The following is a 41,920-nucleotide window of genomic DNA, read 5'->3' as shown; positions in this document are numbered from 1 at the left end:
GATGAGTGGGCCAAAACGGCGATACGGTAAAAGCCCCACAAAGATGAGGGAGGCCAACGAGCCGAACAAGACCTGGTGCATCGACTACAAGGGTCAGTTCAAGATGCTCAACGGTCAGTGGTGCTACCCACTAACGGTTACAGACCATGCTTCGCGCCTCATCTTGGCCGCGCGCCCAGATCAGAATGGCCGTCACGAGCGGATGCATCGCAGCATGAAGCTTGAACTGCCTCTGGGGCACAATCTGATTGATCAGCAATTGCTGCTTGAGCACTTCCGACACGAGTTCAACTATGTCCGCCCCCATGAAGCGTTGGAGATGAAGCGTCCGTTCGAGCTATATGTGCCATCCAATCGGCCTTACCCAGGATGCCTGCCTATCGTGGAGTATCCCGCCGAAATGGCTGTCCGCAGTGTCAGGCAAAATGGCTCGATCAAGTGGAAAGGCAAGCTGCTTTTCATCAGCGAGGCCTTGTCGGGCGAGAGGATCGGCTTGAAAGAGGTGGAAGATGATGTTTGGGATGTGTTCCTGTGTAACCATCTCCTGGGAAGGCTTGGACGGGGTGAAAACCGCGTCCAAGCCTCAAATGTGTAAACCATGTCCCCGGTTTACGATGTAAAGGATGTCCCCGGTCGTACACCCGCGAAGAATCCAACACGGTGCATGGCACCGGCTCCGCCGGTGTTCGCGGGTAAACCCGCTCCCACAGGGATCGCGCTGGATTCTAGAAATTGAGCAAGCCAGTTGTTTACCCAGGTACTGCATCAGCCTCAAGCCTGCGGGGGTACCTGTGGGAGCGGGCTTGTCCCGCGAAGAATCCAACACGGTGCATGGCACCGGCTCCGCCGGTGTTCGCGGGCAAACCCGCTCCCACAGGGGGTCGCGCTAGCTTCTAGAAATTGAACAAGCCAGTTGTTCCCCCAGGTACTGCATCAGGGGGTACCTGTGGGAGCGGGCTTGCCCCGCGAAGAATCCAACACGGTGGATGGCACCGGCTCCGCCGGTTTTCGCGGCTAAAGCCGCTCCCACAGGGCGCCGACGCTGATTCAAACATAGCCCAAGAAAAAGCCCCGCCAGTTCGCACTGGCGGGGCTTTTTCATTCAGCCTTGGCTATCAACCGTGATGAGGCTTGTGCTCATCGGCGGCTTCCAGCGCTGGCTCCCCGGCGGCGGCGGCAGCTTCTTGCGCAGCTTTGGCGGCAGCCTCGGCCTCGCGCTTGCGGCGGCGCACTTCACGCGGGTCGTTCGGCGCGCGGCCGTTGGACAGCATGACAGTAGCAGGCGCTACCACGGCAGGGGCTTCTACGGGTGCAGGCTCGACGACGGCAGGTACAGGCTCGGCCACCACTTCTGGCTGGGCTTCGACAACCGGGACAGGCTGCTCGGCAACCGGCGCGACTTCGATCACGGCTGGGGCCTGTTCGATTTCACCAGCTTCTACAGCAGGGGCTTCCACTGGGGCTTCAACAGCCACGGTTTCGGCAACCACAGTCGGCTCGACAGCAGGTGCTTCGCCAAATGGCTGCGGAGCAACTTCGACCACTGGCTCGGCAGTTGCCTCGACCACGGCCACCGGCTCGCTGACCGGTTGCTCGACCACTGGGGCCACGGCGACTGCTTCCTCTGCCTTGGCTACAGCTTCGACCTGCTCGACCTTTTCAGCCTGCTCGGCCGGTTGGGCGACTTCGCTGTTGTCGGTTTCGGCAACGGCAACGGCAGCGACTTCAGCGGTGGCGCGCTCGGCCTGCTGGTTGGCCTGGGCCTCGGCATCGCTGCTGATGTTGCTGGTGGCCACGGCGGCAGTCACGGCCAAGCCGGCGGCCAGTTCGGCACCCAGCTCGCTGGCCTGGTGCTGTTGTGGCTGCTCTTCGCTGCCTTCTTCTTCGCCGTCGATCAGCTCGCCATTGGCGTTGCGCTGGCGCTCACGGCGGTTGCTGCGGCGACGCTGGCCACGCGAACGGCGGCGCGGGCGCTCGCCATCGGTGCCTTCCTGCTCGTCTTGCAGCAGCTCTTCGTTCGGCAGTTGCTCTTCGGCCAATTCGGCAGCCTGCTCGGCGGCTTCCTCGGCTGCACGTGGCTGACGCTCTTCACGTGCTGGGCGCGGGGCGCGTTCTTCGCGAGGTGCGCGTTCGTCACGCGGGGCACGTTCTTCACGAGGTGCGCGTTCTTCACGTGGGGTGCGTTCTTCGCGAGGTGCGCGTTCTTCACGTGGAGCACGTTCTTCGCGAGGTGCGCGTTCTTCACGTGGAGCACGTTCTTCACGCGGGGCACGCTCTTCGCGTGGAGCACGTTCTTCGCGGGCTACACGCTCTTCACGTGGCTGGCGCTCTTCGCGTTCGGCTGGCGGGGTGGCGTCCAGTGGTTCGCGCAGTTCGCGCACACGCTCTTCGCCACGGTTGCCGCGGCGGTCTTCGCGTGGCTGGCGCGGTGCACGCTCTTCACGCGGTGCACGCTCCTCGCGTGGGCTGCGTTCTTCGCGTGGAGCACGCTCTTCACGTGGCGCACGCTCCTCGCGTTGCTGGCGTTCTTCGCGTGGTGCCCGCTCGGCGCGTTCCTCGCGCGGCTTGCGCTCTTCGTCGCGGCGGCCGTTACGGTTGCGGCTCTGCTGGCGGCCGTTACGACGCTCTTCGTTGCGTGGGCTGCGCTCGGCGGCCGGTTTTTCGGCAGCGGTAACCACTGGCGCAGCAGCTGGCTCGTCCTTGCCGGCGAACAGGCTGACCAGCGACTTCACCAGGCCCTTGAACAGGCTTGGCTCAGGAGCGCTCGGGGCCGGGGCGACCGGAGCGGCAGGCTGCGCTTCATCAGCGGCGGCTGGGACCGGGGCATTGGCGCGGGCCGGGGCGGTTTTCACTGCGGCTTCCTGGCGAACCAGGGTGCGGGTAGCGGTCGGCTGCGGCGCTTCCTCTGCCTCGGTGGCGGCAATTTCGTAGCTGGACTGGTTGTTCAGCACTTCCGGGTTGTCGTCGCGCAGGCGCTGGACTTCGAAGTGCGGGGTTTCCAGGTGGTCGTTCGGCAGAATGATGATGCGCGCACGGGTGCGCAGCTCGATCTTGGTGATCGAATTGCGTTTCTCGTTGAGCAGGAATGCAGCCACCGGGATCGGGACCTGGGCACGTACTTCGGCGGTGCGGTCTTTCAGTGCTTCTTCTTCGATCAGGCGCAGGATGGCCAGCGACAGCGATTCGACGTCACGGATGATGCCGGTGCCGGAGCAGCGTGGGCAGACGATGCCGCTGCTTTCGCCCAGCGACGGGCGCAGGCGCTGACGGGACATTTCCAGCAGGCCGAAGCGCGAGATGCGGCCAACCTGCACGCGGGCGCGGTCGGCTTCCAGGCATTCACGCACACGTTCTTCAACGGCGCGTTGGTTTTTCGCCGGGGTCATGTCGATGAAGTCGATGACGATCAGGCCGCCGATGTCACGCAGGCGCAACTGGCGGGCGATTTCTTCGGCCGCTTCCAGGTTGGTCTGCAGGGCGGTTTCTTCGATGTCGCTGCCTTTGGTGGCGCGCGCCGAGTTGATGTCGATGGACACCAGGGCTTCGGTCGGGTCGATCACGATCGAACCGCCGGACGGCAGGTCGACCACGCGCTGGAAGGCGGTTTCGATCTGGCTTTCGATCTGGAAGCGGTTGAACAGCGGCACGCTGTCTTCGTACAGCTTGACCTTGCTGGCGTACTGCGGCATCACCTGGCGGATGAAGGTCAGGGCTTCTTCCTGGGCGTCGATGCTGTCGATCAGCACCTCGCCGATGTCCTGGCGCAGGTAGTCGCGGATGGCGCGGATGATGACGTTGCTTTCCTGGTAGATCAGGAATGGCGCGGCGCGGTCCAGGGACGCTTCCTTGATGGCGGTCCACAATTGCAGCAGATAGTCCAGGTCCCACTGCATTTCTTCGCTGCTGCGGCCAAGGCCGGCAGTGCGCACGATCAGGCCCATGTCGCCCGGTACGGTCAGGCCGTTCAGGGCTTCGCGCAGTTCGTTGCGCTCTTCGCCTTCGATGCGGCGCGAGATGCCGCCGGCACGCGGGTTGTTGGGCATCAGTACCAGGTAGCGACCGGCCAGGCTGATGAAGGTCGTGAGGGCGGCGCCTTTGTTGCCGCGCTCTTCCTTCTCGACCTGGACAATGACTTCCTGGCCTTCGCTGAGTACTTCCTTGATGTTGACCCGGCCTTCTGGGGCCTTCTTGAAGTATTCGCGGGAGATTTCCTTCAGCGGCAGGAAGCCGTGACGTTCGGAACCGAAGTCGACGAAGGCGGCTTCGAGGCTGGGTTCGATGCGGGTGATCTTGCCTTTGTAGATGTTGGCCTTTTTCTGCTCGCGCGCGCCAGACTCGATGTCCAGGTCGTACAGGCGTTGGCCGTCCACCAGGGCTACACGCAACTCTTCGGGTTGAGTTGCGTTAATCAGCATTCTTTTCATGTTGTACCGTCGGTTTCCGGGCTGCCGGAAACGGCGTTCGGCACACACGACGTCTCATGGTCGGTGCCAAGGTGCGCAAAGGGTGGGCGGGCCACCCCCGTGTCGAGCGACGTTCGGCACCAGCCGGTTGCCCAGCCTGCCGTTGTCGCGACGACGCGTCCTGTTTGCTGCGGTGCCAACAAGGCCCCGGTGGCTTCGAATGGGTATCCGAATCAACCAAGCGGGCCTTGTGCACTCAGTCAGGAGGAGGAATCAACCGTCAGCCGTGGACGCCCGGGGGCATCTGTTCAGGACCTTATCCGCTCGCCAGCCGTCAGTGGGCTGGTGGCCGGACGCGGTGCTACACGGTCCGAGGGCTGTGCATCTCCACCCTGCACGTATCCCTGATAATTCGGGTGCTGCCGCGCGCTGAATCCGCAACGGGTTGCATTTTTCGCCAGCTTCGAATGGGAAGCTGACGCCATTACATGTCCAAGGCAGGTATTTCCGAAGCATTCGCCGTGCGTTGCGTGGAAGCGACGGGGCGGGCAGAGGTACAACGAAAAGAATCGGGTAAGCAGGTGAAACACCGCACTTGTCGTTTTTTTCGGTCTTCTCTACACAGCGCTGGTGGCGATTCCAGGCAATTCGGTAAACTGGCGAAAACCCCGTAGGACGGCCTCGCGTCCTGCAGAATTGCGTAGGTCAGGAACCGGCCAAGGGCCTGGTTTCACTGGCCTGCCGCTTTTGGCGGCGTTCGCGACTATAGCAGCAATGATTAAGTGCTTCAATTCCATAAAAAATTGTTATCATTCCCGCCATGACGACCAATACCCCTCCGACTTCCGGCGTTCAGCTGATCGAAGTCGCGCCGGAGCTTGCCGGCCAACGCATCGACAATTTCCTTATCACGGCGCTCAAGGGCGTGCCCAAGACCCTGGTCTATCGCATCCTGCGCAAGGGTGAGGTAAGGGTCAACAAGGGCCGCGTGAAGCCGGAATACAAGATTCAGGCCGGTGACATCGTGCGGGTACCGCCCGTCCGCCTGCCCGAGCGTGACGAACCGGCGCCGGTGGCCCAGGGCTTGTTGCAGCGCCTGGAGGCCGCCATCGTCTACGAAGACAAGGCGCTGATCGTGATGAACAAGCCGGCCGGCATCGCCGTGCATGGCGGCAGCGGCCTGAGCTTTGGCGTGATCGAGGCGCTGCGCCAGCTGCGTCCGGATGCCAAGGAGCTGGAGCTGGTGCACCGCCTGGACCGCGACACCTCCGGGCTGCTGATGATCGCCAAGAAGCGCAGCATGCTGCGCCACCTGCATGCCGCCCTGCGCGGCGATGGGGTCGACAAGCGCTACATGGCGCTGGTGCGCGGCCACTGGCCGACCGCGAAAAAGCAAGTGAACGCGCCCCTGCTCAAGAGCAACCTGCGGTCGGGCGAGCGCATGGTCGAAGTGAACGACGAGGGCAAGGAGGCGCTGACCCTGTTCCGCGTGCTGCGCCGCTTCGGCGACTTCGCCACTATCGTCGAGGCGCGCCCGATAACTGGCCGTACCCACCAGATTCGCGTGCACACCTTGCATGCCGGGCACATGATTGCTGGTGACAGCAAGTATGGCGACGAAGACTTCAGTCGCGAAATCCGAGAGCTCGGAGGCAAGCGCCTGTTCCTGCATGCCTATGCGTTGACCGTGCCGCTGCCCGACGGCGGCGAGCTCAAGCTTGAAGCGCCTGTGGACGAGGTGTGGGCCAAGACTGTGGAGCGTTTGAGTGCGCCGTGACTATGAGTTGCTGATCTTCGACTGGGACGGCACGTTGGCCGATTCCATCGGGCGTATCGTCGAGGCCATGAACGCCGCTGCCGAACGTGCCGGGGAGGCACAAAGCAGCGAAGATGCGGTCAAGGGCATCATTGGCCTGGCCCTGGGCGAGGCGATCCACACCTTGTACCCGCACCTGGCGCCCGCGCAGGTCGATAGCTTCCGCCAGCACTACGCCGATATCTACATGGCGCTGGACCAGCAGCCCTCGCCGTTGTTCGAGGGTGTGACCGAATCGCTGGACGCCTTCCGTGCCGAGGGCTACCGCCTGGCGGTGGCCACCGGCAAGGCCCGTCGCGGGCTGGACCGGGTGCTGAAGGCCAACGGCTGGGAGCGGTTCTTCGACATCACCCGCGCCGCCGACGAAACGCGTGGCAAGCCGCACCCGCTGATGCTCGAGCAGATCCTTGATCATTGCGGCGTCGAACCGGGCCGCGCGCTGATGGTCGGTGATTCGGCATTCGACCTGCAAATGGCCAGCAATGCCGGCATGCATTCGGTGGCGGTGGGCTATGGTGCCATGTCGCTGCAGGCGCTGGCCGAGTTCGGGCCGCAGGTGTGCATCGATCATTTTTCCCAGTTGCGCGAGTGGCTGGGTGGTTCTGCAATTCCACTTCCAAGGTAGGTGAGCATGGCTGACGAATGGAAGGCCCCCGAGGCCGAGCCCGAGGAGCGCGAGGAGCGCAAGAGCTGGAAACTGCTGGAGAAAACCTTGCTGGCCAGCGTGCAGGAGCAGCGCCGATCCCGGCGTTGGGGCATCTTTTTCAAGCTGCTGACCTTCGTCTACCTGTTCGGCATCCTGGCCTTGTTCTCCCCGCTGATGGACATGGACAAGGCCGCATCGCGCAGTGCCAGCCATACCGCGCTGGTCGAGGTGCGCGGGGTGATTGCCGACCAAGAGGCAGCCAGTGCTGACAATATCGTCAAGAGCCTGCGCGAGGCGTTCAAGGACGGCAAGACCAAGGCTGTGGTGATGCGCATCAACAGCCCAGGCGGCAGTCCGGTGCAGGCGGGTTACGTGTATGACGAGATTCGCCGCCTGCGCGCCGAGTATCCGGCCATCAAGCTGTATGCAGTCATTGCTGATCTTGGTGCTTCCGGTGCCTATTACATTGCCAGTGCGGCGGACGAGATCTATGCCGACAAGGCCAGCCTGGTGGGCTCGATTGGTGTGACGGCGGCCGGTTACGGCTTTGTCGGCACCATGGAGAAGCTGGGCGTGGAGCGGCGTGCCTACACCTCGGGTGAGCACAAGGCCTTCCTTGATCCGTTCTCCCCTGAAAAGCCAGAAGAAACCCGGTTCTGGCAGGGGGTGCTGGACACCACGCACAACCAGTTCATCGCCATGGTCAAGCAAGGGCGCGGCGAGCGCCTGAAGGATAAGGACCACCCGGAGTTGTTCAGTGGCCTTATCTGGTCGGGCGAGCAGGCCAAGGCGCTGGGGCTGGTGGATGGGCTGGGCAGTGCCAGCTACGTGGCGCGTGAAATTGTAGGCGAGAAGGAGCTGGTGGACTTCACTGTGCAGGAGTCGCCGTTCGATCGCTTCTCCAAGCGCGTGGGGGCCAGCGTGGCTGAGCATCTGGCGATGTGGATGGGGTTCCAGGGGCCGCAGTTGCGTTGAGTTCGGCGTGCATTTTGCGGCGCCTTTGAGATCGAGCGCCGCCCGCGCGGCGCTTCGCGGGGCAAGCCCGCTCCCACATCTGTTTCAGGCCAATTTCTCCTGTCACCATTGGCGCGCGGACTGATCGGCCCAAAAGAAATGTGGGAGCGGGCTTGCCCCGCGAAGCGCCGCGCGGGCGGCGCTCGATCTCACAGGCGCAGAAATCTCAAGTCAGGCTCAAGGGACAACCACCCCCTCCCGAGTCAACATATCCACCAGTCGAATCAACGGCAGACCGATCAGGCTGGTCGAATCGCACCCATGGGTGCTCTGGAACAAACTCACCCCCAGACCCTCCGCCTTGAAGCTCCCTGCGCAATCCAGCGGTTGTTCCGCCGCCACATAGCGCTCCACCTGCTCGCGGCTCAGCTCGCGCATCGTCACGGTAAACGGCACGCAATCCACCTGGCATTGCCCGGTGGCGCTGTTCAGCAGTGCCAGCCCGGTCAGGAAGCTTACCTGTTGCCCGCTGCACTCCAGCAGCTGCTCACAGGCTCGCTCGAAGGTGTGCGGCTTGCCCAGCACCTGCTCGCCCAGCACCGCTACCTGGTCCGAACCGATGATCAGGTGCCCTGGATGGCTGCCTGCCAGGGCCTCGGCCTTTAGCCTGGCCAGTCGGCGCACCAGTTCTACGGCCGGCTCGTCATCCAGGCGCTGCTCGTCTATATCGGGGCTTGCCCACGTGTAGGGCAGGCGCAGGCGGGCGAGCAGTTCGCGGCGATAGGCAGAGCTGGAAGCCAGTAACAGAGGAAGCATGGTAGACTCCTGAATCAGTTGAATAAATTCTATCACGCACGATGCCGCCTAATTTCCTTTGACAGGGGCGGGGGGCATCCCTATTATGCTGCGCCTATGTTGAATGACCCGATTCCACCTCACGTTGACCCGCGCAAATTAGCCGATCGTGGCGTAACCCTTAACGGTTCGCTGCAACTCGCTGATTTGGAAAGACTCTGCGACCCGCTTTCCGACAATGTCGGTACGGTGCAGGCGAAGTTCGATTTTGAACGAGATGAACAGCACGTGGTGGTTATCCACAGCGAGCTGGACGTCGAGGTCAAGATGGTTTGCCAGCGTTGTCTTGAGCTGGTCACCCTGCCGATCCACAGCGAATGTACTTACGCCGTGGTGAAGGAGGGTGCGAATACCCAGTCGTTGCCGAAAGGCTATGACGTGCTGGAACTGGGCGAAGATCCTTTGGATCTGCAGGCATTGATCGAGGAGGAGCTTCTGCTCGCCTTGCCAATCGTGCCTGCTCATCATCCGGAAGAATGCCAGCAGCCGGCGGGCGCAGACGAGCCCGAATCGAGCAAGGACGAGGTATCGCGGTCCAACCCGTTCAGTGTTTTGGCGCAGTTAAAGCGTGACCCAAACGTTTAGGAGTTAATCAATTATGGCTGTTCAGCAGAACAAAAAATCCCGCTCTGCCCGTGACATGCGCCGTTCGCACGACGCCCTGTCGGAAAACGCGCTGTCGGTAGAGAAAACCACCGGTGAAGTTCACCTGCGCCACCACGTATCGCCAGAAGGCGTATACCGTGGTCGCAAAGTGGTCGACAAGGGCGCTGACGAGTAATCCTTGTCCGCTCAGATCATCGCGATCGACGCAATGGGCGGGGACTTCGGTCCCCGCAGCATTGTCCAGGCTAGCATTGCCTGCCTGTCTGCTACCCCCTCGCTGCACCTGACCCTCGTCGGTCAACCCTCCCTCCTGGAAGATCTTGTCAGCGGCCTTGCGGCTGCGGATCGCGCGCGCCTGCAGATTGTCGCCGCCAGTGAGGTGGTCGGTATGGACGAGCGGCCATCCCAGGCGTTGCGCGGCAAACCGGATTCGTCGATGCGCATCGCCCTTGAGTTGGTGCGAGACGGCAAGGCCCAGGCCTGCGTCAGTGCCGGCAACACCGGGGCGCTGATGGCGCTGTCGCGTTTCGTGCTCAAGACCCTGCCGGGCATTGACCGGCCAGCCATGGTGGCGGCCATTCCGACCCAGGCTGGTTATTGCCAGTTGCTCGACCTCGGGGCCAATGTCGACTGCAGTGCCGAAAATCTCTACCAGTTCGCTGTCATGGGCTCGGTGGCCGCCCAGGCGCTGGGTGTGCATCGACCACGCGTGGCGCTGTTGAATATCGGCACCGAGGACATCAAGGGTAACCAGCAGGTCAAGCTGGCTGCCACGCTGTTGCAGAACGCCCGCGGCCTTAACTACGTCGGTTTCGTCGAAGGGGACGGCCTGTACCGTGGAGAGGCGGACGTGGTGGTGTGTGACGGTTTTGTCGGCAATATCCTGCTCAAATCCAGCGAAGGCCTGGCGACGATGATCGGCGCGCGCATCGAGAAACTGTTCAAGGGCGGTGCCTTTGCCCGCGTCGCCGGGGCAATGGCCATGCCGCTGCTCAAGCGTCTGCAGGCCGATCTGGCGCCAGCACGGCATAATGGTGCGAGCTTCCTGGGGCTGCAGGGTATCGTCATCAAGAGCCATGGCTCGGCGGGCGTGCAGGGGTTTCAGAGTGCCATCCAGCGGGCGTTGATCGAGATCCAGGAAAACCTGCCGCAGCGGCTGCATGGCCGCCTCGAAGACCTGTTGCCTTAGGCTTTTCCCCGATGAAGTGCTTAAATGTGACCGCTTGGTCTGTGTTTCCATCCAAGTTTTCAGATTCCGCGTCTGGCTTCGCGCCTGGCGCACACTATCCGACGACAAGATCATAAGGGCTTGTTCAATGTCTGCATCCCTCGCATTTGTCTTTCCCGGTCAAGGCTCCCAGTCACTGGGCATGCTCGCCGAGCTCGGCGCCGAGAAGCCAGTGATCATCGAAACCTTCAAGGAAGCTTCCGAGGCACTCGGTTACGACCTGTGGAAGCTGATCCAGGAAGGCCCGGAAGAGCAACTCAACCAGACCGACAAGACCCAGCCGGCCATCCTCACCGCGTCCATCGCGCTGTGGCGCCTGTGGCTGGCGGAAGGCGGCGCTACGCCAGCCTTCGTTTCCGGTCATAGCCTGGGTGAATACAGTGCTTTGGTTGCCGCTGGCAGCATAAGCCTGAAAGACGCCGTTCGCCTGGTCGAGCGCCGTGGTCAGTTGATGCAGGAAGCCGTGCCGGCAGGCCACGGTGCCATGGCTGCAATCCTTGGCCTGGACGACGCCGTAGTCGTAGAAATCTGCGCCGAAGCGGCTGAAGACCAAGTGGTCAGCGCCGTCAACTTCAACTCGCCAGGCCAGGTGGTCATTGCCGGTAACAAGGCTGCGGTAGATCGCGCCATGGAGCTGTGCAAGGCCAAGGGTGCCAAGCGCGCCCTGCCGCTGGCGGTCAGCGTGCCGTCGCACTGCGCCCTGATGAAGCCGGCCGCCGAGCGCTTTGCCGAATCGGTCAACGCCATCGAATGGAAAGCGCCGCAAATTCCGGTAGTGCAAAACGTCACTGCCGCCGTTGCCGCCGACCTCGACGCCCTCAAGCATGACCTGCTGGCACAGCTGTACCAGCCGGTGCGCTGGGTGGAGTGCGTGCAGACCCTGGCTGCGAATGGCGCGGTCAACCTGGTCGAGTGCGGTCCGGGCAAGGTCCTGGCTGGCCTGAACAAGCGTTGCGCCGAAGGCGTGACCACCTACAACCTCAACACCCCTGACGCCGTTGCCGCCACCCGTGCGGCACTGGCCTGATTTGGAGAAGCTTGCATGAGCCTGCAAGGTAAAGTTGCACTGGTGACCGGCGCCAGCCGTGGCATTGGCCAGGCCATCGCCCTCGAGCTGGGCCGCCAAGGCGCCACCGTGATCGGCACAGCCACGTCGGCATCCGGCGCTGAGCGCATTGCTGCCACCCTGAAAGAGCACGGCATCACCGGCACCGGCATGGAACTGAACGTGACCAGCGCCGAATCCGTTGAAGCGGTACTGGCGGCCATTGCCGAGCAGTTCGGTGCGCCGGCCATCCTGGTCAACAACGCCGGCATCACCCGCGACAACCTCATGCTGCGCATGAAAGACGACGAGTGGTTCGACGTCATCGACACCAACCTGAACAGCCTCTACCGTCTGTCCAAGGGCGTGCTGCGTGGCATGACCAAGGCACGTTGGGGTCGTATCATCAGCATCGGCTCGGTCGTCGGCGCCATGGGTAACGCTGGCCAGGCCAACTACGCGGCCGCCAAGGCTGGCCTGGAAGGCTTCAGCCGCGCCCTGGCGCGTGAAGTGGGCTCGCGCGGCATCACCGTCAACTCGGTGACCCCGGGCTTTATCGACACCGACATGACGCGCGAACTGCCAGAGGCACAGCGCGAAGCCCTGCAGACCCAGATTCCGCTGGGCCGCCTGGGTCAGGCCGACGAAATCGCCAAGGTGGTTTCGTTCCTGGCGTCCGACGGCGCAGCCTACGTGACCGGCGCTACCGTGCCGGTCAACGGCGGGATGTACATGTAACACTGCAACTCAATGTGACGGGTTTCGTAAAAAAAGAGTCATACTGCGAGCCTAAAATCCGTTATAAAGCTGCAACCAGATTCCAGGCAGCGGGTGTGGTGACTAGCCTGAAGGTGCGTTTCGCTTGAAAAGCAAACGTCTTTCTATAAAATTAGCCACCGGCCAGCTGCCTGACATATATCCATTAGGAGTGAGAACTAGGTATGAGCACCATCGAAGAACGCGTCAAGAAAATCGTCGCCGAGCAACTGGGCGTCAAGGAAGAAGAAGTGACTAATGAGAAGTCCTTCGTTGATGACCTGGGTGCCGATTCGCTTGACACCGTTGAACTGGTGATGGCTCTGGAAGAGGAATTCGAGACCGAAATCCCTGACGAAGAAGCTGAGAAGATCACTACCGTTCAAGCTGCTATCGACTACGTCAAAAACCACCAGGCTTAAGACGTTGTAGTCGACGCTTCTTGTCGAGAAGAACCGCACTGCCTTTGCTGGCGTGCGGTTTTTTCTTTGCGAGCGTCCTGTCGCGGTTTTCTTGGGCTCGATCCCAGGCATCGAGAGCTTGTTGCCATTTCATTCCGTTGCGCTGAATGCAATGGCAAGAAACTCTGTCATTAGAAAAGGAGAGTACTGTGTCGCGTAGACGCGTCGTGGTCACCGGTATGGGTATGCTGTCGCCACTGGGTACCGATGTACCGAGCACATGGCAGGGCATTCTGGCTGGCCGCAGTGGCATTGGTCCGATCGAACACACGGACCTGTCTGCCTACTCCACCCGTTTTGGCGGCTCGGTGAAAGGCTTCGAGGTTGAGCAGTACCTGTCGGCCAAAGAGGCCCGCAAGCTCGACCTGTTCATCCAGTATGGCCTGGCCGCTGGTTTCCAGGCGGTGCGCAATGCCGGTCTGGAAGTCACGGATGCCAACCGCGAGCGCATTGGCGTGGCCATGGGCTCGGGTATCGGCGGGCTGACCAACATCGAAGAAACCAGCCGCACCTTGCACGATTCGGGGCCGCGCCGTATTTCGCCGTTCTTCGTGCCGGGCTCGATCATCAACATGATCTCCGGTTTCCTGTCGATCCACCTGGGCCTGCAGGGGCCGAACTACGCCATCGCCACCGCCTGCACCACCGGCACCCATTGCATCGGCATGGCCGCGCGCAATATCGCCTACGGTGAAGCTGACGTGATGATCGCTGGCGGCGCCGAAATGGCCGCTTGCGGCCTGGGCATGGGCGGCTTCGGTGCCTCGCGTGCGCTGTCGACCCGCAACGATGAGCCGGCCCGTGCCAGCCGCCCGTGGGACAAAGGCCGTGACGGCTTCGTGTTGTCGGACGGTGCCGGTGCGCTGGTGCTTGAAGAGCTGGAACATGCCAAGGCGCGCGGTGCGACCATCTACGCCGAGCTGGTCGGCTTTGGCATGAGCGGTGACGCTTACCACATGACCTCGCCACCCGAGACCGGTGAAGGTGCTGCCCGCTGCATGGCCAATGCCCTGCGCGATGCCGGCATCCAGCCAGAAGAGGTCAGCTACATCAATGCCCATGGTACTTCGACACCTGCGGGTGACGTGGCCGAAGTGGCAGCGATCAAGCGTGTGTTCGGCGAACATGCCTACAAGCTGGCGGTCAGCTCGACCAAATCGATGACTGGCCACCTGCTGGGTGCCGCTGGCGCGGTGGAAGCAATCTTCAGCGTGCTGGCGATCAACAGCCAGATGGCACCACCGACCATCAACCTGGATGAGCCGGACGAAGGTTGCGACCTCGACTTCGTGCCGCACCAGGCGCGCAGCATGCCGATCGACGTGGTGTTGTCCAACTCGTTCGGCTTTGGCGGCACCAACGGCTCGCTGGTGTTCCGCCGGTTCGCCGGTTGATGCACAGCTGGATCGATGGCCAGCCGGCGACTGCAGTCAACCTGCAGAACCGCGGCCTGGCCTACGGCGATGGCCTGTTTGAAACCATCGCCGTGCGCGGCGGCCGGCCTAGCCTGCTGGACGGCCACCTCGCACGCCTGGCGCTGGGCTGTCAGCGCCTGGCGATCAGCGCCGACCTGGGGTTGGTGCGCGACGAGCTGCTGCGCTTTGCCAGCCAGCTCGGTGATGGCGTGGCCAAACTCATCCTCACCCGTGGCGACAGCCAGCGTGGCTATGCGCCGGTTGCTGGTGTCGCACCGCGGCGAATCCTGCAAGGCAGCCCAATACCCAGCTATCCTGTCGAGCATGCCGAGCACGGCGTGCGCTTGTTCCCTTGCCAGACCCGGCTTGGGGAACAACCGCTGCTGGCCGGCCTCAAACACCTCAACCGCCTGGAGCAGGTGCTGGCCCGTGCCGAATGGCAGGACAGCGAACATGCCGAAGGCCTGATGCGTGACGGGCAGGGCAGGGTGATCGAAGGGGTGTACAGCAATCTGTTCCTGGTGCGCGATGGCCTGCTGCTCACCGCCGACCTCAGCCGCTGTGGCGTGGCCGGGGTGATGCGCGCTGAGTTGCTGCAGCAAGCCGCGCTGCTGGGCATCCCTGTGCAGGTCCGCGACCTGCCGTTCGACGCGCTGGAGCAAGCGGATGAAGTATTTGTTTGCAATAGCGTTTACGGCATTTGGCCCGTGCGTGGCGTAGCCGCGCTAAACTGGTCGCCGGGCCCGCTCACCCGTCAACTGCAGGCCATTGCCCGTACGTTACTGGAAACCTGAATTCGTGAGACGTAAATTCCTGCTGCTGCTGGAAATGGGGCTGATCCTTGCTGGCCTGGCGCTTGGCTGGTCGGCCTGGAAGGTCAACTCGGTCCTGGAGCAGCCTTTGCACGTGACGCAGGAACGCCTGCTGGACGTGCCCAATGGCACCACCCCCAACCGCATGTTCTACCGCATGCAAACGGAAGGGCTGCTCGACGACGCCGTCTGGTTGCGCCTTTACTGGCGCTTCAACATGGCCGGCACCCCCTTGCATACCGGCGAATACCGCATTACCCCCGGCATGACCGTCGAGCAGCTGTTCGACGCCTGGCGCCGCGGCGACGTGGTGCAATACAACCTGACCCTGGTCGAAGGCTGGACCTTCCGCCAGGTCCGCTCGGCCGTGGCCAAGCATGAAAAAATCAGGCATACCCTGGACGGTCTGTCCGACGCCGAGGTCATGGACAAGCTTGGCCATACCGGCGTGTTCCCCGAAGGCCGTTTCTTCCCTGATACCTACCGCTTCGTGCGCGGCATGAGCGACGTCGAGCTATTGCAGCAGGCCTACATGCGCCTGGACGAAGTGCTGGCCAAGGAGTGGGCCGAGCGCACCACCGACCTGCCGTATCGCGACCCGTACCAGGCACTGATCATGGCTTCGCTGGTAGAGAAGGAAACCGGCATTCCACAGGAGCGCGGGCAGATAGCCGGCGTATTCGTGCGGCGAATGCGCCTGGGTATGATGCTGCAAACCGACCCGACGGTGATCTACGGCATGGGTGAGCGCTACAACGGCAAGATCACCCGCGCCGACCTGCGCGAGCCAACGCCCTACAATACCTACACCATGACCGGTCTGCCGCCCACGCCAATCGCGATGGTCGGCCGTGAGGCGATTCACGCGGCGCTCAACCCGTCAGAAGGTACCAGCCTGTACTTCGTCGCCCGTGGCGACGGCAGCCATGTGTTCTCCGACGACCTTGACGACCATAACTCGGCGGTGCGTGAGTTCCAGCTCAAGCGCCGCTCGGACTACCGCTCCAGCCCTGCACCGCAGTCGCCGTCAGCGCCGCAGCCTGAGTCGCAGCCAGGGAGTGATGAGGCTGCGCCGCCCGAAGCACCTGAGGTGGATCAGCCGGCTGCGCAGCCAGCGCCCGACGAGCCGCCGGTGCAGGACGCCCCTGCCGGCGGTGCGCAAGCGGCCGAGCGGCCATCGCCTGACGAACAACATTAAGGACTGCCTGTGAACGGCTTGTTTATTACTTTGGAAGGCCCCGAGGGCGCGGGCAAGAGCACCAATCGCGACTACTTGGCAGCGCGCTTGCGCGAGCACGGGCTTGACGTGGTGCTGACCCGGGAGCCCGGTGGTACGCCGTTGGCGGAAAAGGTGCGCGAGCTGCTACTGGCCCCCACTGAAGAAAACATGGCTGCCGATACCGAGCTGTTGCTGGTGTTCGCCGCACGTGCCCAGCACCTGGCCCAGGTGATCCGCCCGGCCCTGGCGCGCGGAGCCGTTGTCCTGTGCGACCGGTTTACCGATGCCACTTACGCCTACCAAGGCGGCGGGCGTGGGTTATCGGTCGAGCGGATCGCCACCCTGGAGCAATTCGTCCAGGGTGACCTGCGCCCGGACCTTACCTTGGTATTCGACTTGCCAGTGGAAGTGGGCCTGGCCCGCGCCGCGGCCCGGGGCCGCCTGGACCGTTTCGAACAGGAAGGCCAGGCTTTCTTCGAAGCCGTACGCCAGGCCTACCTGCAACGTGCCCAACGCGAACCGCAGCGCTATAACCTGCTCGATGCCGCTCAATCACTGGAGGCAGTGCAGCGCGCCATCGACGCGCTGCTGCCGGCCATCGTGGAGCGTTGCCGTGGCTGAGGCCTACCCCTGGCAGCAGGCGCTCTGGCAGCAACTGGCTGGGCGCCGCCAGCATGCCCATGCCTACCTGCTGCATGGGCCGCAGGGCATCGGCAAGCGGGCCATGGCCGAGCGCCTGATGGCCCGCTTGCTGTGCCAGCAGCCTCAGGGCCTGGATGCCTGTGGCGGGTGCAAGTCCTGCCTGTTGCTGAAGGCCGGCAGCCACCCGGACAATTTCGTCCTTGAGCCCGAGGAGGCTGACAAGCCGATCAAGGTTGACCAGGTACGTGAACTGGTGGCCTTCGTGGTGCAGACCGCACAGTTGGGCGGGCGCAAGGTGGTGTTGATCGAGCCGGTGGAGGCGATGAACACCAACGCTTCCAACGCACTGCTGAAAAGTCTCGAAGAGCCTTCTGGCGATACGGTGCTGCTGCTGGTTACCCATCAGCCCAGCCGGTTGTTGCCGACGATCAAGAGCCGTTGTCAGCAAGTGGCTTGCCCGCAGCCAAGCCTGGCCCAGAGCCAGGCCTGGTTGGCCGGTGCGCTCCCTGACAGTGACGAGGCCGAACGCGTCGAGCTGCTGACCCTGGCCGCCGGTTCGCCGTTGATGGCAGTAAGCCTGCAGGCGCAAGGTGTGCGCGAGCAGCGCGCGCTGGTGACTGACGGGGTGAAGAAGCTGCTGAAACAGCAGCAATCGCCCAGCCAGTTGGCCGATGCCTGGAACGGCGTGCCGCTGCTGCTGCTGTTCGACTGGTTCTGTGAGTGGGCGCACCTGATCTTGCGCTACCAGTTGACCCAGGACGAGGAGGGTTTAGGCTTGGCCGATATGCGCAAGGTCGTGCAATACCTGGCGCAGAAAAGCCGTCAGACCAAGGTGCTGGAAGTGCAGGCTTGGGTCCTGGAGCAGCGCCAGAAGGTGCTGGGCAAGGCCAACCTGAACCGTGCCCTGTTGCTTGAATCGCTGCTGGCCCACTGGCTACAACTGCCGGGCGCCCGCTGATTTTTACTTTTTTCATGTGTGCTGTTATCCCATGCTCGTAGACTCCCATTGCCACCTCGACCGCCTAGACCTCAGTGCCCACCAGGGCTCGCTCGACGCTGCCCTGCAGGCGGCGCGTGACCGTGGGGTAGGGCATTTCCTTTGCATTGGCGTCAGTGCCGAGAACGCCGGCGCGGTGAAGGCGCTGAGTGAGCAGTACGCTGATGTCGACTGCTCGGTGGGTGTGCACCCGCTGGACCTGGCCCCGGGCGAGACCCCGGCGCTGGAATGGCTGCTGCGCGAGCTGGCGCACCCGCATGTGGTGGCGATTGGCGAGACCGGGTTGGATTACCATTACGAGCCGGAGGCGGCAGCGTTGCAGCAGGCTTCGTTCCGCTTGCACCTGGAGGCCTCGCGACAGACCGGCAAGCCGGTGATCGTGCATACCCGGGCGGCACGTGCCGATACCCTGGCGCTGCTGCGTGAGGCGAACCTGCCGCAAGCGGGCGTGTTGCACTGCTTTACCGAAGACTGGGACATGGCCAAGGCGGCGCTGGACCTGGGGTATTACATTTCGCTGTCGGGCATCGTTACCTTCCGCAATGCCGATGCCCTGCGCGAAGTGGCACGGCAGGTGCCGGTCGATCGCTTGCTGGTAGAGACCGATTCGCCGTATCTGGCGCCGATTCCCCACCGCGGCAAGCCGAATTTGCCGCAGTATGTGCGGGAAGTGGCGGAGTATGTGGCTTCGTTGCGGGGGGCCAGTTATGAGCAGCTGGCCGAGCAGACCACTGCCAACTTCAAGCGGTTGTTCCCGTTGGCGCGGGTGGCCTGATTCTCGGCAAAAAAAACCCGGGTTCTGGGGGGGGAATCCGGGTTAAGACCATTAGGAGTAAAACAAAGGCACGCGGTCCCTGAGCACCTTTATCGGCGCGCCACTTGGGGGGGATGCGCCGCGCCAACACTTCAAGTATTGGTCAGCTTTGGCGCAGTGCCAGTGCCTGTTGGTCGTTTTTTAAACAGATTTGGAATACGCCGACGTCCCATTCCTCCCGCAGCGCATGGCCGTAAGCATCGTGAAACACAGACATGCTTGGATGATCCGTGCAATTTCCCGCAAGTTAGGCATAATAAACCGCTTCGATTGTCATCCAGTCCTTCCCATGCAGAAAGAACCTCGTAAGGTCCGTGAGTTTCGCCGTCGCGAACAGGAAATCCTCGACACCGCGCTAAAACTGTTTCTTGAACAGGGTGAAGACAGCGTCACCGTCGAGATGATCGCCGACGCCGTGGGCATCGGCAAAGGCACGATCTACAAGCACTTCAAGTCCAAGGCGGAGATTTACCTGCGCCTGATGCTCGACTATGAGCGCGACCTGAACGAGCTGTTGCACTCGGCGGACGTTGACCGCGACAAGGAAGCCCTGTCGCGTGCCTACTTCGAGTTCCGCATGCGCGACCCTCAACGATACCGGCTGTTCGACCGCCTTGAAGAAAAGGTCGTCAAGGGCAACCAGGTACCGGAAATGGTCGAGCAACTGCACAGCATTCGCGCCTCGAACTTCGACCGGTTGACCCAGCTCATCAAGGGCCGTATCAGCGAAGGCAAGCTTGAAGACGTGCCGCCTTACTTCCACTACTGTGCCGCCTGGGCGCTGGTGCATGGCGCGGTGGCCCTGTACCACTCGCCGTTCTGGAGCAACGTGCTGGAAGACCAGGAAGGCTTCTTCCAGTTCTTGATGGACATCGGCGTGCGCATGGGCAACAAGCGCAAGCGCGACCCGGAACCGTCGAACTGAAACATTCCTGAGCTCGGCAATGCTTGGGGCTTGCAAAAACCTGATTTATGAGTCAGCTTTTGCCGGCCCCTTCATCCATGCCGGAGTCATCCATGATCGTCGATCGTCAAGGCAGGCGATTTCGCAACCTGCGCGTCAGCCTGACGGCTGCCTGCAACTACGCCTGCACCTACTGCGTACCTGACGGCAAGCGCCTGGTGGCAGCGCAGGATGAATTGTCGGCGGATGCACTGGCCCGTGGCGTGGCCTACCTGATTGAAGCTGCCGGCATCGAGCGCTTGCGCATCACCGGTGGTGAGCCGTTGGTCAGCCCACGCCTGGATGCCTTTCTGGTTGCCGTGGCCAAACTCGACCTCGACGACATCTCCCTGACCACCAATGGCCAGTTACTGACTCGCAAGTTGCCGCAACTGCAGGCGGCTGGAATTCGCCGGCTGAATGTTTCCCTCGACACCCTCGACCCACTGGCTTTCCGTCAAATCGCTCGGGGCGGCGACCTTGCCAGTGTGTTGGACGGAATGGAGCGCGCTAGCGCCCTGGGCATGCGGGTCAAGGTGAACATGGTGCCCATGCGCGGACACAACCTCGACCAAGTGCTGCCGCTGCTGGATTACTGCCTGGCGCGTGGCTTTGAATTGCGCTTCATCGAACTGATGCGCATGGGCCACCTGGCCCGTGACCACAATGCCTTCGTGCAGCAGTTTGTCGGCCTCGACCAGCTGCTGGCGCTGATCGGCGGCAAGCATGCGTACACGCAGGTGGATGCTCCACTGGACGCTACCGCCATGCGCTATCACATCCCAGGCCAGGGCCACTTCGGCGTCATTGCCAACGAAAGCGTGCCGTTTTGCCGTACCTGTTCGCGGTTGCGGTTGTCGTCAACGGGCTGGCTGCATGGCTGCTTGTCGTCTGGCAATCGCCACTTCATTGGCGACTTGCTGGAAAAACCGCGCCACCAGGCGCTGCCGGCCTTGCAACGGTTGTTGGTCAAGGCGCTGGCAGACAAGCAGGACCTGGCGTTTTCCGGCGGCGTGACGGTCATGAAGGTGATCGGGGGCTGAAGCTGGCGCAAAAGCTGCATTCGCCGGCTATTCGCCGGTTTTTCGTCGCCGGCCATTGGAGGAAAGATGCGTAGCCTGGTCTTGCCGCTGGCGCTGATGGCGCTGGGCGGTTGCATGAATGTCAGTGATATGGGCGAGACTGCCCGCTACCACATGAGTGATGCGGGGCTGCTGGACCACAGTGACACCCGGCGTACCCTGTCGATTCGCTTGCAGCCGGATTCGTTCATCTTTATCGGCCAGGGCGCGTTTGTTCCACCGGGCAAAGGGCCGGTGCCCCGGCAGAATGCCGTGGCCGAGCAGGCCTTCAAAAGCTTCATCGAGTACTTTCCGCTGGTGCGTCGCGCCCAAGGACCACTGGGCCTGGAAGAGGCCATTGCCCAAGCCCGCTCGGTGGGCGCCGACTACGTGCTCTATACCCGTTTTGCCCGCACCGACGACCGTATCGGCAATGGCGACGAGTGGTATGACGAACAAGCCGTAGACCGCCTTGGCTGGGACAGTGGGGTGGTGCAGATGATGTTGATCGAAACCAATACCCGCTACCTGATCGACACCGCACGCATCAAGAGCCGTGGCGGTTTGTTGACGTTCCACGACAAAACCCCCGAGGATTTGCTTGGTGCGCCGATGCGCGAGTACGCTCGTAGCCTCCTGGGCATGAGTGAATGAGGCAAGCGTGATGAGCGACTCCGGCAAGGCCAGTGACCTTCTGGCACAGATCCCCAAGGCCAAGGGCCTGCCGCCAGTGCACCTGTGGCATCCGGATTTCTGCGGTGACATCGACATGCGCATCGCCCGCGATGGTACCTGGTACTACCTGGGCACGCCGATCGGGCGCAAGCCGATGGTGCGGCTGTTCTCTACCATCATTCGCCGCGACGGCGATGACTATTTCCTGGTGACCCCGGTAGAGAAGGTTGGCATTCGTGTCGACGATGCGCCGTTCGTGGCCGTGCTGCTGGAGGTGCAGGGCGAAGGCGAACAGCAGGTGCTGCGCTTTACCAGCAATGTCGAAGACCAGGTCGAGGCCGGGCCGGATAATCCCTTGCGAGTAGTGATCGACCCGGTGACGCAGGAGCCATCGCCGTATGTGTTGATGCACAGCAACCTGGAAGCGCTGATACATCGCAATGTGTTTTACCAGCTGGTGGAACTGGCCGTGCCGCGTGTGATCGAGGGGGAGGAATGGTTGGGCGTATGGAGCCGGGGGGAGTTTTACCCGATTGGGCGCAGTAGTTGAGGGCTCTGGAGCTGGAAGGCGCATGTCTTGAGTTTTGTGCTGCCTGGTAGATCGAGCGCCGCCCGCGCGGCGCTCGATCTACCAGGCGCTGACATACTTCCGGTGAACAACGAAAAAGCCCCCGGTTGCTTGCGCACCCGAGGGCTTTTTCAGTGTCTGGCTCCGCGACCTGGACTCGAACCAGGGACCCAATGATTAACAGTCATTTGCTCTACCGACTGAGCTATCGCGGAATCTGCGCGTATCTTACTGATTGTCAGGGGGAAGTCAAGCCACCCCCTGACAAATCAATCAGTTACAGCACTTCGACGATAGCCTTGGTGACTACGTGGATATTGCTCTGGTTCAGCGCGGCCACGGCGATACGGCCGGTGTCCAGCGCGTAGATGCCGAAGTCGTTCTTCAGGCGGGCGACTTGTTCAACGGTCAGGCCCGAGTAAGAGAACATGCCCACCTGGCGACCTACGAAGCTGAAGTCGCGGTTGGCGCCGTATTCGGCCAGCAGCGCAACCATTTGCTTGCGCATGCCGTGGATACGGTCGCGCATTTCGGCCAGCTCGGTTTCCCACATCTGGCGCAGTTCGGCGCTGTTCAGCACGGTGGCAACGATGGTTGCGCCGTGGGTTGGCGGGTTGGAGTAGGTGGTGCGGATCACGCGCTTGACCTGCGACAGCACACGGGTGCTTTCGTCCTTGGAGGCGGTGACCACCGACAGCGCACCGACGCGCTCGCCGTACAGCGAGAACGACTTGGAGAACGAGCTGGAGACGAAGAATTCCAGGCCCGATTCGGCGAACAGGCGCACGGCGAAGGCGTCTTCGGCGATGCCGTCACCGAAGCCTTGGTAGGCCATGTCGAGGAACGGCACGTGGCCTTTGGCTTTGACCACTTCCAGCACGTTTTTCCAGTCTTCCAGGTTCAGGTCGACACCGGTCGGGTTGTGGCAGCAGGCGTGCAGCACCACGATCGAGCCAGACGGCAGGGCGTTGAGGTCTTCGAGCATACCGGCGCGATTGACGTCGTTGGTCGGCGCGTCGTAGTAACGGTAGGTCTGGACCGGGAAACCGGCCGACTCGAACAGCGCGCGGTGGTTTTCCCAGCTCGGGTCGCTGATGGCAACCACGGCGTTTGGCGAGATACGCTTGAGGAAGTCGGCGCCGATCTTCAGTGCGCCGGTACCACCGACGGCCTGCACGGTAACCACGCGGCCAGCGGCCAGCAGTGGCGATTCGGCGCCGAACAGCAGCTTTTGCACGGCCTGGTCGTAGGTGGCAATGCCGTCGATCGGCAGGTAGCCGCGCGAGGCGTGCTGGGCGGCACGCTGGGTCTCGGCTTCGATCACGGCGCGCAGCAGCGGAATGCGGCCTTCCTCATTGCAGTACACGCCTACGCCCAGGTTGACCTTATCGGTACGTGGGTCGGCGTTGAATGCTTCGTTGAGGCCCAAAATAGGGTCGCGGGGTGCCAGCTCGACAGCGGAAAACAGGCTCATTGTTACTTCGGCTCTGATTGAAGAGTGATAGGGCGTACACGCTCCAGCCGAATGCACTGAAGCGGTGCACAAACGGGGAGTCAGTATAGTGATACCGACCGGTCACCGCGACACTCTGGCGCAGCTTTTCCAGCTATTTGCGCAAATATTTTTTGACCATTGGTCTAATTGCCCGGTCCACCGTAATACCCGTTCACAGGTATGCCTTGAAAGCGCACCCTGATGGCTGCATTTGGGTATAGACTACTGGCTAAATTTACAGTTACTGCAGCGTCGCGAGGTCCGTCATGTCCGAGTTCCAGCTCGTCACCCGTTTCCAGCCGGCCGGCGACCAGCCTGAGGCCATCCGCCAGATGGTCGAGGGCATCGAGGCCGGGTTGTCGCACCAGACGCTGCTCGGGGTGACCGGCTCAGGCAAGACCTTCAGCATCGCCAACGTCATTCAGCAGGTGCAGCGTCCGACCCTGGTGCTGGCGCCGAACAAGACCCTGGCGGCGCAGTTGTATGGCGAATTCAAGGCGTTCTTCCCCAACAACGCGGTGGAGTATTTCGTTTCCTACTACGACTACTACCAGCCGGAAGCCTACGTGCCGTCGTCGGATACCTTTATCGAGAAGGACGCCTCGATCAACGACCACATCGAGCAGATGCGCCTGTCGGCGACAAAGGCACTGCTGGAGCGGCGTGACGCGATCATCGTCACCACAGTGTCGTGCATCTACGGCCTGGGCAGCCCCGAGACTTACCTGAAGATGGTCCTGCACGTGGACCGCGGCGACAAGCTTGACCAGCGTGCCCTGCTGCGCCGCCTGGCGGACCTGCAGTACACCCGCAACGAGATGGACTTCGCCCGCGCCACCTTCCGCGTGCGTGGCGACGTGATCGACATCTTCCCGGCCGAATCGGACCTGGAGGCGATCCGCATCGAGCTGTTCGATGACGAAGTGGAGAACATCGCCGCCTTCGACCCGCTGACGGGGGAGGTCTTCCGCAAGCTGCCGCGGTTCACCTTCTACCCCAAGAGCCACTACGTCACCCCGCGGGAAACCCTGCTGGAAGCCGTGGAGGGTATCAAGGAGGAATTGAAGGAACGCCTGGAATACTTGCACAAGGCCAACAAGCTGGTAGAAGCCCAGCGCCTGGAGCAGCGTACCCGCTTCGACCTGGAGATGATCCTGGAGCTGGGCTACTGCAACGGCATCGAAAACTACTCGCGCTACCTGTCCGGTCGGCCTGCCGGCGCTCCGCCACCCACCTTGTACGACTACCTGCCGGCCGACGCACTGCTGGTGATCGACGAGTCCCACGTCAGCGTTCCGCAGGTCGGCGCCATGTACAAGGGCGACCGCTCGCGCAAGGAAACACTGGTGGAGTATGGCTTCCGCATGCCGTCGGCACTGGATAACCGGCCGATGCGTTTCGACGAGTGGGAGGACGTGAGCCCGCAGACCATCTTCGTCTCTGCCACCCCCGGCCCTTACGAGGCCGAACACGCCGGGCGCGTGGTGGAGCAAGTGGTGCGGCCCACCGGCCTGGTCGACCCGCAAGTCGAGGTACGCCCCGCGTTGACCCAGGTCGATGACTTGCTGTCGGAAATCCGCAAGCGGGTGGCGCAGGGCGACCGGGTCCTGGCCACCACCCTGACCAAGCGCATGGCTGAAGACCTGACCGATTACCTGGCCGATCACGACGTGCGGGTACGCTACCTGCACTCGGACATCGACACCGTGGAACGGGTGGAGATCATCCGCGACTTGCGCCTGGGTACCTTTGACGTGCTGGTAGGTATCAACCTGCTGCGTGAAGGCCTGGACATGCCTGAGGTGTCGCTGGTGGCGATCCTCGATGCCGACAAGGAGGGCTTCCTGCGTTCCGAGCGCTCGCTGATCCAGACCATTGGTCGTGCGGCGCGTAACCTCAATGGCCGGGCAATCCTGTACGCCGATAACGTCACCGGCTCGATGCAGCGCGCCATCGACGAAACCGAGCGCCGCCGCGAGAAGCAGATCGCCTTCAACGAAGCCAACGGCATCGTGCCCAAGGGCGTGGTCAAGGACATTACCGACATCATGGAAGGTGCCACGGTGCCCGGTGCGCGCAGCAAGAAGCGCAAGGGTATGGCCAAGGCGGCAGAGGAGAGCGCCCGCTACGAAGCCGAACTGCGCACGCCGGGCGAGATCACCAAGCGCATCAAGCAGCTGGAAGAGAAAATGATGCAGTTCGCCCGTGATCTGGAATTCGAAGCCGCGGCGCAGTTGCGCGACGAGATTGCCCAGCTGCGGGAGCGCTTGATTACCAGCTGATCCTGTGGGAGCGGGCGTGCCCGCGAAGAATTTTACGCGGTGTCTGGCACCGGCTGCGCCGGTGTTCGCGGGCTCGCCCGCTCCCACAGGCATCGCACATCGTCTGAAATTGGCTCAGTGGGCCTCCCCAGCCTTCAACCCCTCCGGCAGCTTGCGGGTCAGCAACACCGCCACCATGCTCACCGCCAAGCCAATCCCGACAAAGTGGAAGGCATCGTTGTAAGCCATGATCAGCGCCTGCTGGTGGGTAATCTCGCTAAGCTTGCCCAGCGCCGCATTGTCACTACCCAGTCGCTCCGCCAATTGCGCAAGCCGTTCTGCCACCTGCGGGTTGCTCGGCACCACCGATTCGCGCAGGTAATCGAAATACACCTTGGTGCGCGCATCCAGCAGGGTAGCCAGCAAGGCAATACCAATCGCGCCACCAAGGTTACGCAAGATATTGAACAGGCTGGATGCGGATCCTGCATCCTGTTGTTGGATGTACGCGGTGGCAATCAGCGAAATGGTCACCATGATCATCGGCTGGCCCAGGGCGCGGATGATCTGGATATGGTTGAACTGCGGCCCGGCAAAGTCCGGGTTGAGCACCCCCGAACCGAAACTGGCGGCGCCGAACAGGCAGAACCCCAGCGCGCAGAGTACCTTGGGCGATATCACCTTCATCAGTTGCGGCACCAGCGGTATCAGGAACAGCTGCGGTATCCCCATCCACATGATCACCTCGCCAATCTGCAAGGCGTTGTAGCCCTGCACCTGTGCCAGGTACAGCGGCAGCAGGTAGATGGATCCGTACAGCCCTACGCCCATGCCCAGGCTGGCGATGCTCGACAGGCCGAAGTTGCGGTTGCCGAGAATGCGCAGGTTGATCAGCGGGTGCGGTTTGGAAAACTGCAGGATGACGAAGGTGATCAGGCTGACCAGCGCGACGCTGCCCAGGCCGACGATCAGGTGCGATTCTAGCCAGTCCTTGCGGTGGCCTTCCTCAAGAAACACCTGCAGGCAGCCCAAGCCCAGGCCCAGGGTGAGGATGCCGGCATAATCGGTGCTTTTCAGCAGCTCCCAGTGCGCCTCTTTCTTCTCCAGCCCGTACAACAGGCCGGCGATCATCACCAGGCCCGGCGGGATGTTGATGTAGAAGATGTACTCCCAGCCCCAGTTTTCGGTCAGCCAGCCGCCCAGGGTAGGGCCAATGGACGGGGCGAAGGTAGCGGTCATGGCGAACATCGCCATGCCTTTGGCGCGGTGGTGTTCGGGCAGCTTGATCAGGGTCAGGGTAAACGCCAGCGGGATCAGCGCCCCGCCGGTAAAACCCTGCAGGGCACGGAACAGGATCATGCTTTCCAGGTTCCAGGCCATCGAGCACAGCAAGGACGACAGCAGGAAACCGGCGGACACCCAGACCGCCAGGCGCCGCGCCGATAACAGCTGCACCAGCCAGGCGGTCAGCGGGATCATGATGATTTCCGCCACCAGGTAGGAGGTGGAAATCCACGAGCCTTCTTCCAGGGTGGCCGACAGGGCGCCCTGGATGTCTTTCAGCGAAGAGTTGGTGATCTGGATGTCCAGCACTGCCATGAAAGCGCCGAGCATCACGCTCATCACCGCGATCCAGTCGCGTCGGCTTGGCTCCGCGGTAGGGCGCAGCAGTTGATCACCGGGCATCGTGGCCGTCGTCTTCGTTGCGCAGGTCGACGGTGGCGGTGACCGACATGCCGGGGCGGATGCGCCCGCGCAATGGGTTATCGGCGCGGAACGTGAGTTTTACCGGGATGCGCTGCACCACCTTGGTAAAGTTGCCGGTGGCGTTGTCCGGCGGCAACAGGCTGAACTGCGCACCTGAAGCGGCGAACAGGCTTTCGACCCGTGCTTCGATTGGCGTATCGGGGTAGCTGTCGAACTCCAGTTCGGCGCGTTGGCCGGGCTGCATGTGGCCGATCTGGGTTTCCTTGAAGTTGGCCTGCACCCAGATGTCTTCGTCGGGCACGATCGACAGCAGGTAGGCGCCAGCCTGCACTACCTGGCCATTGCGTGCGTTGCGCTGGCCGATGGTGCCGCTGATCGGCGCGCGGATCTCGCAGCGGCTCAGGTTCAGTTCGGCTTGAGCCAGGTCGGCGCGGGCATTGGCGATTTGGGCATCGAGGCGTTTCAGGTCGGCCGTGAGTGCGTTGACCTGCTGGCGCTGGCTTTGCAGGTCGGCGCGGGCCTTGTCGACCTGCGAGCCGGCGACATGGCTGTCGGCCGACAGGGTAGTGACTCGCTCTTCAGAGACAAACCCGGGCTTGCGCAGTTTTTCCGCGCGGCTGAGGTCCAGCCGTGAACGGTCGAAGGTGGCCTGGTTGGCCGCCACCTGGGCCTGACCTGCGGCAATCAGGCTGCCTTGCTGGGTCAGGCGGCTTTGCGCCTGGGCATATTCGGCTTCGCGGGTCGCCAGGGCGGCGCGGGCGCGCTCGATCGCCAGTTCGAAGTCGGCGGCTTCCAGGCGTACCAGCAGGTCGCCCTTGTTGACGTGCTGGTTGTCCTCCACCGGCACGCTGTCGATACGGGCGCCGAGCTGGCTGGAGATACGGGTAATCTCGCCCTGCACGTAGGCGTTGTCGGTGCTCTCGTAGAAGCGGCCCTTGAAATACCAGTGGGCCAGGAAGGCGAGGGCGATGATGGCCACCAGGGTAAAGAAGATCGCCAGGCGGCGCTTGAGTTGGGCAGGCATGGGTACGGTCGTTCCAGAAATGTAAATAAATTTAACAGCGGCACATGGCCGATCGGCAAGTGACGTTCGCGCCATTGCTGGAGCCCGGTGCCTGCCTCCTGCTAACATCCCGCCTTTGTTTCATCTTTCGTTCGAGACTCCCATGACCACCGTACGCACGCGTATCGCGCCATCGCCTACCGGCGACCCCCATGTCGGCACTGCCTACATCGCCCTGTTCAACTACTGCTTTGCCAAGCAGCACGGCGGTGAGTTCATCCTGCGCATCGAAGACACCGACCAGCTGCGCTCCACGCGCGAGTCGGAACAGCAGATCTTCGACGCCCTGCGCTGGCTCGGCATCGAATGGAACGAAGGCCCGGACGTTGGCGGCCCGCATGGCCCGTACCGGCAGAGCGAGCGTGGCGAAATCTACGCCAAGTACGCCAAGGAACTGGTTGACGCCGGCCACGCCTTCTACTGCTTCTGCACCGCCGAAGAGCTGGAGCAGATGCGCGCCGAGCAGCAAGCCCGCGGCGAAACCCCGCGCTACGACGGCCGCGCGCTGCTGCTGAGCGCCGAAGAAGTACAGCGTCGCCTGGACGCTGGCGAGCCGCACGTGATCCGCATGAAGGTGCCGAGCGAAGGTATCTGCGTGGTACCTGACATGCTGCGCGGGGATGTCGAAATCCCGTGGGACCGCATGGACATGCAGGTGCTGATGAAGAACGACGGCCTGCCGACGTACTTCCTGGCCAACGTGGTCGACGACCACCTGATGGGCATCACTCACGTGCTGCGCGGCGAAGAATGGCTGCCATCGGCGCCCAAGCTGATCAAGCTTTACGAGTACTTCGGCTGGGAGCAGCCCAAGCTGTGCTACATGCCGCTGCTGCGTAACCCGGACAAATCCAAGCTGTCCAAGCGCAAGAACCCGACCTCGGTCACCTTCTACGAGCGCATGGGCTTCATGCCTGAAGCCATGCTCAACTACCTGGGCCGCATGGGCTGGTCGATGCCGGACGAGCGCGAGAAGTTCTCGCTGGCGGAAATGGTCGAGCACTTCGACCTGTCGCGTATCTCGCTGGGCGGCCCGATCTTCGACATCGAAAAGCTGTCCTGGCTCAATGGGCAGTGGCTGCGCGAGCTACCGGTAGAGGCGTTCGCCGCACGGCTGCAGAAGTGGGCGTTCAACAGCGACTACATGATGAAGATCGCCCCGCACGTGCAAGGCAGGGTCGAAACGTTCAGCCAGGTTGCCCCGCTGGGCGGGTTCTTCTTCGAAGGCGCGCTGAAGCTGGACGCCAAGCTGTTCGAAAGCAAGAAACTGTCGGCCGACCAGGTGCGCCAGGTGATTCAGCTGATCCTGTGGAAGCTCGAGAGCCTGCGCCAGTGGGAAAAAGAGCGCATCACTGGCTGCATCCAGGCGGTGGTCGAGGCGCTGGAGCTGAAGCTGCGTGATGCCATGCCGCTGATGTTCGCCGCCATCACTGGCCAGGCAAGCTCGGTATCGGTCCTGGACGCCATGGAAATCCTCGGCCCGGACCTGACTCGCTACCGCTTGCGTCAGGCCCTGGACCTGCTGGGTGGCGTGTCGAAGAAAGAAAACAAAGAGTGGGAAAAGCTGCTGGCCGCCATCGGCTGACCGCGCTTCCGGGCCTGTTGCCGAACCTGTGGGAGCGGGTTCACCCGCGAATACGATGTGGTCTGCACTACATTATTCGCGGGTAAACCCGCTCCCACACAGTTCACTGTTCAGGTTTTAGTGGGGCAGGGCGGTAAGTGATTGTTATCTGTGAAAAAATTTTTGGATATTTTTGAAAATTAGTTTGACAGCCCTGCAATCCGATCTTAATATGCGCCCCGTCCACAGCGATGAACGAAAACGAAGCGTCAGGCACCCAGCCAGCGATTCGGTTCAGAGCGACATTGTGGGGCTATAGCTCAGCTGGGAGAGCGCCTGCATGGCATGCAGGAGGTCAGCGGTTCGATCCCGCTTAGCTCCACCAAATTCCGCTTAGCAGCCAAGGCTGATAAGCAAGACCGGGTCCAACAACCGGGTCTTGAAGGTAAGAAGGTTCGTCCCCTTCGTCTAGTGGCCTAGGACACCGCCCTTTCACGGCGGTAACAGGGGTTCGAGTCCCCTAGGGGACGCCAGTTTTGCACAAGCGATGTTTCAATATGTCGCTGGGCCGCGAGGCTATAAATCCGGGGCTATAGCTCAGCTGGGAGAGCGCCTGCATGGCATGCAGGAGGTCAGCGGTTCGATCCCGCTTAGCTCCACCAATTTTGCCGCGGTTCGCGTTAGCGAATCGGCACGAAGGTTACGTCCCCTTCGTCTAGTGGCCTAGGACACCGCCCTTTCACGGCGGTAACAGGGGTTCGAGTCCCCTAGGGGACGCCACTTTTCCTGCGTTTTGCAGGGCTTAAAAAGGCTCGTCGATTATTGATGAGCCTTTTGTTTCGGGGCTATAGCTCAGCTGGGAGAGCGCCTGCATGGCATGCAGGAGGTCAGCGGTTCGATCCCGCTTAGCTCCACCATTTCTGCCAGGGTTCACGCAAGTGGATCTTCGCGAAGGTTACGTCCCCTTCGTCTAGTGGCCTAGGACACCGCCCTTTCACGGCGGTAACAGGGGTTCGAGTCCCCTAGGGGACGCCATTTTTACCCGCGTTTTGCGGGACTTTGAAGGCTCATTCGATTATTGAATGGGCCTTTTGTTTTTCTTATCTCCCTAAAATTGTCTGCCGACAAACGGCCGCAGATTCCGCTTGCCAAAAAATATGATGAGAATAATATTTCGATCATCATATTTCGCCCTGTGAGCGCCGAATGAGCGACAAGAAGAGCAGAACCCGCGAACGCATACTGGAGGCTGCCCGCAGTGCGCTGATCCAGCACGGGCCGGCCGAGCCCAGTGTCAGCCAGGTGATGGGGGCTGCTGGGCTGACCGTTGGGGGCTTCTACGCCCATTTCGACAGCAAGGACGACTTGATGCTCGAAGCGTTTCGCCAGCTGTTGGGAGAGCGCCGCGCCTTGCTCGCGCAGATCGACCCCAACCTCGATGGTGCAGGGCGGCGGGCACTGGCCGGCGCCTTCTACCTGTCGCGCAAGCACCGGGATGCCGAAGTGCACGCATGCCCCTTGCCCAACTCGCTGGGCGAAATGCAGCGCCTCCCTGAGGCCTTTCGTGAGGTGCTGGCCGAGCACATCGAGTTGATGACTGCCGCGATGGTTGACCGCCCTGAAGACGCCGACAAGGCGCTGGCCGACCTGGCGCTGATGGTTGGCGGCCTGGCGTTGGCCCGGGCACTGGGTACCAGTGATCTGTCTGACCGCATTCTGCGCGCCGCCAAATCGGCGGTGCTTTAACCCTGGAGCATGGCGATGACTACCCTGAGCTGGATTCGTGGTGTCAATGGCACCCTGGGCCGCCTGGCCCCCGAGCACGTCGCGGGCAAGATGCGCCGTGCCTTCATGACCCCGCGCAACCTGCCGCCGCGGCACTGGGAGTTGCCCCTGCTGGCCAGCGCCGAGCGCATCACCTTGCGCTTTGGCCTGTCTGCATTGCGCTGGGGGCAGGGGCCTACCGTGCTGCTGATGCATGGTTGGGAGGGCAGGCCCACTCAGTTTGCCGCCTTGATCGAAACCCTGGTTCAGGCAGGGTACACGGTGGTGTCGCTGGAAGGGCCGGGGCATGGCCGTTCGCCCGGTCAGCAGGCGAATGTGGTGCTGTTTGCCCGCGCGCTGCTGGAAGCTGCCGCCGAGTTGCCGCCCCTGCGCGCGGTGATCGGCCACTCGATGGGCGGTGCCAGTGTGTTGCTGGCCCTGCAGATGGGGTTGCGCACGGAAGCGGCGGTGAGCATCGCTGCCCCGGCCCGGCTGCTGGGCGTGCTGCGTGGCTTTGCCCGGCGCTTGGGGTTGCCAGCACGGGCGCGGGCGGCGTTCATTCGCCAGGTGGAACGCGACGTCGGCATGCAGATTGCCCGGCTGGATGTCAGTGGTTACCAACTGGAGCTCCCGGGTCTGGTGGTGCATGCCGCCGATGACGTTCTGGTGCCTGCCGATGAGGCCGATATTATTCACAAAGCCTGGTTCGACAGCCGCTTGCTGGTGTTGGAGGAAGGCGGCCATCAGCGGGTGCTGGCCGACCCACGGCTGAGTGTCGCCGTGCTCGAATTGCTGGCCCGCGCCGACGTGCCAGCGCGACAAACTGCCTGAGGGTGTTGCCGGCGATGAGGCCGGTAAATCTGCCACAGGGGCTGGACATTACCCCGCAGGTCGCTGCTAAATCGGCTTTTGTGCCAAGGAAGCGAACATGAGCTGGGACCTGGCAACACCCTTCGTCATCGACCTGCGCGTCAGCAGCGAGGACATCGACGGCCTCGGTCACGCCAATAACGCGGTCTACGTTACCTGGCTGGAGCGCTGTGCCTGGCGTCACTCCCAGCGTCTGGGCCTGGACCTGGCCGAGTACCGGCGGCTGGATCGGGCCATGGCGGTGGTGCGCCACGAAATCGACTACCTGGCTGCCGCCTACGAAGACGACGAACTGCAACTGGCCACCTGGATCATCGACTGGGACCAGCGCTTGCGCATGACCCGGCGTTTCCAGCTCAAGCGCCCGCGTGACGGCGTAACTCTTTTGCGCGCCCAAACCACGTTTGCCTGCATCGAGCTGTCCAGCGGCAAACCCCGGCGCATGCCGGCAGAATTCCTCGACGGTTACGGCCCGGCGCTGATCGGCGCCTGATAGCCCGGGTTTTTTTGCTAGACTGCCGGCTTTTCCGCCGAGACCCCGACATGCAAATTGCCCTGGCCCCCATGGAGGGGCTGGTCGACAACATCCTGCGCGACGTGCTGACCCGCGTGGGCGGTATTGACTGGTGCGTCACCGAGTTCATTCGCGTGTGCGACCGCCTGTTGCCGCCTGCCTCGTTCCACAAGCTGGCGCCCGAGTTGCGCCAGGGCGCGCTGACGGCTGCCGGGGTGCCGATGCGCGTGCAGCTGCTGGGCTCCGACCCTGTGTGCCTGGCGGAAAACGCCGCGCTGGCCTGCGAACTGGGTGCGCCGGTGATCGACTTGAACTTCGGTTGCCCGGCCAAGACCGTGAACAAGTCTCGCGGTGGCGCGGTACTGCTGAAGGAACCGGAGTTGTTGCACGCCATCGTGCGTGAAGTGCGCCGCGCAGTGCCGGCACATATCCCGGTGACCTCAAAAATGCGCCTGGGCTTCGATAGCCCGGAGGGTGCGCTGGATTGCGCCACCGCGCTGGCCGAAGGCGGTTCGGCGCACCTGGTGGTGCATGCGCGCACCAAGGTCGAGGGCTACAAGCCGCCGGCCCACTGGGAGTGGGTGGCGAGGGTGCAGGACGTGGTCAAGGTGCCGGTGTTCGCCAACGGCGAGATCTGGACCGTCGACGACTGGCGACGTTGCCGGGAGGTCAGTGGCGCCGAAGACATCATGCTCGGTCGCGGGCTGGTTTCGCGTCCGGACCTGGGCCTGCAGATCGCTGCGGCACGGGATGGGCGCGAGTACCAGCCGATGAGCTGGAATGACCTGCTGCCGTTGCTGCGCGAGTTCTGGCGCCAGGCCCAGGCCAAACTGTCACCGCGCTACGCGCCGGGCCGGATGAAGCAGTGGCTGGCCATGCTGACCCGCAGTTATCCCGAGGCGGTGGTGCTGTTTGCCGAGTTGCGTCGGGAAGATGACTGCGCGCGGATCAGCCGGTTGCTGGGGGTGGAGGTGCAGGCTTTGGAGGCCTGTGTTGCCTGATCTGGCCCCTTCGCGGGCGCGCCCGCGAAAAGGGCTACACCGATTTCAAATTTTTTATCATTGCCCCTTGAAAGCGTTTCCCTAGGCCATATCTCTTGAGTACGCGATGCCGAAGTCGGGTCGCGTAGTGACTTACTTGCTGAATCTCAGGAGTTAATGACCATGACCACCGCTTTCTCTCTCGCTCCACTGTTCCGCCATTCCGTTGGTTTCGACCGGTTCAACGACCTGTTCGAATCCGCGGCACGTAACGAGGCCGGTAGCAGCTACCCGCCCTACAACGTGGAAAAGCATGGCGATGACCACTACCGCATCGTGGTTGCCGCAGCCGGTTTCCAGGAACAGGACCTCGACCTGCAGGTCGAAAAGGGTGTCCTGACCGTTACCGGTGGCAAGCGTGATAATGGCCCCGCCGAGGTGACCTACCTGCACCAGGGCATCGCGCAACGCGCCTTCAAGCTGTCGTTCCGCCTGGCAGACCATATCGAAGTGAAGGCCGCCGGCCTGGCCAACGGCCTGCTCAGCATCGACCTGCTGCGCATCGTGCCTGAAGAAGCCAAGGCCAAGCGCATTCCGATCAACGGCGATAAGCCAGCGCTGAACTGATTGTGTTGATGTGAAGAAGGGCACCCTCGGGTGCCCTTCTTGTTATGCCCTTGGCAGGGTCACGGCGGCGCCAGGGTCAGTAGCCCGCCGGCGCCTCCAGCAACATCTGCCGAAACTCCGGTAACGGCAACGGCCGGCTGTGCAGATACCCTTGGTACAGGTGGCACCCTAGCCGCTCCAGGAACTCCAGCTGTTCGGTCAGCTCCACCCCCTCGGCAATCACCGCCAGGTCCAGGCTGCGGGCCATGGCGACGATGGCGCGGACGATTTCCGCGTCGTTCGGGTCCACGGGTGCATCGCGCACAAAGGTCTGGTCGATCTTCAGGGCATCCACCGGCAGGCGCTTCAGATACGTCAGCGAGGAATAGCCCGTGCCGAAGTCATCCATTGCAAAACTCACCCCGTAGCGCTTCAGTTCGCGCATCTTGCTGATGGTGTCTTCCAGGTTCTGGATGACAATGCCTTCGGTAATCTCCAGCTTCAGCATTTGCCGTGGCAGGCGGTAGTCGTCGAGGCTGCGCAATACCCGCCCAACGAAATCATTCTGGCGGAATTGCCGTGGGCTGATGTTCACGCACAGGCTGAAATCATCGGCGTCGATCAGCCCGTCGGCCAGCATGCGCGCACAAGCATCGCACGCTTCGTCGAGGATCCAGCTGCCAACCTCCAGGATCAGGCCACTTTCTTCCAGTACCTGGATGAACTGCGCCGGCGGCTGCTGGCCGAGTTGCGGGTGGTGCCAGCGCAACAGCACTTCGGCGCCGACGATGCGGTTGTCGCGTGCATCCACCTGTGGCTGATAGTGCAGTGCCAGCTCCCCGCGGGCCAGGGCCAGGCGCAGGTCGTTTTCCATGCGCAGGCGCTCGCTGGCGGCCTTCTGCATGGTGGTGTGGAAAAGCTGGGTGGTATTGCGCCCGGAGTCCTTGGCCCGGTACAGGGCGATGTCGGCGCGCTTGAGCAGGTCGGCCGGGGTGGTGCCATGGTCGGGGATCAGTGCCACGCCGATGCTTGGCGTTACCTGCAGGCGCTGGCCATCCAGCGACATCGGCTCGGCCAACAGCTCGCGCAGGGTGTCGGCCAGTTCGCGGACCTTTTCTTCCACCACTTCGCGGCTGCCTTCCAGGCCGCTGAGCAGCACCACGAACTCGTCGCCACCCAGGCGTGCGACGGTGTCCTCCAGGCGTACGCTGGCCTCCAGCCGGGCGGTGATGATCTTCAGCACCGTATCGCCCACCGGGTGGCCCAGTGAGTCGTTGATGTGCTTGAAGTGGTCGAGGTCAAGGAACAACAGGGCGCCGCGCAGGTTGTGGCGCTTGAGCAGGGCGATCTGCTGGCTCAAGCGGTCCATCAGCAACGCGCGGTTGGGCAGGTTGGTCAGCGGATCGTGGTAGGCGAGGTGGCGGATCTGCGCCTGGGCGTTCTTCAGCTGGCTGACGTCGCGAGCATTGAGCAGCAGGCATTCCACTTCGTTGAGGGTGATCGGCTCCACCGATACTTCCACGGTAAGAATGTCGCCGCGCTTGTTGCGCCCGAGCATTTCGCGGTGATGCACCCGGCCGCGCTCGCGCAACTCGGCCAACAACGCGCTGCGTTGCTTGTCGTCCGCCCAGATGCCGATCTCGTACACCGTATGGCCGATCACTTCGGCAGCGCTATAGCCGGTCAGGCGGCAGAAACCATCGTTGATCTCCAGGTAACGGCCGCTGTGGCGTTCGGTGATGGTGATGGCGTCGGGGCTGGAGTGGAAGGCCTTGGCGAACTTCTCCTCGCTCGATTTGAGCGCCGCCTCGGCGCGTTGCTGCTGGGTGATGTCACGCAGGGTGGTGACGCTGCAGGGCTGGTCGTCGACGGTGATCAGGCGGCTGGATATCACGCACGTTAGCGGTGCGCCGCTGCGGTGGTTGACCACCACTGCGACGTTGCTCAGGGCCTGTTCGCGGATGACCCGTTCGATACGTTGTGCGCGCTCGATGGACTCGGCCCACAGGCCGATTTCCTCGGCGGTGCGGCCAAGCACCTGCTCGGTATTCCAGCCGAAGGTCTGGGTGAATGCCGGGTTGATCTCGATGAACTGGCCAGTGTCCTGGCGTGTAACGCAGATTGGGTCGGGGCTGACCTGGAACAGGCTGGCGAATTTCTCTTCCGAGGCGCTCAGGCGCTGCTCGCGCTCCACCTGGTCAGTGATGTCGAGCAAGGTACCGGCCATGCGCAGCGGGTTGCCCTGCTCGTCGCGGTACAACCGGGCGCGGCTTTCGATGTAGCGCGAAATGCCGTTTTCCAGCTGCACCCGGTAGGTGATCTGGTAGTTGCCAGCGGGCCCTTCGCGCAAGCTGCGGTAGGCTTGGCGCATCGAGTTGCGCTCCTGTTCCGGTACCCCCTCGAAAAACGCGTCGAACGATTCGTGGAAGGGGATCGGCGGCAGGCCGTGCAGTTGCGCGGCGCGGGCCGAGCCGTAGAGCATGCCGCTGGGGATGTGCCAGTCCCAGGTGCCCAGCTGCGCCGAGTCCAAGGCCAGGTCCAGGCGTTCCTGGCTGTCTTTCAGCGCCTGCTCGGCGCGCTTGCGTTCGGTGGTGTCGACGAAGGTGCTGATAAGAAAAGTCACCCCCTCCAGCTCGATGCCCTGGGTGCAGAGAATGCCGTCGTGGATTTTGCCGCTGGTGGCGCGGAACTGCACCTCCATGATCAGCGGGCCGCCGTTGGCGCGGGTCGATTCCATCACCTGGTGGCGCTGTTCCGGGTTGACCCACAGGCCCAGTTCCAGGCTGGTCTTGCCGATCACCTGGGTGCCGGGCCAGCCGAACATGTCCTCGAAATGCTGGTTGACCTCGAAAATCATGCCGTCGTGGCGCCGGGTCAGCAAAATGGCGTTGGGGCTGAGGTGGAACAGCGTGGCGAAGCGCTTTTCCGAGTTGATCAGCGCCGTTTCCCGCTCGCGCTGGCGGGTGATCTCGCGGATCACCCCGATCATCTGCGCTCGGCCGTGCTGGTCGTGGGTCAGGCTGCCGTTGATTTCCAGCCAGTGCAGGGTGCCGTCCGGCCAGCGAATGCGGTGGCGCATGGCCTGTTCCACCGGCTCGCCGTTGAATATCGCCTGGAACACCTGTCGCGTGCGGGCGCGGTCCTCCTCGGGCAGTAGGTCGAGGTAATCGACATCGGCCGGCAGCGGCCGTTGCGGGTCGAAGCCGAACAGCGCCTGGGTGCCGCGCGACCAGCTGACCCGGCCGCTTTCGATATCCCATAGCCAGGCCCCCAGGCGCGCGCCGTTGAGCGCGGCCAGCAGTTGCGGGGCGTTCTGCCAGGCTTGTTCGGACTCTTCGGGGTCGGCCGCGGGTATTCTCGGCAGGCGCAAAAAGCGGTTAGCTGATTTGGGCATCGGTACCAGACCTTTGGCGAATAACGCGTCCTTGGAGTTGGAAATGCCGGGCTGACGGCCGGTCAGGCGGACCCTGCGTGGCTGTCGAGCAGGGCCATGAATGCCCTGGCGGCGTTCGATAGCGTACGCTCCGTGTGCAGAATGTAGCCTAGCTGGCGCGACAGCTGTATGCCGGGCAATGCGATGGGTGCAACCTGGTCGTCGAGCATGGTGCGTGGCAGCACACTCCAGGCCAGGCCGATCGACACCATCATCTTGATGGTTTCCAGGTAGTTGGTGCTCATGGCGATGTTCGGCGTCAGCCCTTGGCTTTCGAACAGGCGCTGCACGATATGGTGGGTGAAGGTGTTGCCGCCGGGGAACACCGCAGGGTGGCGAGCGACATCGGCCAGGCTGACCGCCTGGTTGTTGGCCAGTGGGTGTTCGGGCGCAGCGACGAAGTCGAGGGCGTCGTCCCACACCGGCACGGCCTTGACCAGGTGGTGTGGCTCGGGGGCCAGGGTGATCACGGCAATCTCGGCGCGGCCATGCAGAATCTCGTCGTAGGCCTGTTCCGAATCCATGAACTGGATATCCAGCGCAACCGCCGGGTGTTCGCGGGTGAACGCCCGTAGCAGCGGGGGCAGGCGGTGCAGGCCGATGTGGTGGCTGGTGGCCAGGGTCAGGCGACCGCTCACGGCTCCGTTGAGGTTGGTCAGCGCCCGTCGGGTATCATCGAGGACGTTGAGGATCTGGTAGGCCCGTGGCAGTAGCGCGCGCCCGGCCTCGGTCAGGGTTACCTCGCGGCCCAGGCGGTCGAACAGGCGCACGTCCAGCTGCTGCTCCAGCCCGGCGATGCGTTTGCTGATAGCCGGCTGGGTCAGGAACAGGCGTTCGGCCGCCCCTGAAAAACTGCCGGTTTCGGCGATGGCGATAAAGGCGCTGAGGTTGGCCAGGTCCATGGAGTTGTATTCCTTTGGGTTATCCAAAGCATAAAAAATATGAATTTGAGTTATTCAATCTAACCCCATAGCATCGTCCATACAAGCCAAGGGGTTTTTGGCATAGAAAGACGCTGATGAGGAACAGTCTGATGGCTGGCAAAACGCTCTACGACAAACTCTGGGAAGCCCATGAGGTCAAGCGCCGTGATGACGGCTCGTCCTTGATCTACATCGACCGCCACATCATCCACGAAGTGACGTCGCCCCAGGCCTTCGAAGGCCTGCGCCTGGCCAACCGCAAGCCATGGCGGATCGACACCAACATCGCCACGCCGGACCACAACGTACCGACCACGCCAGAGCGCAAGGGCGGTATCGAGGCTATCGTCGACCAGGTGTCGCGCCTGCAGGTGCAGACCCTCGACGAGAACTGTGACGAATACGGTATCGTCGAATTCAAGATGAACGACGAGCGTCAGGGCATCGTCCACGTCATCAGCCCGGAGCAGGGTGCCACCTTGCCGGGCATGACGGTGGTCTGCGGTGACTCGCACACCTCCACCCATGGTGCTTTCGGTGCCCTGGCCCATGGCATCGGCACCTCCGAGGTCGAGCACGTGCTCGCCACCCAGTGCCTGGTCGCCAAGAAGATGAAGAACATGCTGGTGCGCGTGGAAGGCCAGTTGCCGGCCGGCGTGACCGCCAAGGACATCGTCCTGGCCGTGATCGGCAAGATCGGCACCGCGGGTGGTAACGGCCACGCCATGGAATTCGCTGGCAGCGCCATTCGCGAGTTGTCGATGGAAGGCCGCATGACCATCTGCAACATGTCCATCGAAGCCGGTGCCCGTGTGGGCCTGGTGGCGACCGACGCCACCACCGTTGCCTACGTCGAAGGCCGCCCGTATGCGCCGAAGGGCGAGCAGTGGAAGCAGGCGGTCGAGTCGTGGAAAGACCTGGTGTCGGATGACGACGCGGTGTTCGACACCGTGGTCGAACTGGATGCCAGCCAGATCAAGCCACAGGTCAGCTGGGGCACCTCGCCAGAGATGGTCCTGGCCGTCGACCAGCGCGTACCGGACCCGGCCGCTGAAGCCGACCTGGTCAAGCGTGGCTCGATCGAGCGTGCCTTGAAATACATGGGCCTGACCGCAAACCAGGCGATCACCGATATCAAGCTGGACCGCGTATTCATCGGCTCGTGCACGAACTCGCGCATCGAAGACCTGCGCGCCGCGGCGGAAATCGCCAAGGGCCGCAAGGTGGCTGCGAGCGTCAAGCAAGCCATCGTCGTGCCGGGTTCGGGCCTGGTCAAGGCCCAGGCCGAGCGTGAAGGCCTGGACAAGATCTTCCTCGAAGCCGGTTTCGAATGGCGTGAGCCAGGCTGCTCGATGTGCCTGGCGATGAACCCGGACCGCCTGGAGAGCGGCGAGCATTGCGCGTCCACCTCCAACCGCAACTTCGAAGGCCGTCAGGGCGCCGGTGGCCGTACCCACCTGGTCAGCCCGGCCATGGCCGCTGCTGCCGCAGTCGCCGGCCACTTCATCGATGTCCGCGAGTTGATCCAAGGGAGCGCAGCATGAAAGCCTTTACCCAGCACACTGGCCTCGTCGCGCCGTTGGACCGTGCCAACGTCGACACCGACCAGATCATCCCCAAGCAGTTCCTGAAGTCGATCAAGCGCACCGGCTTTGGCCCCAACCTGTTCGACGAATGGCGTTACCTGGACGTGGGGCAGCCCTACCAGGACAACAGCAAGCGCCCCGTCAACCAGGAGTTCGTGCTCAACCACGCGCGCTATCAGGGTGCCAGCGTGTTGCTGGCGCGGGAAAACTTCGGTTGCGGCTCCAGCCGTGAGCACGCCCCTTGGGCGTTGGACGAGTACGGCTTCCGTAGCATCATTGCGCCGAGTTTTGCCGACATCTTCTTCAATAACAGCTTCAAGAACGGCCTGCTGCCGATCATCCTCAGCGATGAGGAGGTGGACGAGCTGTTCAAGCAGGTCGACGCCAACCCGGGTTACCAGCTGACCATCGACCTGCAGGCGCAGGCGGTGACCCGCCCGGACGGCAAGGTGCTGCATTTCGAGATCGATGCGTTCCGCAAACACTGCTTGCTCAACGGCCTGGACGATATCGGCCTGACCTTGCAGGACAGCGAGGCGATCAAGGCCTTCGAAGCCAAGCATCGCGCCAGCCAGCCTTGGCTGTTCCGTGACGCCTGAGTGATGTAGCTGTGAGTGCTGGCCTCTGTGGGGCGGGCTTGCCCCGCGAAGAGGCCGGTACTGGTGATGACAATCAAAAGGACTGCACCCATGACCAGCACCAACCATACCGATGTGGTCCAGCGCCAGTTCGGCGAACAGGCCAGCGCCTACCTCAGCAGCGCCGTGCACGCCCAAGGCAGTGAATTCGCCTTGCTGCAGGCCGAGCTGGCGGGGCAGGGCGCTGCCCGCGTATTGGACTTGGGCTGTGGTGCCGGTCATGTCAGCTTCCACGTCGCCCCGCTGGTTGCCGAGGTGGTCGCCTACGACCTTTCGCAAGCCATGCTCGACGTGGTCGCCAGCGCCGCTGCCGAGCGTGGCCTGGCCAATGTCACCACCGAGCGCGGCGCCGCCGAACGCCTGCCGTTCGCCGATGCCTCGTTCGATTTCGTCTTCAGCCGCTATTCGGCCCATCACTGGAGCGACCTGGGCCTGGCCCTGCGCGAAGTGCGCCGGGTGCTCAAGCCGGGTGGTGTGGCGGCGTTCATCGACGTGATGTCGCCGGGCAGCCCGTTGCTCGACACCTACCTGCAAACGGTCGAGGTGCTGCGCGATACCAGCCACGTGCGTGATTACTCCGCCGCCGAATGGCAGCGCCAG

At 62.7% G+C, this 41,920-nt stretch carries 37 protein-coding genes and 7 tRNA genes (1 of these 44 running past the window's edge); 36 read left to right on the top strand and 8 right to left on the bottom strand.

Annotated features, from left to right (window positions below; genetic code table 11):
* On the top strand, positions 1-595 hold a 595-nt coding region (locus tag OO258_RS23225; RefSeq protein WP_266033074.1), incomplete at its 5' end, for an integrase core domain-containing protein.
* A gap of 520 nt (positions 596-1,115) precedes the next feature.
* On the opposite strand, the gene rne is transcribed toward OO258_RS23225, so the two are convergent.
* Positions 1,116-4,424 (bottom strand): ribonuclease E, encoded by a 3,309-nt coding sequence (gene rne / locus OO258_RS23220; protein WP_266033072.1) that lies wholly within the window; start codon positions 4,422-4,424, stop codon positions 1,116-1,118.
* Positions 4,425-5,223: 799 nt separating this feature from the next.
* On the opposite strand from rne, the gene rluC reads away from it, so the two are divergent.
* From rluC to OO258_RS23205, 3 genes are read left to right on the top strand one after another with little or no spacing between them, the layout of a single operon-like run.
* Entirely contained in the window at positions 5,224-6,180 is a 957-nt protein-coding gene (gene rluC, locus OO258_RS23215; RefSeq protein WP_110744543.1) for a 23S rRNA pseudouridine(955/2504/2580) synthase RluC, read from the top strand.
* Positions 6,170-6,844, top strand: coding sequence for an HAD family hydrolase (locus OO258_RS23210; protein ID WP_110744542.1), 675 nt, complete (start codon positions 6,170-6,172; stop codon positions 6,842-6,844). The genes rluC and OO258_RS23210 overlap by 11 nt, the downstream gene beginning before the upstream one ends.
* A gap of 6 nt (positions 6,845-6,850) precedes the next feature.
* Positions 6,851-7,840 carry a S49 family peptidase gene (locus tag OO258_RS23205; RefSeq protein ID WP_110744541.1) on the top strand — a complete coding sequence of 330 codons (990 nt, stop codon included), beginning with the start codon at positions 6,851-6,853 and terminating at the stop codon, positions 7,838-7,840.
* 216 nt (positions 7,841-8,056) lie between these two features.
* Here the strand turns inward: OO258_RS23205 and OO258_RS23200 are convergent, their stop codons facing one another.
* Positions 8,057-8,635 (bottom strand): Maf family protein, encoded by a 579-nt coding sequence (locus tag OO258_RS23200; RefSeq protein ID WP_266033065.1) that lies wholly within the window; start codon positions 8,633-8,635, stop codon positions 8,057-8,059.
* 96 nt (positions 8,636-8,731) lie between these two features.
* On the opposite strand from OO258_RS23200, the gene OO258_RS23195 reads away from it, so the two are divergent.
* The 16 genes from OO258_RS23195 to OO258_RS23120 all read left to right on the top strand — a co-directional run bounded on the left by OO258_RS23195 (position 8,732) and on the right by OO258_RS23120 (position 21,898).
* On the top strand, positions 8,732-9,259 hold the full coding sequence (locus OO258_RS23195) for a YceD family protein (RefSeq protein WP_012313431.1): 528 nt from the start codon (positions 8,732-8,734) through the stop codon (positions 9,257-9,259).
* A 13-nt stretch (positions 9,260-9,272) separates the two neighbouring features.
* On the top strand, positions 9,273-9,455 hold the full coding sequence (gene rpmF / locus OO258_RS23190; protein ID WP_003247154.1) for a 50S ribosomal protein L32: 183 nt from the start codon (positions 9,273-9,275) through the stop codon (positions 9,453-9,455).
* 3 nt (positions 9,456-9,458) lie between these two features.
* Entirely contained in the window at positions 9,459-10,469 is a 1,011-nt protein-coding gene (gene plsX / locus OO258_RS23185) for a phosphate acyltransferase PlsX (RefSeq protein WP_110744539.1), read from the top strand.
* 127 nt (positions 10,470-10,596) lie between these two features.
* Positions 10,597-11,535, top strand: a complete 939-nt coding sequence (gene fabD / locus OO258_RS23180; protein ID WP_266033055.1) for an ACP S-malonyltransferase — start codon at positions 10,597-10,599, stop codon at positions 11,533-11,535.
* A 15-nt stretch (positions 11,536-11,550) separates the two neighbouring features.
* On the top strand, positions 11,551-12,291 hold the full coding sequence (gene fabG, locus OO258_RS23175; protein ID WP_266033052.1) for a 3-oxoacyl-ACP reductase FabG: 741 nt from the start codon (positions 11,551-11,553) through the stop codon (positions 12,289-12,291).
* A 203-nt stretch (positions 12,292-12,494) separates the two neighbouring features.
* Complete coding sequence (gene acpP / locus OO258_RS23170) at positions 12,495-12,731, top strand: acyl carrier protein (protein ID WP_110638330.1); 237 nt, start codon at positions 12,495-12,497, stop codon at positions 12,729-12,731.
* Between the two features lie 188 nt (positions 12,732-12,919).
* Positions 12,920-14,164: a beta-ketoacyl-ACP synthase II gene (gene fabF / locus OO258_RS23165; protein WP_110744535.1), complete on the top strand. Its 1,245-nt coding sequence runs from the start codon at positions 12,920-12,922 to the stop codon at positions 14,162-14,164.
* Complete coding sequence (gene pabC / locus OO258_RS23160; protein WP_266033046.1) at positions 14,164-14,979, top strand: aminodeoxychorismate lyase; 816 nt, start codon at positions 14,164-14,166, stop codon at positions 14,977-14,979. The genes fabF and pabC overlap by 1 nt, the downstream gene beginning before the upstream one ends.
* A 4-nt stretch (positions 14,980-14,983) precedes the next feature.
* Positions 14,984-16,195, top strand: coding sequence for an endolytic transglycosylase MltG (mltG, locus tag OO258_RS23155; RefSeq protein ID WP_110744533.1), 1,212 nt, complete (start codon positions 14,984-14,986; stop codon positions 16,193-16,195).
* A gap of 9 nt (positions 16,196-16,204) precedes the next feature.
* Positions 16,205-16,837 carry a dTMP kinase gene (gene tmk, locus OO258_RS23150; RefSeq protein ID WP_266033040.1) on the top strand — a complete coding sequence of 211 codons (633 nt, stop codon included), beginning with the start codon at positions 16,205-16,207 and terminating at the stop codon, positions 16,835-16,837.
* Positions 16,830-17,816, top strand: a complete 987-nt coding sequence (locus OO258_RS23145; protein ID WP_266033038.1) for a DNA polymerase III subunit delta' — start codon at positions 16,830-16,832, stop codon at positions 17,814-17,816. The genes tmk and OO258_RS23145 overlap by 8 nt, the downstream gene beginning before the upstream one ends.
* Before the next feature lie 31 nt (positions 17,817-17,847).
* The gene (locus tag OO258_RS23140) at positions 17,848-18,630 is read left to right on the top strand and encodes a TatD family hydrolase (RefSeq protein ID WP_266033035.1); all 783 of its coding nucleotides are present in this window, start codon (positions 17,848-17,850) and stop codon (positions 18,628-18,630) included.
* A 328-nt stretch (positions 18,631-18,958) separates the two neighbouring features.
* A complete protein-coding gene (locus OO258_RS23135; protein ID WP_003247170.1) occupies positions 18,959-19,594 on the top strand; it encodes a TetR/AcrR family transcriptional regulator in 636 nt (211 codons plus the stop codon).
* Between the two features lie 92 nt (positions 19,595-19,686).
* Positions 19,687-20,655, top strand: a complete 969-nt coding sequence (locus OO258_RS23130) for a GTP 3',8-cyclase MoaA (protein ID WP_266033033.1) — start codon at positions 19,687-19,689, stop codon at positions 20,653-20,655.
* Positions 20,656-20,721: 66 nt separating this feature from the next.
* Positions 20,722-21,327 (top strand): DUF4823 domain-containing protein, encoded by a 606-nt coding sequence (locus tag OO258_RS23125; protein ID WP_266033031.1) that lies wholly within the window; start codon positions 20,722-20,724, stop codon positions 21,325-21,327.
* A 10-nt stretch (positions 21,328-21,337) separates the two neighbouring features.
* Entirely contained in the window at positions 21,338-21,898 is a 561-nt protein-coding gene (locus OO258_RS23120) for a DUF1285 domain-containing protein (protein ID WP_266033029.1), read from the top strand.
* A 157-nt stretch (positions 21,899-22,055) separates the two neighbouring features.
* Here the strand turns inward: OO258_RS23120 and OO258_RS23115 are convergent.
* Positions 22,056-22,131 (bottom strand) — tRNA-Asn (locus OO258_RS23115).
* Positions 22,132-22,193: 62 nt separating this feature from the next.
* Positions 22,194-23,390 (bottom strand): amino acid aminotransferase, encoded by a 1,197-nt coding sequence (locus OO258_RS23110; RefSeq protein WP_110744526.1) that lies wholly within the window; start codon positions 23,388-23,390, stop codon positions 22,194-22,196.
* A gap of 287 nt (positions 23,391-23,677) precedes the next feature.
* Between OO258_RS23110 and uvrB the strand changes: the two genes are divergently transcribed.
* Entirely contained in the window at positions 23,678-25,693 is a 2,016-nt protein-coding gene (gene uvrB, locus OO258_RS23105; RefSeq protein WP_266033026.1) for an excinuclease ABC subunit UvrB, read from the top strand.
* A gap of 114 nt (positions 25,694-25,807) precedes the next feature.
* Here the strand turns inward: uvrB and OO258_RS23100 are convergent, their stop codons facing one another.
* Both OO258_RS23100 and OO258_RS23095 read right to left on the bottom strand, forming a co-directional pair.
* The gene (locus OO258_RS23100; protein ID WP_266033081.1) at positions 25,808-27,298 is read right to left on the bottom strand and encodes an MDR family MFS transporter; all 1,491 of its coding nucleotides are present in this window, start codon (positions 27,296-27,298) and stop codon (positions 25,808-25,810) included.
* 49 nt (positions 27,299-27,347) lie between these two features.
* Positions 27,348-28,403, bottom strand: coding sequence for an HlyD family secretion protein (locus tag OO258_RS23095; RefSeq protein WP_266033022.1), 1,056 nt, complete (start codon positions 28,401-28,403; stop codon positions 27,348-27,350).
* A 142-nt stretch (positions 28,404-28,545) separates the two neighbouring features.
* Here OO258_RS23095 and gltX point away from each other — a divergent pair, with 142 nt between their 5' ends.
* The 12 genes from gltX (at position 28,546) to OO258_RS23035 (ending at position 34,761) form a co-directional block, all read left to right on the top strand.
* Entirely contained in the window at positions 28,546-30,027 is a 1,482-nt protein-coding gene (gltX, locus tag OO258_RS23090; RefSeq protein ID WP_266033019.1) for a glutamate--tRNA ligase, read from the top strand.
* Positions 30,028-30,315: 288 nt separating this feature from the next.
* A tRNA-Ala gene (locus OO258_RS23085) sits at positions 30,316-30,391 on the top strand.
* A gap of 72 nt (positions 30,392-30,463) precedes the next feature.
* Positions 30,464-30,539 (top strand) — tRNA-Glu (locus tag OO258_RS23080).
* Between the two features lie 53 nt (positions 30,540-30,592).
* Positions 30,593-30,668, top strand: a tRNA-Ala gene (locus OO258_RS23075).
* 42 nt (positions 30,669-30,710) lie between these two features.
* Positions 30,711-30,786 (top strand) — tRNA-Glu (locus OO258_RS23070).
* A gap of 61 nt (positions 30,787-30,847) precedes the next feature.
* Positions 30,848-30,923, top strand: a tRNA-Ala gene (locus tag OO258_RS23065).
* A gap of 42 nt (positions 30,924-30,965) precedes the next feature.
* A tRNA-Glu gene (locus OO258_RS23060) sits at positions 30,966-31,041 on the top strand.
* Positions 31,042-31,212: 171 nt separating this feature from the next.
* Positions 31,213-31,752: a TetR/AcrR family transcriptional regulator gene (locus OO258_RS23055; protein ID WP_110744521.1), complete on the top strand. Its 540-nt coding sequence runs from the start codon at positions 31,213-31,215 to the stop codon at positions 31,750-31,752.
* 15 nt (positions 31,753-31,767) lie between these two features.
* The gene (locus OO258_RS23050) at positions 31,768-32,601 is read left to right on the top strand and encodes an alpha/beta fold hydrolase (RefSeq protein WP_266033016.1); all 834 of its coding nucleotides are present in this window, start codon (positions 31,768-31,770) and stop codon (positions 32,599-32,601) included.
* 97 nt (positions 32,602-32,698) lie between these two features.
* The gene (locus OO258_RS23045; RefSeq protein ID WP_266033012.1) at positions 32,699-33,133 is read left to right on the top strand and encodes an acyl-CoA thioesterase; all 435 of its coding nucleotides are present in this window, start codon (positions 32,699-32,701) and stop codon (positions 33,131-33,133) included.
* A 50-nt stretch (positions 33,134-33,183) separates the two neighbouring features.
* Complete coding sequence (locus OO258_RS23040) at positions 33,184-34,155, top strand: tRNA dihydrouridine synthase (RefSeq protein ID WP_110744518.1); 972 nt, start codon at positions 33,184-33,186, stop codon at positions 34,153-34,155.
* Between the two features lie 162 nt (positions 34,156-34,317).
* Positions 34,318-34,761: an Hsp20 family protein gene (locus OO258_RS23035; protein ID WP_110744517.1), complete on the top strand. Its 444-nt coding sequence runs from the start codon at positions 34,318-34,320 to the stop codon at positions 34,759-34,761.
* Positions 34,762-34,837: 76 nt separating this feature from the next.
* Here the strand turns inward: OO258_RS23035 and OO258_RS23030 are convergent, their stop codons facing one another.
* Together OO258_RS23030 and OO258_RS23025 are read right to left on the bottom strand one after the other, a co-directional pair.
* Positions 34,838-38,134, bottom strand: a complete 3,297-nt coding sequence (locus OO258_RS23030; protein WP_266033007.1) for a PAS domain S-box protein — start codon at positions 38,132-38,134, stop codon at positions 34,838-34,840.
* Between the two features lie 62 nt (positions 38,135-38,196).
* Positions 38,197-39,075, bottom strand: a complete 879-nt coding sequence (locus OO258_RS23025; protein WP_266033004.1) for a LysR family transcriptional regulator — start codon at positions 39,073-39,075, stop codon at positions 38,197-38,199.
* Positions 39,076-39,206: 131 nt separating this feature from the next.
* Between OO258_RS23025 and leuC the strand changes: the two genes are divergently transcribed.
* The 3 genes from leuC to OO258_RS23010 all read left to right on the top strand — a co-directional run.
* Positions 39,207-40,640, top strand: coding sequence for a 3-isopropylmalate dehydratase large subunit (gene leuC / locus OO258_RS23020; RefSeq protein WP_266033001.1), 1,434 nt, complete (start codon positions 39,207-39,209; stop codon positions 40,638-40,640).
* Positions 40,637-41,281 (top strand): 3-isopropylmalate dehydratase small subunit, encoded by a 645-nt coding sequence (gene leuD, locus OO258_RS23015; protein ID WP_266032998.1) that lies wholly within the window; start codon positions 40,637-40,639, stop codon positions 41,279-41,281. The genes leuC and leuD overlap by 4 nt, the downstream gene beginning before the upstream one ends.
* 90 nt (positions 41,282-41,371) lie before the next feature.
* On the top strand, positions 41,372-41,920 hold the 5' portion of the coding sequence (locus tag OO258_RS23010; RefSeq protein ID WP_110744513.1) for a class I SAM-dependent methyltransferase. Its footprint extends 216 nt past the window's final position; only the first 549 of its 765 coding nucleotides appear in the window; the start codon lies at positions 41,372-41,374; its stop codon lies beyond the right edge, outside the window.

The organism is Pseudomonas sp. DCB_BI (assembly GCF_026240995.1).
GTDB lineage: Bacteria > Pseudomonadota > Gammaproteobacteria > Pseudomonadales > Pseudomonadaceae > Aquipseudomonas.
This window is presented reverse-complemented; position numbering and strand designations above follow the sequence as displayed.

Coding starts and splice junctions, on each gene's coding strand:
- rne (WP_266033072.1), bottom strand. CDS start 4,424: ATGAAAAGAATGCTGATTAACGCAACTCAACCCGAAGAGTTGCGTGTA.
- rluC (WP_110744543.1), top strand. CDS start 5,224: ATGACGACCAATACCCCTCCGACTTCCGGCGTTCAGCTGATCGAAGTC.
- OO258_RS23205 (WP_110744541.1), top strand. CDS start 6,851: ATGGCTGACGAATGGAAGGCCCCCGAGGCCGAGCCCGAGGAGCGCGAG.
- OO258_RS23200 (WP_266033065.1), bottom strand. CDS start 8,635: ATGCTTCCTCTGTTACTGGCTTCCAGCTCTGCCTATCGCCGCGAACTG.
- OO258_RS23195 (WP_012313431.1), top strand. CDS start 8,732: ATGTTGAATGACCCGATTCCACCTCACGTTGACCCGCGCAAATTAGCC.
- rpmF (WP_003247154.1), top strand. CDS start 9,273: ATGGCTGTTCAGCAGAACAAAAAATCCCGCTCTGCCCGTGACATGCGC.
- fabD (WP_266033055.1), top strand. CDS start 10,597: ATGTCTGCATCCCTCGCATTTGTCTTTCCCGGTCAAGGCTCCCAGTCA.
- fabG (WP_266033052.1), top strand. CDS start 11,551: ATGAGCCTGCAAGGTAAAGTTGCACTGGTGACCGGCGCCAGCCGTGGC.
- acpP (WP_110638330.1), top strand. CDS start 12,495: ATGAGCACCATCGAAGAACGCGTCAAGAAAATCGTCGCCGAGCAACTG.
- pabC (WP_266033046.1), top strand. CDS start 14,164: ATGCACAGCTGGATCGATGGCCAGCCGGCGACTGCAGTCAACCTGCAG.
- OO258_RS23140 (WP_266033035.1), top strand. CDS start 17,848: ATGCTCGTAGACTCCCATTGCCACCTCGACCGCCTAGACCTCAGTGCC.
- OO258_RS23135 (WP_003247170.1), top strand. CDS start 18,959: ATGCAGAAAGAACCTCGTAAGGTCCGTGAGTTTCGCCGTCGCGAACAG.
- OO258_RS23130 (WP_266033033.1), top strand. CDS start 19,687: ATGATCGTCGATCGTCAAGGCAGGCGATTTCGCAACCTGCGCGTCAGC.
- OO258_RS23125 (WP_266033031.1), top strand. CDS start 20,722: ATGCGTAGCCTGGTCTTGCCGCTGGCGCTGATGGCGCTGGGCGGTTGC.
- OO258_RS23120 (WP_266033029.1), top strand. CDS start 21,338: ATGAGCGACTCCGGCAAGGCCAGTGACCTTCTGGCACAGATCCCCAAG.
- OO258_RS23110 (WP_110744526.1), bottom strand. CDS start 23,390: ATGAGCCTGTTTTCCGCTGTCGAGCTGGCACCCCGCGACCCTATTTTG.
- uvrB (WP_266033026.1), top strand. CDS start 23,678: ATGTCCGAGTTCCAGCTCGTCACCCGTTTCCAGCCGGCCGGCGACCAG.
- OO258_RS23095 (WP_266033022.1), bottom strand. CDS start 28,403: ATGCCTGCCCAACTCAAGCGCCGCCTGGCGATCTTCTTTACCCTGGTG.
- gltX (WP_266033019.1), top strand. CDS start 28,546: ATGACCACCGTACGCACGCGTATCGCGCCATCGCCTACCGGCGACCCC.
- OO258_RS23055 (WP_110744521.1), top strand. CDS start 31,213: ATGAGCGACAAGAAGAGCAGAACCCGCGAACGCATACTGGAGGCTGCC.
- OO258_RS23050 (WP_266033016.1), top strand. CDS start 31,768: ATGACTACCCTGAGCTGGATTCGTGGTGTCAATGGCACCCTGGGCCGC.
- OO258_RS23045 (WP_266033012.1), top strand. CDS start 32,699: ATGAGCTGGGACCTGGCAACACCCTTCGTCATCGACCTGCGCGTCAGC.
- OO258_RS23040 (WP_110744518.1), top strand. CDS start 33,184: ATGCAAATTGCCCTGGCCCCCATGGAGGGGCTGGTCGACAACATCCTG.
- OO258_RS23035 (WP_110744517.1), top strand. CDS start 34,318: ATGACCACCGCTTTCTCTCTCGCTCCACTGTTCCGCCATTCCGTTGGT.
- OO258_RS23030 (WP_266033007.1), bottom strand. CDS start 38,134: ATGCCCAAATCAGCTAACCGCTTTTTGCGCCTGCCGAGAATACCCGCG.
- OO258_RS23025 (WP_266033004.1), bottom strand. CDS start 39,075: ATGGACCTGGCCAACCTCAGCGCCTTTATCGCCATCGCCGAAACCGGC.
- leuC (WP_266033001.1), top strand. CDS start 39,207: ATGGCTGGCAAAACGCTCTACGACAAACTCTGGGAAGCCCATGAGGTC.
- leuD (WP_266032998.1), top strand. CDS start 40,637: ATGAAAGCCTTTACCCAGCACACTGGCCTCGTCGCGCCGTTGGACCGT.